Source organism: Microvirga sp. VF16, from assembly GCF_016864375.1.
Lineage (GTDB): Bacteria > Pseudomonadota > Alphaproteobacteria > Rhizobiales > Beijerinckiaceae > Microvirga.
In genome coordinates this window covers 169,308-226,978 of record NZ_CP069358.1, presented here as the reverse complement: position 1 = coordinate 226,978, position 57,671 = coordinate 169,308, and the positions used below count along the sequence as shown (strand labels likewise).

The 57,671-nt window shown below is 60.7% G+C and carries 40 protein-coding genes and 5 pseudogenes (1 of these 45 only partly in view); 25 read left to right on the top strand and 20 right to left on the bottom strand.

Features of this window, described 5'->3' with window-relative positions; translation table 11 throughout:
• Both ltrA and JO965_RS43915 read right to left on the bottom strand, forming a co-directional pair.
• Positions 1–934: the 5' portion of a group II intron reverse transcriptase/maturase gene (gene ltrA / locus JO965_RS43920; RefSeq protein ID WP_246777322.1), read on the bottom strand. 416 nt of this gene lie to the left of the window's left edge; only the first 934 of its 1,350 coding nucleotides appear in the window; its start codon is at positions 932–934; its stop codon lies off the left edge, out of view.
• Between the two features lie 467 nt (positions 935–1,401).
• The gene (locus tag JO965_RS43915; RefSeq protein WP_246777321.1) at positions 1,402–2,349 is read right to left on the bottom strand and encodes a group II intron reverse transcriptase/maturase; all 948 of its coding nucleotides are present in this window, start codon (positions 2,347–2,349) and stop codon (positions 1,402–1,404) included.
• 109 nt (positions 2,350–2,458) lie between these two features.
• Between JO965_RS43915 and JO965_RS43910 the strand changes: the two are divergent.
• Positions 2,459–3,429, top strand: a pseudogene (locus JO965_RS43910) (IS5 family transposase).
• An 801-nt stretch (positions 3,430–4,230) separates the two neighbouring features.
• Entirely contained in the window at positions 4,231–11,196 is a 6,966-nt protein-coding gene (locus tag JO965_RS43905) for an RHS repeat domain-containing protein (protein WP_203447850.1), read from the top strand.
• Between the two features lie 165 nt (positions 11,197–11,361).
• Here the strand turns inward: JO965_RS43905 and JO965_RS43900 are convergent, their stop codons facing one another.
• The 8 genes and pseudogenes from JO965_RS43900 to JO965_RS48765 form a co-directional block, all read right to left on the bottom strand.
• Positions 11,362–12,084, bottom strand: a complete 723-nt coding sequence (locus tag JO965_RS43900) for an IS6 family transposase (protein ID WP_203447919.1) — start codon at positions 12,082–12,084, stop codon at positions 11,362–11,364.
• A 63-nt stretch (positions 12,085–12,147) separates the two neighbouring features.
• Entirely contained in the window at positions 12,148–13,584 is a 1,437-nt protein-coding gene (locus JO965_RS43895) for an FAD-dependent oxidoreductase (RefSeq protein WP_203447849.1), read from the bottom strand.
• Between the two features lie 117 nt (positions 13,585–13,701).
• Positions 13,702–14,997, bottom strand: coding sequence for an ABC transporter substrate-binding protein (locus JO965_RS43890; protein WP_203447848.1), 1,296 nt, complete (start codon positions 14,995–14,997; stop codon positions 13,702–13,704).
• 27 nt (positions 14,998–15,024) lie between these two features.
• The gene (locus JO965_RS43885; protein ID WP_203447847.1) at positions 15,025–15,858 is read right to left on the bottom strand and encodes a carbohydrate ABC transporter permease; all 834 of its coding nucleotides are present in this window, start codon (positions 15,856–15,858) and stop codon (positions 15,025–15,027) included.
• Positions 15,848–16,729, bottom strand: coding sequence for a carbohydrate ABC transporter permease (locus tag JO965_RS43880; RefSeq protein ID WP_246777320.1), 882 nt, complete (start codon positions 16,727–16,729; stop codon positions 15,848–15,850). The genes JO965_RS43885 and JO965_RS43880 overlap by 11 nt, the downstream gene beginning before the upstream one ends.
• A gap of 75 nt (positions 16,730–16,804) precedes the next feature.
• Positions 16,805–17,986, bottom strand: a complete 1,182-nt coding sequence (locus JO965_RS43875) for a LacI family DNA-binding transcriptional regulator (RefSeq protein ID WP_203447846.1) — start codon at positions 17,984–17,986, stop codon at positions 16,805–16,807.
• Between the two features lie 247 nt (positions 17,987–18,233).
• Positions 18,234–18,931 (bottom strand): annotated as a pseudogene (locus JO965_RS43870) (IS6 family transposase).
• 30 nt (positions 18,932–18,961) lie between these two features.
• The gene (locus tag JO965_RS48765; RefSeq protein WP_246777319.1) at positions 18,962–19,180 is read right to left on the bottom strand and encodes a hypothetical protein; all 219 of its coding nucleotides are present in this window, start codon (positions 19,178–19,180) and stop codon (positions 18,962–18,964) included.
• A gap of 24 nt (positions 19,181–19,204) precedes the next feature.
• Between JO965_RS48765 and JO965_RS48760 the strand changes: the two genes are divergently transcribed.
• The 4 genes from JO965_RS48760 to JO965_RS43850 all read left to right on the top strand — a co-directional run bounded on the left by JO965_RS48760 (position 19,205) and on the right by JO965_RS43850 (position 21,487).
• A complete protein-coding gene (locus JO965_RS48760) occupies positions 19,205–19,495 on the top strand; it encodes a hypothetical protein (RefSeq protein WP_246777318.1) in 291 nt (96 codons plus the stop codon).
• 13 nt (positions 19,496–19,508) lie between these two features.
• Positions 19,509–19,763, top strand: a complete 255-nt coding sequence (locus JO965_RS43860; RefSeq protein WP_203447845.1) for a WGR domain-containing protein — start codon at positions 19,509–19,511, stop codon at positions 19,761–19,763.
• Between the two features lie 112 nt (positions 19,764–19,875).
• Entirely contained in the window at positions 19,876–20,832 is a 957-nt protein-coding gene (locus JO965_RS43855; RefSeq protein ID WP_203447844.1) for an IS630 family transposase, read from the top strand.
• A gap of 217 nt (positions 20,833–21,049) precedes the next feature.
• Positions 21,050–21,487, top strand: a complete 438-nt coding sequence (locus tag JO965_RS43850; protein WP_246777317.1) for a phasin — start codon at positions 21,050–21,052, stop codon at positions 21,485–21,487.
• Between the two features lie 82 nt (positions 21,488–21,569).
• Here JO965_RS43850 and JO965_RS43845 read toward each other — a convergent pair whose 3' ends face one another.
• Both JO965_RS43845 and JO965_RS43840 read right to left on the bottom strand, forming a co-directional pair.
• Positions 21,570–23,510 carry an alpha/beta hydrolase gene (locus JO965_RS43845; protein ID WP_203447843.1) on the bottom strand — a complete coding sequence of 647 codons (1,941 nt, stop codon included), beginning with the start codon at positions 23,508–23,510 and terminating at the stop codon, positions 21,570–21,572.
• Positions 23,511–24,240: 730 nt separating this feature from the next.
• Positions 24,241–24,423 carry a hypothetical protein gene (locus tag JO965_RS43840; protein ID WP_203447842.1) on the bottom strand — a complete coding sequence of 61 codons (183 nt, stop codon included), beginning with the start codon at positions 24,421–24,423 and terminating at the stop codon, positions 24,241–24,243.
• 32 nt (positions 24,424–24,455) lie between these two features.
• Between JO965_RS43840 and JO965_RS43835 the strand changes: the two genes are divergently transcribed.
• Entirely contained in the window at positions 24,456–25,790 is a 1,335-nt protein-coding gene (locus JO965_RS43835) for an IS5 family transposase (RefSeq protein WP_203447841.1), read from the top strand.
• A 41-nt stretch (positions 25,791–25,831) separates the two neighbouring features.
• On the opposite strand, the gene JO965_RS43830 is transcribed toward JO965_RS43835, so the two are convergent.
• Positions 25,832–26,806, bottom strand: coding sequence for a TAXI family TRAP transporter solute-binding subunit (locus tag JO965_RS43830; RefSeq protein WP_256451959.1), 975 nt, complete (start codon positions 26,804–26,806; stop codon positions 25,832–25,834).
• 441 nt (positions 26,807–27,247) lie between these two features.
• Between JO965_RS43830 and aceE the strand changes: the two genes are divergently transcribed.
• The 7 genes and pseudogenes from aceE to JO965_RS48750 all read left to right on the top strand — a co-directional run.
• On the top strand, positions 27,248–29,908 hold the full coding sequence (aceE, locus tag JO965_RS43825; RefSeq protein WP_203447840.1) for a pyruvate dehydrogenase (acetyl-transferring), homodimeric type: 2,661 nt from the start codon (positions 27,248–27,250) through the stop codon (positions 29,906–29,908).
• A 69-nt stretch (positions 29,909–29,977) separates the two neighbouring features.
• Entirely contained in the window at positions 29,978–31,246 is a 1,269-nt protein-coding gene (gene aceF / locus JO965_RS43820) for a dihydrolipoyllysine-residue acetyltransferase (protein WP_246777315.1), read from the top strand.
• 43 nt (positions 31,247–31,289) lie between these two features.
• A complete protein-coding gene (lpdA, locus tag JO965_RS43815) occupies positions 31,290–33,443 on the top strand; it encodes a dihydrolipoyl dehydrogenase (RefSeq protein WP_203447838.1) in 2,154 nt (717 codons plus the stop codon).
• Between the two features lie 48 nt (positions 33,444–33,491).
• Entirely contained in the window at positions 33,492–33,902 is a 411-nt protein-coding gene (gene phaP / locus JO965_RS43810) for a TIGR01841 family phasin (RefSeq protein WP_203447837.1), read from the top strand.
• Positions 33,903–33,980: 78 nt separating this feature from the next.
• Complete coding sequence (locus tag JO965_RS43805; protein WP_203447836.1) at positions 33,981–36,326, top strand: NADP-dependent malic enzyme; 2,346 nt, start codon at positions 33,981–33,983, stop codon at positions 36,324–36,326.
• 26 nt (positions 36,327–36,352) lie between these two features.
• Complete coding sequence (locus JO965_RS43800) at positions 36,353–37,732, top strand: dicarboxylate/amino acid:cation symporter (RefSeq protein WP_203447835.1); 1,380 nt, start codon at positions 36,353–36,355, stop codon at positions 37,730–37,732.
• A 26-nt stretch (positions 37,733–37,758) separates the two neighbouring features.
• Positions 37,759–37,977, top strand: a pseudogene (locus JO965_RS48750) (hypothetical protein); the annotation flags it as partial.
• A gap of 55 nt (positions 37,978–38,032) precedes the next feature.
• On the opposite strand, the gene JO965_RS43790 reads toward JO965_RS48750, so the two are convergent.
• Together JO965_RS43790 and JO965_RS43785 are read right to left on the bottom strand one after the other, a co-directional pair.
• Positions 38,033–38,740 (bottom strand): IS6 family transposase, encoded by a 708-nt coding sequence (locus tag JO965_RS43790; RefSeq protein ID WP_203447833.1) that lies wholly within the window; start codon positions 38,738–38,740, stop codon positions 38,033–38,035.
• 1,101 nt (positions 38,741–39,841) lie between these two features.
• Positions 39,842–40,507, bottom strand: coding sequence for a ParA family protein (locus tag JO965_RS43785; protein ID WP_203447832.1), 666 nt, complete (start codon positions 40,505–40,507; stop codon positions 39,842–39,844).
• 1,190 nt (positions 40,508–41,697) lie between these two features.
• Between JO965_RS43785 and JO965_RS43780 the strand changes: the two genes are divergently transcribed.
• From JO965_RS43780 to JO965_RS43765, 4 genes and pseudogenes are all read left to right on the top strand, one after another.
• Positions 41,698–41,946 carry a ParB N-terminal domain-containing protein gene (locus tag JO965_RS43780; protein ID WP_203447831.1) on the top strand — a complete coding sequence of 83 codons (249 nt, stop codon included), beginning with the start codon at positions 41,698–41,700 and terminating at the stop codon, positions 41,944–41,946.
• Positions 41,947–42,290: 344 nt separating this feature from the next.
• The gene (locus JO965_RS43775) at positions 42,291–43,307 is read left to right on the top strand and encodes a sorbosone dehydrogenase family protein (RefSeq protein ID WP_246777314.1); all 1,017 of its coding nucleotides are present in this window, start codon (positions 42,291–42,293) and stop codon (positions 43,305–43,307) included.
• A 177-nt stretch (positions 43,308–43,484) separates the two neighbouring features.
• A pseudogene (locus JO965_RS43770) lies at positions 43,485–43,724 on the top strand (MBL fold metallo-hydrolase); the annotation flags it as partial.
• 209 nt (positions 43,725–43,933) lie between these two features.
• The gene (locus JO965_RS43765) at positions 43,934–45,073 is read left to right on the top strand and encodes a site-2 protease family protein (protein ID WP_371827043.1); all 1,140 of its coding nucleotides are present in this window, start codon (positions 43,934–43,936) and stop codon (positions 45,071–45,073) included.
• 123 nt (positions 45,074–45,196) lie between these two features.
• Here the strand turns inward: JO965_RS43765 and JO965_RS43760 are convergent, their stop codons facing one another.
• Complete coding sequence (locus JO965_RS43760) at positions 45,197–45,751, bottom strand: Spy/CpxP family protein refolding chaperone (protein ID WP_246777313.1); 555 nt, start codon at positions 45,749–45,751, stop codon at positions 45,197–45,199.
• Positions 45,752–45,950: 199 nt separating this feature from the next.
• Here JO965_RS43760 and JO965_RS43755 point away from each other — a divergent pair, with 199 nt between their 5' ends.
• Positions 45,951–46,976 (top strand): class I fructose-bisphosphate aldolase, encoded by a 1,026-nt coding sequence (locus JO965_RS43755; RefSeq protein WP_203447830.1) that lies wholly within the window; start codon positions 45,951–45,953, stop codon positions 46,974–46,976.
• A 119-nt stretch (positions 46,977–47,095) separates the two neighbouring features.
• Here JO965_RS43755 and JO965_RS43750 read toward each other — a convergent pair whose 3' ends face one another.
• Positions 47,096–47,395 (bottom strand): hypothetical protein, encoded by a 300-nt coding sequence (locus JO965_RS43750; RefSeq protein WP_203447829.1) that lies wholly within the window; start codon positions 47,393–47,395, stop codon positions 47,096–47,098.
• Between the two features lie 417 nt (positions 47,396–47,812).
• Between JO965_RS43750 and JO965_RS43745 the strand changes: the two genes are divergently transcribed.
• The 6 genes and pseudogenes from JO965_RS43745 to JO965_RS48745 all read left to right on the top strand — a co-directional run.
• A complete protein-coding gene (locus JO965_RS43745; protein WP_203447828.1) occupies positions 47,813–48,289 on the top strand; it encodes a formate dehydrogenase subunit gamma in 477 nt (158 codons plus the stop codon).
• Positions 48,286–49,842, top strand: coding sequence for an NADH-quinone oxidoreductase subunit NuoF (locus tag JO965_RS43740; protein ID WP_203447827.1), 1,557 nt, complete (start codon positions 48,286–48,288; stop codon positions 49,840–49,842). The genes JO965_RS43745 and JO965_RS43740 overlap by 4 nt, the downstream gene beginning before the upstream one ends.
• Before the next feature lie 12 nt (positions 49,843–49,854).
• Positions 49,855–52,698 carry a formate dehydrogenase subunit alpha gene (fdhF, locus tag JO965_RS43735; RefSeq protein ID WP_203447826.1) on the top strand — a complete coding sequence of 948 codons (2,844 nt, stop codon included), beginning with the start codon at positions 49,855–49,857 and terminating at the stop codon, positions 52,696–52,698.
• On the top strand, positions 52,685–53,527 hold the full coding sequence (gene fdhD, locus JO965_RS43730) for a formate dehydrogenase accessory sulfurtransferase FdhD (protein ID WP_203447825.1): 843 nt from the start codon (positions 52,685–52,687) through the stop codon (positions 53,525–53,527). The genes fdhF and fdhD overlap by 14 nt, the downstream gene beginning before the upstream one ends.
• Complete coding sequence (locus tag JO965_RS43725; protein WP_203447824.1) at positions 53,524–53,772, top strand: formate dehydrogenase subunit delta; 249 nt, start codon at positions 53,524–53,526, stop codon at positions 53,770–53,772. Before fdhD ends, JO965_RS43725 begins: the two co-directional genes overlap by 4 nt.
• A gap of 19 nt (positions 53,773–53,791) precedes the next feature.
• Positions 53,792–53,942 (top strand): annotated as a pseudogene (locus JO965_RS48745) (IS6 family transposase); the annotation flags it as partial.
• 155 nt (positions 53,943–54,097) lie between these two features.
• Here the strand turns inward: JO965_RS48745 and JO965_RS43720 are convergent.
• From JO965_RS43720 to JO965_RS43710, 3 genes are all read right to left on the bottom strand, one after another.
• Positions 54,098–55,234: an IS1182 family transposase gene (locus JO965_RS43720; RefSeq protein WP_203447823.1), complete on the bottom strand. Its 1,137-nt coding sequence runs from the start codon at positions 55,232–55,234 to the stop codon at positions 54,098–54,100.
• 425 nt (positions 55,235–55,659) lie between these two features.
• Positions 55,660–56,748 (bottom strand): AbrB family transcriptional regulator, encoded by a 1,089-nt coding sequence (locus JO965_RS43715; RefSeq protein ID WP_203447822.1) that lies wholly within the window; start codon positions 56,746–56,748, stop codon positions 55,660–55,662.
• A gap of 242 nt (positions 56,749–56,990) precedes the next feature.
• The gene (locus tag JO965_RS43710; RefSeq protein ID WP_203447821.1) at positions 56,991–57,650 is read right to left on the bottom strand and encodes a TerC family protein; all 660 of its coding nucleotides are present in this window, start codon (positions 57,648–57,650) and stop codon (positions 56,991–56,993) included.
• Between the last annotated feature and the right edge of the window lie 21 nt (positions 57,651–57,671).

Sequence of the window (57,671 nt, the reverse complement as noted above, 5' to 3'; positions counted from 1 at the left end):
TGCCGCGCTTGCCCGCGTGTCGCTGCGCGAACCGACCAAACTCGACCAACTTGGTCTTGGTCGTCTCCAAGGTGAGGCCGAACTTCCCCAACCGGTGACGCAGGGCGTCTGCGACGCGCAGCGCATCCTCGCGATATTGGAAGCAGATCACAAAATCGTCGATATAGCGCACCAGTCGGGCTTCGCCCCGCAACCGGACTCTCACCGCGCGCTCGAACCACAGGTCAAGCACATAGTGCAGGTAGAGATTGCTTAGCAGCACACTGATCGACCCACCTTGTGGAGTTCCTTCGTCGCTTGGATGGACCGCTCCATCTTCCATGACACCCGCCTTCAACCAGCGCCGGATCAAGCTGATCAGGCGTGGATCCCCGACTCGATGTTCGACGAACCGGAGCGTCCATTCATGGGACAGGCTCCCGAAAAAGTTCTTCAGGTCCGCCTCCAGCACCCAACTGATCTTGCCACCTGCGATGACCTCGGTGAGGGTCGCCAGGGCATGATGAGCACTCAACCCAGGTCGCCCGCCGAACGAACAGGGCAAGAAGTCCTGCTCGTAGATGGCGGACAGCACCTCGGCTGCACTGCGCTGGAGGGCCCGGTCTGAGATCGTTGGCACGCCCAATGGGCGCTTCTCCGTCTTGCCGGGCTTGGGGATGTAAACGCGCCGTACTGCCGGCGCGCGATATCCCTGGCGGTGAATGGATTGGAGCATCGGCTCGATCCACTCTCCAAAGCTCTCCTTCACCGCCGTCACCGTCTGACCATCCGCCCCGGCGGCGGAGCGCTGCGGAATCCTCAACAGATTCCTGTGCACCCGGTCGCGCGTGATATGATGGGCAAGCGATGTAAAGCGGAGTTTCGGCTCACACCGAGCTTGCGCTGCTATACGTTCCAGTTCTGTTTCCATGGTCAGCGCATCTTCCCTTTGCATGAAAGGCCGTGTCTCCCGTTGAATGGAGCCCATGTTGCCCAAGAACATTTCACCTACCGCTGACCGCTTCCCCATGCGGCCGGCTCTCCCGTCCTCGGAGTACTATCAGTCAGTCTGACTTCCACCCGGTCTTCGGCCCCTTCTCACCTCGTCGCCTTGGCAGGTCCTACAAGCTTGCGCTTGAACCGGATGGATCTCCCTTGTTCACGTCAAATCCTTCAGTTGCATGCTGGCGGTACGAACCCCGGGAGCACCGCATACCACTCGCACTAACGCGGCATGCGATTCCGCCTTCCCCTTAGAGAGACAGGGTCGGCTACTCCGATCACGTTCGATTTCGGGGCTATATTCCCGTTCACTTCATTCCGGCCTACAACCTCCCTGTCTACGCTTCGCAACGGCCGTTACCGGACGCCGCGCAAGACTCGGTTCGCGGCTGCTCGCTAGGCTTTGCCGCGGCCGCCATCTCAGACGGCAGTCTTCAACGCGCTTGCAAGGCGCAACCCTCTCCGAACCGGGCTTGCGCCTTTTGGAGCACCCGGCTCTCCAGTGTCCTCCAAATTCGCTGGCAAGCTGCGTCGCAACGGCCGCCCAACATGGATGTCGATATGGCACGACCGGCATGTCACCAGTGTTTTACGCTGGCGTGCCGCCATGACCTGAACCCATAAAGGCGGAGGGCGTTGTCCCTTGTACTGTAAGTCCTTAAGAGCTCGAACGTGGTGCACCTCGATGTTCTCCTGAGAGCCACAAAGCTCACAGGTGTTCGCCAAGAGACGTCGTTCGAGATCAGATCGCGGACCACAAATACGCAAGGGAATGCTGTCGTCGAGAACTGCCTTGGTATGCCGTGCCAGCGTAACACCGCCCCACCGTGCTACCAGAGGTCTCATCCCTTCATCTCGTTCAACCATGACCTCAAGTCCCACACAGAGACCTTGGTCGGTCTGAAGTGTGGCGCCAAAGCGGCGATAGACTCGGGACACACTTATGCGCAACTTCCGCGCAAGCGTTCCAGTCAGTGACCGCTCCATCGTCCACTTCAGACGGTTGAGGTGATGCAGGTTGTAGGCCCTGCGATAATACTCCACCAAGCCCCGGTACTCCCTTTGGTACTGAGCCACGATACTGAAGACAGTGTCGTGGATGAGTTCCGTGCGGTGCATCGGTTCGCCACGGCGGAGGTATCGTTTGCATTTGTCCCGCACGACGGCTGGTGGGACGCGCAACCCGATCTGCCCGTTCAGGCAACGGTGACCACGTCGATCACGTTTTTGGTCGTTGTGCAGGACTCGGATGTCATAGCCGAGGAAGCGCGCAGCTTGTGACTGTGCGCGGGTGATCAATGTCTTGGTTTCGGACAATTCCAGCTTGAGCTCATCACGCAGGAAAGCCCCGACCTCTCGTTTGATCACCTCGGCCTCGCATCGGGGGCCGCTGAAGCGCCTTGTTGCATGGATGAGCGAGTTGGTAACCGCGGCTGGGTAGCGTGGAGGCCTGTTTGACTTCCGAGAAAATCCCGTCATGCCGTTCAAGGTCAATACCACCCGCCGTCATCGCATTCCGAAGCAGCGGCACCGGGTGACGAATTGGGCGGAGTACGATGCAGCCCTGCGCCAGCGGGGAAGCCTGACCGTCTGGTTCACCGAGGAAGCGATTGCGGCTTGGCGGGCTGAGCCCCGCACCACCCGCGGTGGTCAAGCCCACTACTCGGCTTTGGCGATCAGGACAGCGTTGACGTTGCGGGCGGTGTTCCGGCTGGCGCTGCGTTAAACGGAAGGTCTGATCAGCTCGATCCTCCAACTTCTCGGTCTGGATCTGGCGGTGCCGGATCACTCGACCCTGAGCCGGCGGGCCGAAACTCTGGAGGGTCCAAGGCCATGTTCGAGCTCGAGAGGACCTGTTCACCTGCTGGTCGACAGCACAGGTCTGCGTCTGTGCGGACCCGGCGAGTGGCTGATCGAGAAACACGGCACCCGACGACGCCGGTCCTGGCGAAAGCTGCACATTGGCGTCGATGCTGAGACCGGGCAGATCCTGGCATCAGAGCTGACGCCCCATGATGTTGATGATGGCTCGCGCAGGTCGAGCCCTTGCTCGACCAGATCACAGGCCCACTCGCTTCCTTCATCGGTGATGGAGCCTACGATCAAGCTGGCATCTACGGCACTGTCGCCGCGCGCCATCCCGACGCTGACGTGATCATTCCACCCCGATCAACGGCAATGCTGAGCGAGATGGGAGAGACCACTCTGACCCAGCGCGATCGGCATCTCCACAGCATTGCCGAGCATGGACGCAGGGGTTGGCAGAAGTGGTCCGGGTATAATCGCCGTGCTTTGGTGGAGACTGCCATCAGCCGCTTGAAACGAGTGATCGGCACGAGCTTACGCTCACGGACGGATCGGCGTCGCACGACGGAGGTCGCGATCGCCGTTCAGGCCCTGAACCGCATGCTTGCGCTTGGACACCCGAAGTCCGGCCGCATCGCTTGAATTCGGGCTACGCTGCATTCAATGCGTGCACAATCCGATCTGTGCAACAAAGCCCATATCTGCACCTTTATTCCAGGGCGCGCCGATACAGGATAAGTGCGCCGGGTATAGGTATTCTGCTTTTCCATGTGTCGGGATGGGTATATTATGGGTTTTGAAAATGCCGAGATACGTTCCAAAACTCAGTAAACGGGGACTTCCGCGTAGAACGCAAGACGGCAAGCCTTGAACAGGACCTTGGCTTCCTTCATCAAATTTTGCGCCAAGTCCACATCTGGGTCACTTTAAGTTGGTGGCTTGACGGTAGGCAACTTTGCTAAGGAGGACCAGATGGGTCTCCGGCGGCAATACCTCTCTTACTTCGCTGAGCCCAGTAGCCGATCGCTCCAGCAACTCATACTGGTTCTAGGCTTTGCATTGCTCGCGATTTTCCCTGTTGCGCAGGCAGTGGCACAATATTCTCCGATTGGGGGCCATCACGCTCCGATGGGAAGTGGCTCAGGCTACGGCTCCGGCAGCGTCTCACCGACAGGCCGGTATCTGGCCGGCGCATCACTCGACTTTCCTCAGCCTCGGGGCGATCTGCCAAACCCACTGGAGATCGTATATGACGGCGGGAGCAAGGTGGGCGATGTCGGTCTAGGCTGGTCAGTTCCCTATTCCTATGTCCAGCGCTCAACCTCAGTGAGCCGTCGCAAGCCAGCGTCTGCCACGGGTGATCCGCCAGAGCGAGTCTTCCTCAATCTGGGTGGCCGCTCGATGCTCATGAATTCGACAGGCGTCTCTGACGCATACCGCCCCATGATCGCTGACGCGTATCTGGAACTCTTTTTCCGGCCCAGGTCAAATCAATGGACAGCCCATGACTCCCAGGGGCGTATTTATACATTCAGCCAGATTGAGGGCGGCAATAGCCCGCTCTGGTACCTAACGCAAGTGACAGATCGAACGGGCAACAACAAGATCACCTTCGAGTATGAGCTCGACCGACATGAGTACTGCGACGAGCGACCTTGGCGAGCCTGGCCGGACGTTCAGCTCAGCACGATCGAATATTCTTTTGATCCAACCGGCACGTACCCCAAGCACCGCATTGTTCTGGAGTACCGGACTTGGAATCCACCCGATTCGAAGCTCACCGAGTGTGTGCAACAAATCTCCACCACGCCGCCCATTCAATACAAGCATCATGCGTTCCTCGGGCATGACCTAGGTAATGGATCGGCCCGGACCAAGATGCGAGTGGTCGAGAAGATCGCGGTGTACAGCCAAGCAGGCGACCCGCCGGCCGATTCAGACTATCGGATTTTAAAAGCCTACTTCTTGCACTATTCAATCGATGCCGACACCGCGATGCCGCGTCTCGCCCAGATTAAACTTGGCGGCGAGGGCGATGTGGACGACACGAGCGCACTTCCGATGTCTCTCTACCAGTATGGATCGGCCCTCGTCGACAACGTGTTGAGCTATCCGGTTTCGAGTACGGTCCCGTTGCCGTCCGACTCAACGTCGGCGAGTCCTGGCTTTGCAAGCTCAAGACAGGGTTACACCCTCGGGCTCTCCCCGAATCGAGCGATTGGCTCTGACCATATGTTGATGGATTTCACCGGCGATGGCCTGCCGGACCAGGTTTACCGAGTTGGCGGCCAGCAAGTGCTGCAACGGAATGTGACTGACGCAACGGGTACATCACTTAACAGCCCTGATGCTAGAGGACCCTTCTTCCCTCTGGCCGATCTGATTGCTTGGACAGGCCAACAGGTCATTCGCGGCGAATGGCTCGAGACTGAGATGCAGATCCTTGACTGGAATGGCGATGGTCGCTTGGACGTTCTTTGGGCTCAGAGGGAGGACAAGGACAATTGGTACCTGTTCCTCAACACCCCCGAACCAGGCGAAGGGCCAGAAGCAATAGAGTGGCAGAAGCGTCACGTGTACATCGCTCATATTCGAACTAAACTGAAGACCCTCGGCTATGAATTCGAATCTGATTTTCTGCCGCTATCTCGAGCGCGAACTCACAAGGACATCTGGCTCAAGTATTGCTACGAGTACCACCTCACTGACTGGCACTTGCACCGGGCGGATTGCCCAAACTGGCCTCCTCCTGAGAGCCCCGGCTTACCTCCCCCTGAACCCACGAATCCGGCAAGTATCCCGCGTGACGGTAAGACAATCACTGAGTGGAAACTGCTTGACGTCAACGGGGACAGTCATCCGGATTTTGTGCTCAGCAGGATTCCGCCGCAGGTAAATGTCTTTGATAACCGGTCGGAAGAGTGCCCCACGGCGGAAGAACTCGAGCGGAGGTTGGGGACTAGCGGCGACGGTACGATAGCTCACTGCGAATACAAGGAAGACCTGTTTAGCCCGGCGACGACGACGAGCGACGGCCCGTTCACGTCGACCGATTACAATGACATCTTTGTCTACTATAACACCTCTCGAGGACCAGCGCCCAGCTTTACTCATGCTGCAACCACTCTCATTCAAGATCTCAATCGCTGGAGCCCTGACGATGCTGAATGCGGTCTGGAGCGCTGGCGTGAAGGCGACGAAGGCGGCATGGATAAGGGGGGCACCTGGATGGAGTGTGGATTCGTTGAGGTCAACGGAGATGGCCTCGTTGACTATTACCAAACTTTAACTGGGGGTGTTACCCGCGTTCTGCTTAATCAAGGTGTGCCTTTGGGCTTTGTGCCGACGTCGCTGAATATCCCAGGCCGCGTCGCGTCGATGAGGAGTGAGCGTTCGTCGGTATGCGGCACCGGAGCAGCATGGACGGTGTTTGACAGTCGACATCTCTCGTCTCTTGTGGATCTCACGGGCGATGGGATTCCTGATTACGTCTACCATGGACCGGATGAGGACGACCTTGTTCCTCGATGGCGAATCCGCGTTGGTACTGGCTCAGGCTTCACCGGTGCAAAGCTTATCGGTTCGGCTCTGTCCTTCGAACTGTCGCTCACCCGGGAGCGGTGCGATGGAGAACTCGCGAGAACCGTTGCAGGTCTAGTTGATATCAACAGTGACGGCCGACCGGACATGATATGGGCTGATCCGGGCCAGCTAAAGGTTGCTCAGCTGCGCGGGAGCTCCACTACAGCAGGTGCGCATGATGCGGGTCGGCTGCGCAGTATCAGCAACGGTTATCGAGGAACGACACAGATCGAGTACGGATCCGCAAAGATCGATACTCATACACCACATCAGGTTCCGTTCGCTGAAATCGTTGTAGCCAAGACAACGGTGATCGCCGAACCAGTCGGAGATAGAACCCTTGGCACGTCGCTCGAGCCGACCCACTATGCGTACGGCAACGCAAGCTTGCGCTACGACGCACTCCTTAGCCGCTGGACGTTTGCCGGATATCGACGATACGTGACCCTTCAAGGATTGAAATCAGCCCATTCGAGTGATGATGCTGCTGATCCAGTTGAATCCTTAGAAGGCACAGCTACCATCTATGATGCATTGGGTGCTGACGAGGTCGCGCCTGGGTACGACCGTTACGCACTGGTCAGTCGGCTTCGAGACGCCCACTTCCTCAACGGGCGATTTACGACAGATCCCTGGGACCTGGTCGGTCTCTTCATCCCGACAGATCCGCGCTGGCATGGCAATCGGCACGTAGATTATCAAGCACAACTCCAGCCCACAGCCGACGACCCGAGCGCTTACGAGAACGAATGCTTTGAGCTGGAGCATCCCTACATCTTCGGGTTCCCGGCTGGTGCCAATTCCCAGCTCTGCCGGCACACGGGCGTTGTGTATTCCGCACAAGTTCGATCCTGGACCGGGACACAAGCGCCACCATCGTCGGCGTCGACTGAAATGCGGACGCGCACCGTGAACGTTGATGGTTTCGGGCGCCCGCTGCTCATTAGTCTGGAAAATGATACAGCGCGCGACGATGATGACCTCTGTATAAGTCTGACCTATTCGACTAGCGTCGCAACCGGAGCGCATATCGTCGATGCTGTTCACGCAGCGCGCATTCTCTCCTCCTGCTCTGCGGACAATCCGCCAGCAGTTACTTATGCCGGTACTCGATATCGGTATGACCACCTGGAAGAAGGCAAGGTAGAGGCTGGTCTCCTCTCCCACCGCATAGTCGAGCGATACAATGCACAGACTGGAGAGAGGTTAAATCCTCCCGAGTTTATTGCAGATATTCGACACCATGATGATTTCGGCAATGTTGTATCGCTAATCTCTCCTAACGAGAGCATCACGCGTACCCAGTCAGTTGCCTTCGACGCATTTGGCCTCACACCCCATCTGATCATGGTAGAATCCGCTGGCACTGAGCTCATGACGAGCTTCCGCCATGATCCGATCTCGTCTCTTCTGCGAAGTGTGACGGACTACAATGGCGTTGAGCTAAAAAGATCTTACGATAAGTTCGGCAGGCTTAATTTGTTCACCATTGTGCCGAATCCAGGTGACCGAGAATACATTTTGAGCAGAACCGAATACCTTGATGACAATCCGGCTGACGCAAACGGGAAGAGAATCAGGAAGCAGGAGTTTCATACCTGGATCCCAAAGGACACGCTCGTCGGTGCCACACTGGATCCGTCTGATGTGACGCGATCCACCGCCTACTTTGACGAGTTGGGCCGCCTCCGCTTCGTAGAGCGCGGCTTAGGAAGCAGTTACGGAGACAAGACGCTAGTCACGCAATACATCGAATATGATGGGCTTGGCCGACCAACATTCGTGGCTTCACCATTCGAGCAGGGTGAGATGCCCTCACTGCAGTATGGCACAAGCTTCCATTACTATTCTGACAATCGCCTTCGCTGCAGGATTGACGGCGAAGGACCTCAAGCATTTACAACTCTTACGAATGAGTCGCTCGATCGCTATCCTCATTGCTTCAGCTACAGCTTCCGAGATCATCAACTTGCCATTCAGATCAAAGGCCCAAACGAGCTTCTTCCAGGTAGTCCACAGGCCGACGTGTACGACGAAGTGATTTCGACGGCCACGGGACGGATTATTTTGAAATCCCGGGAAAAAGAGGGCATTCGGCTCGGGCTAGTTGACTATGGCTATAACCGTCTTGGGCATCTGACAGATGTTCGACGGTGGACGAAGCCGTCTGTGGCCGGCGTCAGACCTGTGCTCTGGTCGTATAATTACGATTCATTGGGGCAGTTGCTCGAAATTCGACAGCCTAACGCCTCCGCGCGGAAATTTACGTTCGATAATCAGGGCAATCTCAGCGAGTTCAGCTGGCTGGACAGCGAAACGCCACCAAGAACCCGCGTCGTTCGAAACTCGTTTGATGGGTTCAATCGCCTGACTAAGGTCGAGCATATCACCGGCGGAGAGTCTGATCCGCAAAGAACCTATCACTATTATTATGACCTGCCTTCAGGTGACACTGATCACTTGGTGCCGGTGACGCCGACCAATCTCCGAGGACGCATGGCTTACGCGTGTGATGCCGAAGCCTGCGAAGAGGGAAACAAGACATTCTTTGGCTACGATTCGCTGGGACGTTTGTCTCTCATTTCCCAGGTACGACCGCTTGAGCCGGACCGTCAGTTCATGGAGGAGCGGAAATATACACCCACTGGACAGCTTCGTGCCCTTGGATTCCGGCTGCCGGATACGCATGGTGAGCTCGAGACCGTGGATTACACCTACGACAGTGCGAGGCGGGTGCGGGGAGTCACATGGACGGACAGCTTCGGGACCTCGCCCATTTTTCAGGCGGCGGCAATCGATGCATTTGGGCGCTATCAGGATGTCCGTCTAGGCAATGGTGTCACGGCCACGTTCGCGTACCGTCCCAATCGACGTCGAGAGCTAGAGGAGCAGATAATTACCAATGCAACGGATACCCGCGCCTCCTCCTACCTTGGGTTTGATGGCCTGAATCGTCTGAAGGCGAGAAGCGAGCGAATTGTTCCAAGAGGTGGCACGGCTGGGATCACAGAGACGACGACCTACGCCTACAACGCTTTGAACCAACTGGAGAGGGCTCGCACGATCAGAGGAACATTGGCCCATGTGGTTCGCGATGAATCATTTCTCTACGATCCGTTAGGAAACTTGGCAAAGATCAATGATCATGTTGGGCTTACTGCATTGAGGCTGATCCAGGACATTCGGGATCCGGACCGTCTCTGCCGAAGTGACCAACTACCTTTCTCGTCCGACGATCCTGAAGCACCTCCTTTCCTTGAAACAGATTCTCTTTCCTGCACATATGGCTACGATGCTCTTGGAAATATCACGAGAATTCAGGATACCGCTGGCTCCGCGCGGACGTTTGTCTACGACTCTCTCTCAAAGTTGGTCGAAACACGCAACGGTGCAGCTAGCGCCATCATCCGAGATGATCCCTTTGGCAATGTGTCAGAGTTAACTTTGACGAATGCTTCCGCTGGCGTAAAGCGTCGGGATCGGCGCCGCAGCCCTCTCGTTGAAGAATCGGAGTTTTCCATCCTTGGAGAGCCGGAGTCCAGCGACCCTAACAAGCAGCCTTTCATCGAACGTCGCATCCCCGGGCCAATGGGAATTATAGCAGCAAGGCGCGGCGCTCGGGACAGTTCGGTCGTCCTCTACCACCACGGGGACGCAAGCGCCAATCGGCTGTTTACAGATAAGGAAGGGCGCATCGTCCAACACGTTGACTATCGCGCGTACGGCGATATTCACGGTGATAGCGGGGACGAGGGCACCGCAACCTATACAAAATATCTCTGGAACCGCGGAGCGACCCTTGAGCTATTCGGCATCACACTTTTGGGGGATCGCACGTACACGCCGCAGACCGGACGATTTGTTCAGCGAGATCCACTTACCATTGCTCGATCAGCGTCTCAGGCCAACCCTTACACTTTCGCGTTTGGAGATCCAGTGAACTTCGCCGACCCAACTGGACTTGATCCATGTGCCGGGGCTTCGGCCGAGGTATGTTTGGGCAACGCCCCTCCCTCGACAAGTGGGGAATGGTGGCCAGGTCTTGTGGCCGGAGCGATCGGGACTGCCGCTGAATGGCTGTTCGGTGGAAGAGGCAGCTCAAGCGGTTTGACCGGGCCCCAGCCTGATCAGGCATCTGGAAGTACGGGGTCTCCTGGTGTTTCCTACAGCTGGTATGCGCCCGAGCCCTATTGGCAAAGAAGGCAGGGTGAGTATTGGAACGAACTGGCCGCGCCGGGGAGGAGTGCCTGGGAGCGTGCTGGATCATTGGGCGGATGGTTTGTTACCGGAATTCCCGCATTCCTTGAGGGTGTGGCGAGAACGCCTTACGAAACATTCGAGTTGGCTGAACTCACCGGCGAGGCCGCTGCACGAGCCTCTTTGGCTGGGGGGTGGATCGGAAAAGTCGAGGCGATCGGCGAGGCTATCGCATACGGTTCTCAGGCATTTGTGCAAGCAGGAGGGATGGTAGAAGGGGCTCGCATACCTCGTGGGGCACCAAGCGGGGTAGTAAGTGCCACTACGCCTGCCCAGGTACAGCTAAACAGGACAGCAGGAAATGCATTTCGCGATGAGATCGCTGATCTATTGCGGCAAGCACTTAGTGGTAGACCTGGGTACGTGGTCAGAACAGAGGTCTACAAAAGAACGCCCTTTTTTAAGCGATTCATAGATGTGCATGTAGAGGTGCTAGGTGACGATTTTGCAATGCACATCGGCGGTATCGAGGCCAAGCTGGGCCTGTCACGATACGGGCCATGGCAAAGGCTTAAAGACATGTGGCTGAAGCGGCACGGCTATCCCGTCGATGTTGTGCGAGACCGTTGAACAGACTGTGGTCCTGCATATGCCTCAATTTCACATGGCCGGTTCTCATGCTGTAGACGCGGCGCTGACGGGTTGGCCAGCTAACCCGCCATTCGGCTCGGGCTGCTCAGGCGGGCACCGTCAGGTTAATGAGTTGACGTCACAGAGCGCCACGGGATCAGCCGGTCAGAAGCCAGCAACAAGGCCCGTCACCTCGGCCCAAGTCATAAAGGCCTGGGCTCGGGAGGTGCGATGTTCTGCGGCAGTAGTGTTAGCGGTGCGGTGGAAGAGGTTTGCGACCTGATCATGAATTGAGAGAAAGCGCTGGGCCTGCCCGGCTGATTTGAAGCGCTTCATGATGCGTTCGCGTCGTCGGGTCGGCTGATGAGAATTCTCGGCTCGATTATTCAAGCCTTTGTGCTGGCGATGCTCCACGCTGGGCATAACCTTGTTTCTCGCGGCGGCGTAGCTGGCCAGCTTGTCAGTGATCATCACGCGCGGTGTGATACCTTGCTTCTTGAGCAGCTTGCGCAGCAGACGCTTGGCGGCTTTTGTATTGCGGCGGCTCTGCACCAGAATATCGAGCACGACTCCATGCTGGTCGACGGCTCGCCAGAGCCAGTGCTTCCGACCTGCAATACTGATCGCGACCTCATCAAGGTGCCATTTGTCTTCCGGTGCCGGAAGACGCCTGCGGATTTGCGCGGCAAACTCCTGGCTAAACTTCAGGGCCCACTGCCGCACCGTCTCATGATTGACCCCGATCCTGCGGGCGGCGAGCATCTCCTCGACCATGCGCAGGCTCAAGGGAAACCGGAAGTACAACCAGACAGCATGGCTGATCACCTCAGCCGGGAAGCGGTGGCGGGCGGATGACGGGTCGGATTCATCCCTTACATATGCCCCGATCCGGTCACCCTCTGGTTAACTTGACGATGCCCAACAAGGCGATCCGCCGCCGCCGGACAGTGCTCACATAGCCTTTTCAAGTGCGGCTTCGCCGACCTGCTTGTCCCTGGTCCGCAAATAAACGCCGTGCTCAATCTGCTGCCTGCGCAGTTCCTGAACGTCGATCTCTGCCGGGGTTCTGTTTCCTCTTACGGAGATTTTGGCGGCTCGGCCGGCTGCCTCTCCCATGGCCATGCAGGTGGCCATCACTCGGATGGCGCCCATGGCCTCATGGGTGGCGGAGATGCTGCGTCCGGCGACAATCAGGTTACTCACCTTGGTCGGAATGAGCGAGCGGTACGGAATGTCGTAGCAGTCACCGCACCATATCAGCGTGCAACCGTCGTCCGCCGGACGGTGGATATCAATGGGGTAGCTCGCAACTGCAATGGCGTCATCGAAATGCCGGCAACCCAGCACGTCTTCCTGCGTCATCACGTATTGACCTACGATCCGCCGCGTTTCGCGAATGCCAATAAACGGCGCCGTCTTCGTGAAGCGTGCCTTCTCGAAGCCTGGAACATAGTTCACCAGATAGGTAATAATATCGTCGATCTGCCGACGACCCTCGATCTCGCCTCGGGTGAGGCTCTCGGCACTGGTTCCGTCGACCCCCTTCACCCGGGTCATGTTGATCCAAACCTCACCTTCACGGAGGCCCGTGATGATGATGGTACGCTCATTGGGGATCTTGAGGCCCATCTCAGTCTGCGCTTTCGCGATGAGTTCGCGCAGGCCTACAATGATGAACTGATGGTTCTGGCCAAAATACTCCGCCGGGATGAAATCGGTCAGATAGGTGCGTGCACCCTTCGGCTGTTCGGCAATACTCATCCGAAGCTTCTCGGTGTCAACACCTGCTAGGCAGAACATAAGGGTCGGGGGCTGCATGCCGCCGTTCTCGTTGCCCTTTTCACAGGGCACCCCCGCGCGATACGCTACATCGGCATCGCCGGTGCAATCGATGACGACCTTGCCCATGATGGCGCCGCGGCCGCTTTTGCTTTCGGTGATCACGCCGCAAATTCTGTCGCCGTCCATCACGACGCCCGCACAGAACGTATAAAACCGTACATCAACGCCGGCTTCGGTCAACATTTCGAGCGCCACTGTCTTGACCGCTTCCGGCTCGACAAGGGTGATGCCCATGTGCAGCGGGCATGGCCGATGCTCGCTCGCGCCGCTGCGCGCTTTGAGCCGGTCGATGAACTTTTGCGGAAGACCTTCAATGATTTGGTTGCCCTTTTGACCCAGGAAGCCCAGAACTGGCAATCCGATTGTCATGTTGCCACCGACGAAGCTGCGACTCTCGATGAGACCGACCCGCAGCCCGTCTTCGGCGGCGGCAAGGGCGGAGGTAAGCCCGGCTGGACCACCGCCAACGACGAGAACGTCATAGTCAGCAATAACGGGTGTCGTCCGGGCGGGTTCCTGGATGGAACGGGCTGTCTGGGTCGTCATTGATTGCCTCTCTTTCAGAGTGGAACGTGGCGTTTCCATACGGTCCATGATGGCGGCGATGCAGGTCGCCTATCGAGCGCCGGGCGGGAGCTTCGCCCGGCGTTTTTTATTCACCGATCAGGTCGGAAGCAGCGGCTTGATGCGAGACGAGATACTTGCGATGGCCTCGTTAACCGGCTTACGGCCAAGCACCGCAAGTTGCACCTCTTCGAGGAAGATGGATTGAGCCCGCGCGGCTTCTGGGAACGGGGGGAATGCCCCGCGTGCATTCGCTAGCGCAGCAGCCTCTACCGCGGCCACGGGGTTCTTGCCGGCGAACGACCCGTCCTTGTAGGTCGATACCCGCACCGGTCCGTTGCCGTTGATCGCCATGCCGAGGGTCACCCGCTTGCTTGAGACCTCGCGAATGAACTTCCAGGACAGGTCCTTGTCGCGGGAATTCGCCGGGATGACCATGCCCCAGGACTCGACGACCGTGGCCATCGGAGTCTTGCCTTTGAGAGCCGCCGAGACCGGGAACTCAATAACCTTGATCTTTCCGGGGAACTTGCTCTGCTCCGGATTGTTGAGCTGCGCGTGCCGCGCGAAGGGCAGCACCGTAAAGGCCGCACGGCCCTGTTGGATCCACGTGACCTGATCATCGTTCTTGGTCGTGGCGTAACTACGGGGCAGTGCTCCCGCATCGAACATGTTCCTGAGAACTGTCAGCCCCTTCTCCATGGCGGCTGAATCCGGGACCAGCTCAAACTTCTTGGTCAGGAAGTCGCCACCAAAGGCGCGGGCAAACATCACCGGGAAGACAGCGAGGTCGCTCGCCAGAACCATACCCGAAACGCGCGTACCGCTCTTCGAGGTAAATGTCAGCTTCTGCGCCTGCTCCACCAACTCCTCAAGCGTTGACGGAGGTGCAGTGATCCCCTGCTCTTCGAGAAGAGCCTCGTTGTAGAACAGACCCTGTGTGGCGTGGCGAACCGGGATACCGATCAACTTGCCGTCAACCGTCATCCCCTGCACGAGACCCGGCGCGATGTCGTCGAAGGCCTCAATTGGCTCCTTCTTCAGGTACTCGTCGAGCGGCTCGAACATGGCAGCGATCTGGCTCGTCGGCCGGTTGTCGATCATATAGCCCACGTTGAACTCGGTGGAATTCAGGCTCGCTTCGCGGAAGAGGCGGTCCTGAAGCGGATTGGAGTCGAAGGTGCTCCAGGCGATGTCGACATCGTTGGCCGAGCGCCAGTCCTTGAGGAGGTCGCCATCACCGGAGCCGAGGACCGTTTGATGGACCTTGTGACTGAGCACATTCAGTGTCTTGCTAGCCGCGAACGACCGCCCGGCTGCAAGAATGGCGACACCGCCGAGTGCTGTGCCGAGAAGATGACGCCGTGTAATGGTCATGGACGACTTGGCTGACATGGTTTCCTCCCTTTTCAGCTTGTTGGACTAGCCCTTTGTCGCGCCGGCCGTGAGGCCGGCCACGAGGTATCGGTTCATCAGGACGACGAACAGCAAAACGGGGATCAGCTGGATGGTCGATGCGGCGAACAGTACGCCCCAGTCGACACCATCAATCGATCCGATCATCTCCGAGATCACGAGCGGCGCTGTCTTCGCGTTCGTTGCCGTGAAGATGAAGGCGAACAGGAACTCGTTCCACGCGAACACCACGACAAAGACGGCGACCGCGAGGATCCCGGGCGCTGCGAGTGGCACAATGATCCGGCGCAGCGTGGTCATACGAGTTGCGCCGTCAATTTGTGCTGCCTCGTCCAGCTCCCGTGGGATCTGGTCGATGAAGGTCCGCATCAGTACGGTTCCAAGTGACACGAAAAAGGTCGCGTAGAGCACAACCAGGACGATATGAGTGTCGTTGAGACCCATCGCATTGATGATCGGGAAGAGCGGCAAGGTCACGACAATCGGTGGGATGAGACGCACGATGATCAGGAACAGGACGCTGGCATTTAGGAAGCGGCTGCTGTAGCGCGAGTAGACATATCCAGCGCTTGTGCTGGTCATGATTGCTAGCGCGGTTGCACCAATCGTGATGATCGTACTGTTGAAGAGCCCAGCGAAGAACATCCCCCAGTCAGACCAAAGCTTGCCGTAGTGGTGCCAAGTTGGCGTGAACACAAACTTCGGGGGCACCGCGAAGATGTCCTGCCCTGGCTTGAAGGCGGACATGATGATGAAGGCGATGGGAAAGAGCGACCAGATCAGGATCGCGCAGACGGCGATGGCTTTCCCGAGCCCGATGGCGAGTTTATCAGTGCGCATTGCCGACCACCTGCTTGCGAAGAAGGAACACGTAGCCAGCCGCTAGGATGAGGGATGCGACAACCATGATCCAGGCAGTGGCGGCGGCCGTGCCGAAGGCGTTGAACCGGAAAGCTTCCTGATAAAGGTAGACGGCGACCACCTCGGTTGAGCGCGCCGGTCCGCCCTGCGTCATCAGCCAGACCTCTGAGAAGATGCGGAAGGCGAAAATGTAGCGGAACAGGAGAGCCACAACGATTGCAGGACCGAGAAGCGGCATCGTGACGTGCCGGAAGGCGGCGTAGGGGGTCGCGCCATCGATGCGGGCGGCTTCGTACAGGTCTTTCGGGATCGCCAGCCGTGCCGCGTACAGGATGATGAAGGTAAAGGGCAGGTGCAGCCAGATCGTCAGCAGCCCAATCATGACGAGAGCGTGGGATGGCTCGAACGACCAGTCGAGAGCCGGGAGGCCGAGGGACGCCAGAGCAACAGTGACTGGTCCGACGTCTGGATCGAAGAGGAAGCGCCACATAGCCACCGCGATCACCTCGCTAACGGCATAGGGAGCGAGAACCGCGACCAAAAGAATACGCCGGAACGGCAATCCGCTGGCGAACAGGAGAGCCATCCCCAAGCCGATTGCGAGTTCGAGATGGACAGCGAAGACGACGATGAGGACCGTATTCCCCAAGGCGTGGAGGAAGGCCGGGTCCGTCAGAGTGCGGATATAGTTGTCGAAGCCGACGAAGGTGGCAGACTGCCCGAACGTCGAGGAGTTCAGGCTGAGCCACACAACATACAGCGACGGTATGACAATAACGCTCAGGATCAGAATATGCACCGGTGCCAAAAAGGGCACAGCCGGGGCGATGGTCTTGGTGTTGGAACGCAAGTTGCTCCTCCCATTCGAGCGTCTTGTTGCCGGCGCATTCTTATGTGACGCTTCGGCTCTGATGTTCAGGCACTCCTATGTCGTGTTCACGGCCGTATAGACGGGTGGTTCAGCGTTCTCCTTTGGAGAGAGGCCGGACACGGGCGCCCCGAACCGACGCACGGACGCGCGATCCTGCCGGCTTGCATGAAGGATGGTGGGAGTGGGCGGGGACACGTCGCCCTCCATTCTCATTTTCAATCGCTCCCAAGCGGCGCTGGCGATCTCGTCGACAGGCTGGCGTATCGCCGTGAGAGGCGTCTTACGCGCGCTCATCCAGGGGTAGTCGTCGAAGGCGATGAGAGAGACCTGCTCGGGAACGTCGATACGACGTTTAGCAAGAGCGGTCAGAACGGCCAATGTGGTGACGTTCGTCAACGCCAGGACTGCCGAAGGCACCGTGTTGCCTTCGATCCAGTCGGCGAACAACTCGGCGCCGCGATCAGCATTCGAGCCCACTTCGACCGCGATGGGATTGTGGGCGCCACGGCTCCGCGCTGCTGCCGTGGCGCCTCTGATGCGCTCCCGGATCGGCGCGATATCAAGGTGGGACGCGGCTAACACGATGTCGGTGTGGCCCATGTCAAGTAACCGGCGGACGGCGATCTCACCGGCTTCGAAGTTGTCGATCGTCACGGTGTCGACCATGGCGGAGTCCGCAATCACACGATCAACCAAAACCATGGGAAGCCGTCCGACCTCGCGGGAGAGGATGGCGGGCATCCGATTGGAACAGGGAACGGCAATAATCCCGGAGGGCCGCCAGCCAAGGAGGGTCTGTAACCGCGATTCCTCGATCTCTCTCTCGTCGCGTGAGCTCGCGACGATGACATCGTAGCCATCCTTTTGTGCCATCACTTCCAGGCGGGAGATGAGAGAGGTGAAGAAGGTGTCATCGAGATCTGGAACAAGCACCCCCACTACTTGACCCCGTCCGGATCTAAGCTGCGAGGCAGCACGGTTAACTTGATAGGAAAGCTCCTTTGCAGCCTGTTCAACTTTCGTCCGCAGATCCGCATTCACCGGCTTGCGACCGCTGAAGACGTTGGACACTGTTGCAATCGACACCCCGGCACGAGTGGCGACTTCCTTCAGGGTGGCTCTCTTTCGCTTGATCATCAGGAAACTTGTTAAACGTTTTACAGTTAAACGTTTAACAGCAGCTGCTCCGATGCGCAAGGAAAAGTTGCAAATTGTTGGGGAGTTCGGAACCGCCACGTACCAGTGGGGCGAGGCCGCAACTGGCGGCAATTGCAGGCGAAAGCAGGGCCGAACTTGAGAACCCATTGCCGGACTGTGGGGAGCATAAGGAAACGTCGGGCAACAATGTCGCCCGTGGCCTTGGCTATTATCGCCCGGGCGCTGATCTGACTTGATCGCCGTCTTCCGGAGGGGACCTGCAGATTCCGATTGGCACTGTTGCAGTAACTTGAAAAGGGCATAACGAACCCAGTTCAATGGCCTTTCAAGCTGCAAGTCCGAAGAGCTTCTCAATGAGACGGATTTCGCCTGTCACGCCAGCATACCTCAGCATGCAGTGACCTCGGCGGACCATTCGCATGATTTCAAACCCCGTCAGGGTCGTCGAGGCAGTCTTCATTCGCTGGAAGCGGCGGGTGGCCGGATCACGCGCTTGAGTGCGCCATGATCCGCCTCAATGATGTTATTCAAGTATTTCGAGGTGCGGTGTTCGACAGCCTGCGGCAGCAGCCCTTCGTTCTGCAAGCGCCGAATGGCCTTCGGATATGAGGCCAATTTGTCGGTCGTGATGGATGAGGGAGGATAGTCGCTCACCGCCCTCAGAGCTTTGCGCAGGAAGCGATACGCCGCTCCCGTATCACGCCGATCGGATAACATGGAGGCAATCAGCCGACCGTGCTTGTCGACCGCTCGAAATAAGTACCGCCAGCGTCCGCCAACTCGTACATAGGTCTCATCCACCCGCCACGAGCCTGAGCGAGGTCCCTGGTATGGTCGCATCCGCTTCTCAATCTCCGGTGCATAGCGTTGGACCCAACGAAGGAGCGTGCTTGGATTGACGCTGACACTGCGCTCGGACATTATTTCTGCCAGATCGCGATAGCTGATCCCGTACTTGCAGTACCAGCGCACGCACAGCAGGATGATCGCGACCGGAAAGCGGCGGCGCTTGAACAGAGACAATAGGACGGCTCCTCAGGTAGTCGCCCTTTGCTAACCCGCCAAGGTTAATGCAACGGAGCCGACCAGACCGACATCCCGGTCGCCCACACTCACGCGCTGCTCGAGGTCTGGGCCGGCGAAGTCGCCTACACCCGCACAGCCCTGCCGATCGGTGAAGGTCATGCTCTGGTCGACGAGATCATCCGGCCCCGTGTCCTGCATCTCGTCACCGTGGAGTTTGCATCCGACGAGGAGGCGAGGGGCTTTCATCCCCCCGAGTGGTTCGGGCCTGAGGTGACGAACGATCCCCGCTACACCAAACAGTCCATAGCCCTGAGAGGGCTCGACGACGCTCCGGAGATTCCATTGTCCGATGCGGCGCTCAACAGCCTGATCGATACTCTGGATGGCCACTTCCCCACTCAGCCGCGGATGGCCAGCGACCGGCCCAAGGGCAAGCAGGTGCCGGTGACCCGTGCCAAGGCCCAGACCAGCGGCGACACCGTCAAGGCCAACCTCGACGAGATCGAGCAGGCGATGATGCACGAGATGGAGAAGACGCTCCAGAAGGGCAATCCCACGTAAGAGCACTTCCAGGATGCCTGACGCTCGTTCGCCGATACGGCATCATCCGGTGCTCTATCGGCGCAACCCGGAGCAGGGCAGGGCGCGCTTCTTCAGCATGATGATCGAGCGTGATCTGTTCGGCACGATCCGGCTGGTGCGGAACTGGGGCTTCGTGGGCTCCAAGGGCCAGGAGAAGGTCGAGATCTTTCCTGATGAAGCCAAGGCCGCGGTCGCGCTGCAAACTTGGGCAGAAACCCTGCGCCGGAAGGGCTATACCGACCTCTGACTGCTCGGAAGAGGGCCGCTGCGTTGTTCTAGAGCATCGGACTGGAAATCCGACTCCCGGGGTTTTGGGCTGGCGCGATCCGTGATTCACTTGCTGGAACGGGAGGTGGATCATGGGTCATTGCTATTCCCTGGATCTGCGGGTGCGCGTCGCCGACTTTGTCGAGGCCGGTCATTCCTGCCGAGCGGCAGCCGAGCACTTTGACGTCAGCGAGAGCTTGGCCATCAAGCTGGTGCGGCGAACGCGGGACACCGGCTCGCCGGCGCCGGCCCGGCAAGGCCGCCCGCCCGGACGCGGCAAGCTGGTGGCTTATGAGAGCTTCCTGATCCAGACGGTCGAGGCCCACCCCGCCATCACCATGCCCGAACTGGCCGCGAGGCTGCTGGAGGAACACGGGGTGATGGCAGCTCCCGCAATGCTCTCGCGCTTTCTGTGCCACCGCGGCTTCAGCTATAAAAAAGTCCTGATGGCGGCGGAATGCGCACACGCCGCCGTGCGGGATGAGCGCCGCGTCTGGCATACCCACCGTCAGCCGCATATGCGCCAAGAGCCGCACCGCTTGATCTTTCTCGATGAGACGTACGTCAACACCAAGATGACGCGCCTGCGCGGACGTTCTCGCCGCGGCCAGCGCCTGCGCATGAAAGCTCCCTTTGGACACTGGACAACCCATACCTTTGTAGCCGGGCTACGGTGCAGCGAGTTGAGCGCTCCGTGGGTGATTGATGGCCCGATCACCCGCTTGGCGTTTGAGGCTTATATCGAGACCCAGCTCGCGCCGACGCTGCACCAAGGCGACGTGGTAATCCTCGACAACCTGGCGGCCCACAAGAGCGAGAAGGCCGCCCAATGCCTGAAGCAACGCGGAGCCTGGTTTCTGTTCCTGCCCCCGTACAGTCCGGACATGAACCCGATTGAGCAGGCCTTCGCCAAGGTCAAGGCACACCTGCGCAAAGCTGAAGCCCGAACCTTTGACGCGCTTTGGCGCGCCCTCGGCGACATCTGCAATCTCTTCGAGCCGCACGAGTGTTGGAACTTCCTCAGGGCGGCCGGATATGCGTCCGTTTAACCGTCCGGTGCTCTAGGCCTTAGTTCTAGGTTCGGGAGGTTCGCGGACATTCATTAGCGCCAAGCAAGATTGTCCGGCCTGAGCTTCAGCGTCGGTCGACCAGTCATGCGATCCTTTCGGCAATCATCGGCGTTTCTTGTCTGCGGCGCAGCGGGACCTTCGGTCCAAATTAACCCAGCCGGCTGCGGCCGTTGGAACAGCCGAACGGAGATCAATCATGGCCGATGCAAAACAAACCAGCTTCGAGGTTCCTGCGCAAATGCGTGAGGGGGCCGAGAAAAGTCTCGAACAGGCCCGCCATGCGCTGGACACCTTCCTGGGGGCAGCCCGCAGGGCGGCTGAAACCATGGAGCAATCGGCTGACACGGCTCGGGCCAGCGCTCGAGACGTAACCCAAAGGACATTTACCTCCGCGGAGGAGAACATCCATGCTGCGCTGGACATGGCCGAGCGGCTTGTCCGAGCCAGGAATCCGCAGGAAGCCGCGCAGATCCAAGCGGATTTCGTGCGCTCGCAATTTGAGGCCATGCAGGCGCAGATGCGCGAGTTCGGCGCCAGCATGCAATCGGCTCTGAGCCAGGCAGCCTCGGGTCAGACGAGCACAGATCAGACCGGCGGAACGGCGGGCTCAAGAAGCAGAAGCACCAGAAAGTAAGGCCGGAGTAGCGGGAGCTCGAAGTGAGTAGGCCTCGGTCAATCCGTCTATGGTCGGGGCCGCACTCACTGACACCTTCTCCCTATCGTTCGAGCACATAAGTGCCTGGCGCGTCCTGCAGGGGCGGGTACTTGGAGCTGCCCATCTGGGGTGGTGCGCTTTTCCGCCCCGACCGAGCTGCAAGCCACGCCGTCCAGTCGGACCACCAGCTGCCCTCATGCCGCGTGGCACGCTGCCGCCATTCCTCCGGATTGCTCGCGGATGCCGCGTTTTCGTCCTGCGTCCAGTAGGTGCCTTTGCCACCCGGTGGGTTGATGATTCCGGCAATATGGCCGCTGGAGGCCAGCACGAAGCGTACATTGCCGCCGAACAGTTGTGTGATACGCCAGGCCGCATCCCAGGGCACGATGTGGTCCTTTTCTGCTCCGACCGCATAGGTATCCTGGCGAATGTGGCCGAGATCAAGCGCCTCGCCCTTAAGCGTAATCTTGCCGGGTTTGATCAGGTTGTTCTCAACATAGGTGTTGCGCAGGTACCAACTGTGGGCCGCGCGGGCCATCCGGGTGCCGTCGCTGTTCCAGTACAGGAGATCAAAGGTGGGCGGCTTGTTGCCCATCAGATAGTTGTTGACCACGTTGGCCCAGATCAGATCGTTCGAGCGCAGCAGGTTGAACATGCTGGACATCTCGCGGCTGTCGAGATAGCCGCGCTCCATCATCTGTTGTTCGATCAAGTCCACCCCCGGCTCGTCCATGAAGACGGCAGTGTCGCCCACGCGCGAGAAATCTTGCAGCGAGACCATGAAGCTGGCAGAGGTGAACCGCTTGTCACCCTTGGCCGCAAGGGCCGCCAGCGTCATCGTCAGCAGCGTCCCACCGATGCAGTAGCCCATGGTGTTGACCGTGGGACTGCCCGTGATCTCGCGCACGACATCGCTGGCCTCGAGCGGGCCGAGGTCCATGTAGTCCTCGATGCCAATCTCATCCATGGAGGCATCCGGGTTCTTCCAGGAGATCAGGAAGACTGTGAACCCTTGCTCGACTAGATAGCGCACTAGGCTGTTCTTCGGCTGCATGTCGAGGATGTAGTACTTGTTGATCCAGGGTGGCATGATCAGCAGCGGCGTCTTGTGAACCTTCTCGGTTGTGGGCGCATACTGGATCAGCTCAATCAGGCGGTTGCGGTGGACCACCTTTCCGGGGGTGAGGGCAAGATTCCGTCCCGGCGCGAAAGCCTCCGTGTCGACCATGCTGAGGCGCCCGGCCTGAAGATCCGTGATCAGATTAGCGGCGCCCGCCGTGATACTGGTCCCTCCTGTCTCAACAGCCTTCTGCAGTGCTGCCGGGTTTGACAACAGCATCAGCGCGGGGCTCATCGCGTCCACGAACTGCCGCAGATGAAAGTTGATGCGCCGCTGCTCGGCCTCGTCCATGCCCTCCACGTCGCCCTGTTGCAGGAGCCAGTCCGACGCGAGCAGATAGATCTGCTGGAGGGTGCGATAAACCGGGTTCGTGTGCCACTCGGGGGCGGCGAACCGCTTGTCTGCGGCGGAAGCTGGTCTTTCGGCTGACGGTGAGCCCGCAAGGCCCAGCCAGCGCTGCCCTGCTTCGTGCCACACGTCGAGCGCGGAGCGCCAGAGATCCTGGTTGAAGTCCGCAACGGACAAGGCTGTGCTGGGCTTGTTCAGCGAGCGCAACGAGACAATCCGCAGAGCCCGGGCGATCTCGGCCCAGTCGACCGGCACGACCTCCCGCAGGGGATTGGCATTCCACATCTGGTCGATAGAACGAAGGGTGGGATCTCTGGCTAGGCTCTCCTGGAGTTGACCGACTCCTCCAGCGATAAGACTTGAAGAAGGGTTGTTCGTTGTCATCTCCCACCACGCTGCGCCGGGATCCAAGGGAGGTCGGACTGCGGCGGACATCTGGTCCATCCACGAGGCCCAAAGACCCAGCATCACATCGGGTCCGGGCATGTTGCCGCTTACCTGCGCTTGCGTTTTGTGATTGTCCTCACCAGCCATGAGCTTCCTCCAGAGTGGTAATGAGCTGCTCTCAAGAATCTTCTCCAGGAAAAGACCTTGAGGCGCTCGTTTCTGCACCGCGTCGCAGAGACAGTGGAGCAAAACCAAAGGGCGGATCTCCGGAAGCTGTGTTGTCCATCGCTGCACCTGCGCGAGTACGCGGTCATAGACCAACGCACAATCGGACCGGACGGTCTTATGTGATCCCAAGCCATCGCGGTCTATAAAGTTGCCGAAACAAAGGTGCTTTGTGTTCACCTTTCTCGCAGAGCTTCGGGTCATTCAATGAACCCACTCAACGCTGCCGCGTTGGTCCGGGAGCTCAGAGAAAGAGTGAGCACCGTCATGACAAAGTCCCAGGATCGGGCAGCGATCCAAGACAAACCAGCATTGAACCCCGGAGATGTGGCTCAACCTGATACGCCGGGGACAGGCGAGGATATCTGCCCCGACTGCAAAGGTTCCGGCCAAATCGGTAACGAGCCTTGCCCTGCCTGCGGAGGCACCGGCAAGATAATTGAGGGAATTGGCGGTGGGTAGGATATCTTAGATTTTCGGATAGTGCCGGCCCTCAGAGGAGGCAGATCATCCGCGGAGTGGTATCACAGACACTGCTCACAACCCTCAAGAAGAACTCCGCACCCGGTTATCGGCTCTGCCACAGGTCTTGGTCGGTTAGGAGACAACGTGTCAAGTGAGAAGAGGGCGTGCTCTCGCTGAATCCCGAGAGTCATAGCTCAATCGGTATCGCCACTTTGCGTCCTAATAAATCGTCGTCCGTGAAGAATTCCGATCCTATTGGGGCGATTGGGATATTGGTCGTATCGCCAGCTTCGGATTTGCAGGATTGCGGGGCGACAACGGTGGATTTCCTGCGTTTTCCGTTGCCGCTCCAGCCCAGGATCTGATTCAATCGGGAGCACTCCACCCGGCCGGAGTTGCGCCATGTCGAAGTCGAAAGACGAGCGCCAGAAGGACCTGTTCCGCCCCACCTTGGACAGCATCATCGACCTGAAGCATCCCCTGGTGCTGCTCGCCCAGCGCATCGATTGGGCGTTCCTCGAACGCCGCCTCGGCGGCGTCTACAGGCCGGGACCGGGCCAGCCGCCCCTGCCGGTGCGATTGATGGCTGGCCTGATGATCCTCAAGCACATGGAGAGCCTGTCCGACGAGGCACTGTGCGCCCGCTTTCTCGACAGCCCTTACGTGCAGTTCTTCTGCGGCGAGGTCAGCTTCCGCCATGATCTGCCGTTCGATCGCTCGTCCCTGACGCGGTGGCGCCAGCGGTTAGGCGAGGAGCATCTGACTGCCCTGCTGCAGGAGAGCCTTTCCGTGGCGCATCAGACTGGAGCTCTGGCGACGAAGGATCTCGAGCGGGTCGCCGTCGACACCACGGTGCAGCCCAAGGCGGTGGCTTATCCCACCGATGCCCGCCTGATGCACCGGGCCCTGATCAAGTTGGTGGAACTCGCCAGGAGGTGTGGTGTCAGACTGCGCCAGAGCTATCGAAGAGTGGCCAAGCACGCCCTGATCCGGATCGGCCGCTATCAGCATGCGCATCAGTTCAAGCGGGCGAACCGCGAGCTGCGGTTTCTGCGTGCCCGGCTCGGGCGGGTGATCCGGGACGTACGCCGCAAGATCAAAGGCGATACGGCTCTGGAGGAGCGCTTCGGCCCGCTGCTTGCCCTGGCGGTCCGGGTTCGGCAGCAGACCCAACGCCAACGCGGGCCCAAGGTCTACGCGCTGCATGCGCCCGAGGTGGAATGCATCGGCAAGGGTAAGGCCCGCACGCCGTACGAGTTCGGCTGCAAGGTGAGCATCGCCACTCCGGTGACGAAGCCCAAGGGCGGTCAGTTCGTCCTCCATGCCCGGGCGTTGCACGGCAATCCATATGACGGCCATACGCTGGCGGCCGCGGTAGCGGATGTGGCGGCGATGACCGGGATTGAGGTCAAACGCACGCATGTCGACAAGGGCTACCGCGGGCACAACCACCCGAACCGCTTTCAGGTCTGGATCTCAGGCCAGGTGCGCCGGACCACGGCTGCTCTCAAACGTGAGATGAAGCGGCGGGCCGCCATCGAGCCGGTGATCGGGCATCTGAAAGCCGAGCACCGGATGAGCCGCAATCATCTGAAAGGCCGTGACGGCGACCGCATCAACGCAGTGCTGGCGGCGATCGGCTACAACTTCTCACTCCTGCTGCGGTGGCTGGCGGCGCTTTTATGGGCCCTTGTCCTGTTGTTGGTCGGATATGCTCCACCGACGCAACGCGCGTGACTCAAGCCGACAGAACATTCTTCACGGACGACTAAATCTCCTCAATCGCCACGTGTGATGCCGATAGCACCGTGGTTCTGATACCAGCGGCTCGCACCGTCATGGAACGGGAGAAAGGAGTTGCGGGTGAAGTTCGCCGGCACCGTCTCGGCTGCGGCCGAGTGGACCTCGACCAACTCGTCATGGTTCGCGAAAACGGCGTCAACGATTGCATAAACGAGGTCCGCGGGAACATCACGATGAGCGACCGCGAAGTTGTAAAGCCCGACCGTCCCGTAGTTATTTCTCAGGGATGGGTAGGTGCCCGCTCCGACCACAGAGGTCCCAAGTTCCGGCATGGCGAGACGCAGATCGCGGATCTGTTGCGGAGTAACGGGTAGGTAACGGACCTTTCCCTTTTGTTCGAGATCAATAAACGAGGGAAATGGAACGCCAGCGGCAACTGCGAGCCCATCAAGAGCTCCAGCCTGAACCTGGTTCGCCAGTTCTGCCCACTCGCCATGAACAAGTGAAGCGTCAACTTTTAGAACCTTGAAGAACTCGGGAATGTAGGCTCCCGATGTGCCACCCTGCGGGCCGACCCCGATGCGCTTACCACTGAGTTCGCCCACTGAGTGGATCCCAGATTCCTCGCGGACCATGAACTGGAATGGCGTGTCGTACATGGGGAAGAGGGCGCGCATCGTCCTCAGCTGTTTGCCTCCAGTCCAAGGAGCTGATCCGTTCCAGCCCTGCAGAGCGACACCAAGGGTGACAAACCCGACTTGGATCTCGCCTGCTTCTAGCAAGAGGATGTTCTGCCCTGGTCCTTCGGTTGCTCGGGCTACCACTGGAATGTTAAGAGCACGCGTCAGGATCCGTGCTAGCCCTCCGCCATAGGCATGATATGTGCCTCCCGGAGAGGCTGTGCCGATCGTCAGCGATGCAGGCCAATGCGGCTCTACTGCAGAAGCCGGCTGATACCCTGAACACAGCACCAGAAACATCGCGAAGAATTTCGCAGCGATTCGAAGCATGAGAACCTCCCTCGCTTTCGATGACGCGGTGCCGTTTCACGTTAATTCGCATTGTCGGAAGACAGTTTCTCCTAAGCGGTGGGTATTGTGAAGCGACATTGTGCGGTAATCGCATGAACCTAGTATCGGAAAGCCTGTTCACCACGGCATGCTATGGCTATCCGGCCTAGCTTGTTCCTGGGTGGGATACTGTCGTGAGGCCCTGCTTAACGTCCTGAATGGCTGTGATATGGAAAATACTCAGGCCTGAGGAGAATGGTTGCAAGAACTTCTCCATCTGAGTTTTCACAACGGGAACCGAATGCGTTACTGCTGAGTTTACATCAACCAGCTAACCTAGGTTAGTCAGCACAGCTGTTCGGCCGAACCCAAGTCATCAGCGTACCCACGTCTAAGTAATCAGCGCACCCGCGTCTGACGGGAGGCGCCTGGGAGGTGACGGTGGACCGCAGTCGCGACCTTGATCCGATCGAGACCAGAGAATGGCTCGACTCGTTGAATGGTGTTCTGGAGGTCGATGGCCCCGACAGAGTCCACTTCCTCTTGGAACAAGTGATAGACGGAGCCCGACGCAAGGGTGCTCCTGTCCCGTACTCGGCAACGACCCCCTACGTAAACACAATTCCTGTCGAGCGGCAGGAGCCCCATCCCGGTGACAGGGCCATCGAGCACCGGATCCGATCGGCGATCCGCTGGAACGCCCTCGCCATCGTGCTCAAGGCCAACAAGGAATCCTCCGAACTCGGAGGTCACATTGCCAGCTTCCAGTCGGCGGCAACCCTCTACGACACCGGCTTCATGCATTTCTGGCGGGCAGCCTCGGATGAACATGGCGGCGATCTTGTTTACATCCAGGGCCATTCCTCGCCAGGTATCTATGCTCGTGCCTTCCTCGAAGGCCGCCTTACGGAGGAGCAACTCCTCAGCTTCCGTCAGGAGGTCGAGGACAAAGGCCTGTCGTCCTATCCCCATCCGTGGCTGATGCCCGACTTCTGGCAGTTCCCAACAGTCTCAATGGGGTTGGGCCCATTGATGGCGATCTACCAGGCCCGCTTCCTCAAGTACCTGCATTTCCGAGGCTTGGCCCAAACCGAGGAACGCAAGGTCTGGGCCTTCATGGGCGACGGCGAGATGGATGAGCCGGAGAGCCTCGGCGCGATCTCGCTGGCGGGACGTGAGAGGCTCGATAACCTCATCTTCGTCATCAATTGCAACCTGCAGCGCCTCGACGGACCGGTGCGGGGCAACGGCAAGATCGTCCAGGAGCTCGAGGCCAACTTCCGGGGGGCCGGCTGGAACGTCATCAAGGTGCTGTGGGGCTCGGGCTGGGATGCTCTGTTCGCGAAGGACACGAGCGGCATGCTCGTCAAGCTAATGGAGGAATGTGTCGACGGCGAGTACCAAGACTTCAAGTCCAAGGACGGTGCCTACATCCGGGAGCATTTCTTTGGCCGTTATCCCGAAACCCTGGCGCTGGTCGCCGACATGTCGGACGACGAGATTTGGAAGCTCACCCGCGGCGGGCACGACCCGAGCAAGGTCTATGCGGCTTATGCGACCGCCGTCAAGCATAAGGGCCAGCCCACCCTCATCCTGGCCAAGACTGTCAAGGGCTATGGCATGGGCGAGGCCGGCGAGGGCCAGAACATCACCCATCAGCAGAAGAAGATGGGTGAGGCGGTGCTGCGCCAGTTCCGCGACCGCTTCCAGATCGGCCTGACGGACGAACAGCTCCAAGAGATGCCTTTCATCCGCTTTGCCGACGATAGCCCAGAGATGCGCTATCTGAAGGCCCGCCGCGAGGCGCTCGGTGGCTATCTGCCATCACGTCGGCAGAAGTCCGATCCTCTGAACGTGCCTTCGCTTTCCGCCTTCGAGCCGCAGCTCAAGGCGACGGAGGGACGCGAGATCTCGACCACCATGGCGTTCGTGCGAGTCCTCAACACGCTGCTGCGGGACAAGACCATCGGCAAGCACGTGGTCCCGATCGTACCGGACGAAAGCCGCACCTTCGGCATGGAAGGCATGTTCCGTCAGTTCGGCATCTTCTCCCAGGTGGGCCAGCTCTACCGGCCCGAGGACGCCAACCAGCTCATGTTCTACAAGGAGGACAGGTCAGGCCAGATGCTGCAGGAGGGCATCAATGAGGCTGGTGCGATGTCGTCCTGGATTGCGGCCGCGACGGCGTATTCGACCTCGAATACGCCAATGATCCCGTTCTACGTCTACTACTCGATGTTCGGCTTCCAGCGAGTCGGCGACCTCGCCTGGGCAGCCGGCGATTTGAGGGCGCGGGGCTTCCTGATCGGTGGTACGGCGGGACGTACCACATTGAACGGCGAAGGCCTGCAACACGAGGATGGCCACAGCCATCTGTTCTCGGCCACGATCCCCAACTGCATTTCATATGACCCGACGTTCTCGTATGAGGTCGCCGTCATCGTCCAGGACGGCCTGCGCCGGATGTATGCCGAACAGGAGGATGTTTTCTATTACCTGACGGTGATGAACGAGAACTATGAGCATCCCGCCATGCCGGAGGGTGCTCAGGAAGGCATCCTGAAAGGTATGTACCTGTTCCGGGAAGGACAGGGGCCAAAGAAGGGATCTCGGGTGCAACTCCTCGGCAGCGGCACGATCCTGCGGGAGGTGATTGCGGCCGCTGATCTGCTGGCTCAGGACTTCAACGTCGTGGCCGATGTGTGGAGTTGCCCGAGCTTTACGGAACTCGCCCGCGGGGCAATGGCGGTCGAGCGTTGGAACCTGCTTCATCCGACAGAAGAACCGCGCAAATCCCATGTCGAGACCTGTCTCGAGGGCCATGAGGGGCCGGTCGTGGCTGCGACCGACTACATGCGCGTCTTTGCCGATCAGATCCGGCCGTTCGTGCCGCGCCGCTACCGCGTGCTCGGAACGGATGGGTTCGGCCGCTCCGACTATCGCAAGCGCCTGCGCGACTTCTTCGAGGTCGACCGGCACTGGATCGCGGTGGCGGCGCTCAAGTCGCTTGCGGATGGGGGCCAAGTGAAGCCCACCGTCGTGGCCGAGGCCATCGCCAGGTACGGCATCGATCCGGAGAAACCCGCGCCCTGGACAGTCTAGGCATCGCGTAGCGAAGTCATCGAAATGGCGACCCGCCCAACGAGGTTGCCTGATCGGAGGAGGAACGCCGTGGCAACCGAGGTGAAGATTCCTGATATCGGCGACTACAAGGATGTGCCGATCATTGAGGTGCACGTCAAGGAAGGGGACACCGTTAACGAGGATGACCCTCTCGTGTCACTGGAATCAGACAAAGCCACCATGGAGGTGCCGGCGCCCTCTTCGGGGATCGTCGAGAAACTGCTGATCAAGCTGGGGGACAAGGTCAGCGAGGGTCATCCCATCGTGCTGCTGAAGGACGGCAGCGCCACCATGCCCGAGCCACCGTCACTCATCGAGCAGCAGGAGCCATCTCCTCCGCCCGCCCGGCAGCCACCGCAGCCAGCCACGCCTACCCCAGAGCCAAATGGGCAAGGCGCCCAAACAGATTTCGGGCAGGTCCACGCTAGTCCGGGCGTGCGGCGCTTGGCACGGGAACTTGAGATCGATCTTACGACTCTCCGCGGAACCGGTGAGAAGGGACGGATCACCAAGGAGGATGTGAAGGCAGCCCTCAGAGGCCCGGCAGCGCCCGTTTCGGCGCCAGCTTCTGCAGGCGGGATGGGCATCCCCGAAGTTCCCGTGGTCGATTTCTCCAAGTTCGGCCCGACCGAGACGCGTCCGCTGTCGCGCATCAAGAAGATCTCAGGCCCGCACCTTCATCGCGCCTGGCTCAACGTGCCGCTTGTTACACATCAGGACGAGGCAGATATCACCGAAACGGACGTCTACCGGAAGGAGCTCGATGCCGCCGCCAAGGACAAGGGCTATCGCGTGACGCTGCTCGCCTTCCTGATGAAAGCCTCCGTGTCAGCCCTCAAGCAGTTCCCCGAGTTCAACGCCTCTCTAAATCCCGAGAAGGACACCCTGATCCTCAAGCAGTACTATCATATTGGGGTGGCGGTCGACACGCCGGAAGGGTTGGTTGTGCCGGTGATCCGCGATGTCGATCGCAAGGGCATTGGCGACATCAGTCAGGAGCTTGGGGCGGTGTCGAAGAAGGCCCGCGACGGCAAGCTCGGGGCCACCGACATGCAGGGCGCCTCCTTCACGATCTCGAGCCTCGGAGGGATCGGTGGCACCGCCTTCACGCCGCTCGTCAACGCACCCGAGGTTGCGATCCTGGGGGTTGTGCGCTCCCGGATGGCGCCGGTCTGGAATGGCGAGACCTTCGAGCCGCGCCTGATGCTGCCGCTGTCAGTGTCGTACGACCACCGCGTGATTGATGGAGCTCTGGCCGCCCGCTTCACGCGCCATCTCGCCCATGTGCTGGAGGATGTTCGCCGCTTGGTGCTCTGACCCGGCGAGCCCCAATGCCTGACCCGTTCTGGGAGACAATGTGATGAGCACATCGATCGAGATCCATCTGCCTGACATCGGCGACTTCAAAGACGTCCCGGTCTTCGAGGTGCACGTTCACCCCGGCAGCAGGATCAGCGTCGACGATACGCTGATTACGCTGGAATCCGACAAGGCAACGATGGACATTCCGGCAACGGCGGCCGGCACTGTCCGCGAGGTCAGGGTGAAGACGGGCGACCGGGTCTCGCAGGGCGATTTGATCATCACCTTGGACGCAGAGGGAGCGCCCGCCATTCCGCCCAAGGAGCGGATCAAGGAGGAGGCTGCTCCGTCGCCCGGCCAAGGCCAAGCCGGTTACGGCAGTCCTAGTGGGGTGTATGAGTCGGTTGAGGTCAGAATCCCCGATATCGGCGACTACACGAACGTGCCGATCATCGAAGTCCATGTGCAGCCGGGAGCCACAATCAAGGTGGACGACCCGTTGATCACGCTGGAGTCCGACAAGGCGACCATGGAGGTGCCCGCGGCCCAGAGCGGCACTATCAGGGAGGTCAAGGTCAAAGTGGGGGATCGCGTCTCCCAAGGCGATGTGATCGCTGTCATGGAGGGCGGCGCAGGTACCTCCGCGACGGCGCTTGCTGACCACGCGCCCGGCCAGGGCCAGGCGGGCTACGGATCATCGGCGCTCGAGGCGCGGGCCGGGCCGAAAGGGGATAGACCCAGAGCACCGGCGCCAACCGCAAAGCCTCCAGTCGCGATGACCGGCGACTTCCATGCCGAGGTGCTGGTGCTCGGGGCTGGCCCGGGCGGCTACACTGCGGCCTTCCGGGCCGCGGATCTGGGCAAGAAAGTCGTGCTGGTGGATCGCTGGCCGAGCCTTGGGGGTGTTTGTCTGAATGTGGGCTGCATTCCGTCCAAGGCGCTCCTACACGCCGCCAAGGTCATTGACGAGACAAAGAGCATGGATGCCCACGGGATCAGCTTTGCTGAACCTTCTATCGACATCGAGAAGTTGCGTGGTTGGAAGGACGGCGTGGTGCAGCGCCTCACGGGCGGGCTGGCTGGGCTCGCCAAGCAACGTAAGGTGACCGTGGTGTCGGGGATCGGACGGTTCGCTTCCATGAATCAGCTCGAGGTCAGATCGGAGGACCGTGCAACCAAGATTGTGAGCTTCGAGCAGGCCATCATTGCGGCCGGATCGGAGCCGGTGAGGCTGCCATTCATTCCGCACGACGATCCGCGGGTGGTCGACTCGACAGGAGCACTTGAGCTGGACGGTGTCCCGCAGCGGCTGTTGGTCGTCGGCGGCGGCATCATCGGCCTGGAGATGGCTACCGTCTATCATGCGCTCGGCGCCAAGGTGACGGTGGTCGAGCTGATGGACCAGATCATCCCAGGCGCTGACAAGGACATCGTCACCCCGCTGATGAAGCGGATCTCCAAACAATATGAGGCCATCCACCTCAAGGCGAAGGTCACCAAAGTCGATGCCAACGGGCAGGGACTGACCGTGCACTTTGAGGGCGGCAGCGCCCCAGCCACTGACACCTTCGACAGGATCCTCGTGGCGGTCGGTCGTAGGCCGAACGGCAAGCTGATTGGCGCGGAGAACGCCGGCATCGTGGTGGACGAGCGCGGCTTCATCCCGGTCGACCGGCAGATGCGCACCAATGTTCCGCACATCTTCGCCATCGGCGATGTCGTTGGCCAGCCCATGCTGGCCCACAAGGCGGTGCACGAGGGCAAGGTCGCAGCGGAGACCGCAGCCGGCAAGAACGCGTTCTTCGACGCCAAGGTGATCCCGTCTGTCGCCTACACCGATCCGGAGGTCGCCTGGGTCGGCCTGACCGAGAACGAGGCCAGGGCGAAGGGGATCAAATACGGCAAAGGAGTATTCCCCTGGGCCGCAAGCGGCCGCTCGCTGTCACTTGGACGTGACGAGGGTCTCACCAAGGTGCTGTTCGATGAAGCCACAGACCGGATTATCGGCTGCAGCATTGTCGGTCCGTCTGCAGGCGACCTGATCGCCGAAGCCGCGCTCGCCATCGAGATGGGGGCGGATGCGCAGGATATCGGGCTGACCATCCACCCGCACCCGACGCTCTCGGAGACGATCGGCATGGCGGCGGAAGCCTTCGAGGGCACGATCACTGACCTCTACATGCCAAAAAAGGAGCCAACGAAGGCGCATTGAGCCGACGTGGGGACGCACACAGAGCGATGCCAACGGAAGGAGACAGTTATGGTCGGAAAGCAGGGTTCAACGATAGGGACAACCAATGCCGCCGGTGTGCCTGAGAATGTGAGGCAGGCGGCTGAGACCACCCTCGCCCAGGCGAAGCAGGCCGTGGACCAGTACCTGCACCAGGTAAACAACCTTCAAGAAAAGGCGGAAGCCTCCGTGCAGGTGGTGCAGTCAGGCGCACGCGACATAAATCGGAATATGCTGGCTGCGGCTGAGGCCAACATCAACGCTACCTTCGATTTCGCACAGCAACTCGTGCAGGCCAAGGATCCGCAGGAGATGTTCGCCCTGCAGCAAAGATTTCTTCAACAGCAGTTCGAACGGGTGCGCACTCAAGCGCAGGAGGTTGGAGGCGCCGCCGCGCGCACCGCAGCTGACCTCGGGAGCACTGCACGCCCAAAGGGCTAGCCTGCTCAAGACAGGCTAATCCAGTTCGTAAGCTCTCACGCCTTGCACCGCTGTCATCCACCACTGAGGGACACGATCATGAGCCAGGAAATAAACTTCAAAGCATCGGCTGCCGGGGCGAGCCCATCCGAATCAGATGCCGATGAACTCCTGGTCAAGGCGGCCCTCGATTATCATCGCTTCCCGACCCCGGGGAAGATCACGGTCCTGCCTACTAAGGACATGACCACGCAGCGCGACCTCGCGCTGGCCTACTCCCCCGGGGTGGCGGCCGCGTGCCTGGCCATCAAGGATGACCCACTCGAAGCTGCGAACCTGACATCGCGCGGGAACCTGGTCGCTGTGATCTCCAATGGCACGGCCGTGCTAGGCTTGGGCAATATTGGCGCGCTTGCCGGCAAGCCCGTCATGGAAGGCAAAGGCTGCCTGTTCCGCAAGTTTGCTGGCATCGATGTGTTCGATATCGAGATCGATGAGACTGACCCGGATAAGCTCGTCGACATCATCGCCTCTCTCGAGCCGACCTTCGGGGGCATCAACCTGGAGGACATCAAGGCGCCCGAATGCTTTGTAATCGAGACGAAGCTGCGCGAGCGTATGAAGATCCCGGTCTTCCATGATGACCAGCATGGAACGGCGATTGTCGCTGCGGCGGCAGTCCTCAATGGCCTGAAGGTGGTTGGCAAGCGCATTGAAGATGCCAAGCTCGTCTGCTCCGGAGCCGGTGCGGCGGCGATTGCCTGTCTCAATATCTTGGTTGGCCTGGGCGTGCGGAAGGAGAACATCCTCATCACCGATTCCAAGGGGGTCGTGTACCAAGGTCGCTCCGAGGCCATGGACGAGCAGAAGGCGCAGTATGCCCGCTCGACATCCGCCCGCACCCTCGGCGAGATCGTGGAGGGTGCCGATATTTTCCTCGGCCTCTCCGCCGCCGGTGTCCTCAAGCCCGAGATGGTGAAGGCGATGGCGGAGAGACCGCTGATCCTGGCACTCGCCAATCCGGATCCTGAGATCCGGCCGGAGCTTGCAAAGGAAGTCCGGCCCGACGTGATTATCGCCACTGGGCGCTCCGACTATCCCAACCAGGTCAACAACGTCCTCTGCTTCCCGTTCATCTTCCGCGGCGCCCTCGACGTTGGCGCGAGCACCATCAATGAGGAGATGAAGCTTGCGGCGGTCCGGGCGATCGCCGAGCTCGCCCAGGCCGAGCAGTCGGACGTCGTGACCGCTGCCTACGGCACGCATGACATCAGCTTTGGTCCTGACTACCTGATCCCCCGCCCGTTCGATCCGCGGCTGATTACGAAGGTGGCGCCGGCCGTTGCCCAAGCCGCGATGGAAAGCGGCGTTGCGACACGGCCGCTGCCGAACATTGAGGAATATCGGCGGTCCCTCCAGCGGTTCGTCTACACCTCTGGAACGGTGATGCAGCCTGTCTTCGCCGCGGCGGCCGAGTCCGGCCGCAAGCGCATCGTATACGCGGAAGGCGAGGACGACCGTGTCCTTCGCGCAGCCCAAGTGGTGGTCGACGAGAACCTTGCGACGCCGGTCTTGGTCGGCCGGCCAGATGTGATCGCCCAGAAGATTGCAGCGGTCGGCCTGCGTCTGCAGCCCGGCCGTGATGTCGAGATCGCAAGCTTCGATGAGCAGGACGCTATCGCTCAGTTCGCAGAGGCCTATTACCAGCAACGCAAGCGGCTCGGTCTGTCCCGGGATGTCGCCGCGGCCGAAATGCGGCGCAACAGCACCCTGATCGGGGCGATGCTGCTCTGTGGTGGCAAAGTGGATGGTCTCCTGTGCGGGACGTTCGGAGCCTACGGCAATCATCTGCGTTATGTTGAGGAAGTCATCGGTCTGGCCGAGGGCGCGCATAGCTTCGCCGCGATGAGCCTGCTCCAGCTGCCGCGGCACACGGTCTTTATCTGCGATCCCTACATCCACCTCGACCCAACGGCCGAGGAGCTTGCAGAGATGGCCACACTGGCCGTAGCCGAACTGAGGCGCTTTGGGCAGGTGCCGCGCCTCGCCCTCGTCTCGCACTCCAACTTCGGGACTGCTAGCGATCCAGCTGCCCGCAAGATGCGAGAAGCTCTCAAGCTCATCAACCAGCGATCTCCGGATCTCGAGGTCGACGGTGAGATGCATGCTGATGCGGCGCTCAGCAAGCCGTTACTGAACCGCATCTTCCCGGACGCACGGCTTTCTGCCGAGGCGAACCTCCTGATCATGCCGAACTTGGATGCAGCGAATGCCACCTTCAACGCCCTCAAGATCGTCGCAGGGCAGGGGATCAGCGTCGGACCGATCCTGCTTGGCGCGGCCAAGCCTGTCCATATCCTCACGCCCACAGCGACCGTGAGAGGGATCGTGAACATGACCGCATTGACCGCGGTGGCCGCCGGTTCAGCGGCCCAGGCCGGCTGATCGGGTCTTATCGACGGAGACATGCAATGGCAACGGTAACCCCGACAACGACCACCCTGGCATCGCACCACCACGGCCGGTGGTATCAGCACCTCTATGTCCAAGTTCTTGCTGCGATTGTGCTGGGTGTCCTCCTGGGTCACTTCTATCCGTCCATCGGCGAAGCAATGAAGCCCTTGGGCGACGCCTTCATCAAGATGATCAAGATGCTCATCGCGCCGATCATCTTCTTCACGGTCGTGCATGGCATCGCCAGCATGAGGGATATGAAGAAGGTCGGCCGGGTCGGCCTAAAGGCTCTGATCTATTTCGAGGTCGTGACCACACTCGCCCTGGTGATCGGACTGATCGTCGTCAACCTATGGCAGCCGGGTGTTGGCATGAATGTCGATCTCTCCCGCGTCGACACTTCGTCAATCGCGACCTACACCACGAAGGCCAAGGATCAGAGTACGATCGCGTTCCTGATGGAGATCATCCCATCGACGGTTGTTGGCGCCTTTGCGACCGGTGAAATCCTCCAGGTACTGTTCTTCGCGATCCTCTTTGCCTTTGGCTTGCAGGCTCTTGGTGCGCATGGCGAGCCGGTGCTTCGCCTCATCGACATCGTCGGTCACATCTTCTTTCGTATCGTCGGCTTGATCATGAAGCTGGCTCCGATCGGTGCGTTCGGCGCGATGGCGTTCACGATCGGCAAGTACGGGGTGGGAACCCTGCTGTCGCTCGGCAACTTCATGCTGGCCTTCTACACGACTTGCCTGCTGTTCATCTTTGGCGTCCTGGGCGGCATCGCGGCGCTGTGCGGATTCTCCATCTTCAAGTTCATCCGGTACATCAAGGAGGAGTTGCTGATTGTCCTCGGCACCTCATCGTCGGAATCGGTGCTCCCTCGCATGATCGCTAAGATGGAGAACTTGGGCTGCGAGACCTCCGTGGTCGGGCTCGTGATCCCCACCGGATACTCCTTCAATCTCGACGGAACCTGCATCTATCTGACGATGGCGGCCGTATTCCTCGCCCAAGCGACTAATACCGATCTAACCATGACGCAGCAGCTGGGGATTATAGCCATCCTCCTGCTTACCTCAAAGGGAGCGGCCGGAGTCACGGGCTCGGGCTTCATCGTGCTCGCCGCAACACTTGCCTCAGTGGGCACGATCCCGGTCGCGAGTATAGCCCTGATCCTTGGCATAGACCGGTTCATGTCGGAGGCGCGGGCACTCACCAACCTGATCGGCAACGGACTTGCAACCGTCGTTGTCGCGAAATGGGAAGGTGCCCTCGATGAAAAGCGCCTCCATCAGCGCTTGAACCAGGAGACGGATCTCGAAGCCGATGAGCCAGAAACGGTGAAGGTGGCGGATGATGTAGCCGAGGCGGGTACCCCACAGCCGATCCGAGTGTGAGCGGCAAGCCCGAGGGAGTGATAACGATGTCCGACGAGCGTAGTTCGGATACACGTGCGGACCATCAGCAGGAGCCCACCTCACAGGCCCGTGCCGAGCCGTCTCTCCATCAGATTGTGGTTGTTGGCGGCGGTGCGGCGGGGCTGCAGCTCGTGACCAAACTGGGAGACCGGCTTGGCCGACACAAGAAAGCACAGGTGACGCTCGTCGAGCGATCCAGGACCCATATCTGGAAGCCTCTCCTGCAGGCATCGTCAACTTAACGACTTGAGACAGGTTCACCCCTTCAGGGGCGTCGGATCAGGCACTCGCGGCGCTGGTCACCTCGCTCCAGACTCGGAAGGCCTGAGCGCGGGACGCGCGATGATCAGCGGCATTGGTGTTGGCAGGACGGCGGAAGAGGTTTGCAACCCGGTCGTGAACTGAAAGGAAGCGTTGGGCCTGTCCGGCAGATTTGAAGCGCTTCATGATGCGCTCGCGTCGTCGGGTCGGCTGGTGACTGTTTTCGGCTCGATTGTTCAAGCCTTTATGCTGGCGATGCTCCACACCCGGCATTACAGCTTTCTTCGCGGCGGCATAGCTGGCCAGCTTGTCCGTGATCATCACGCGTGGAGTGATACCTTGCTTCTTGAGCAGCTTGCGCAGCAAACGCTTGGCAGCTTTGGCATTGCGCCGGCTCTGGACCAGGATGTCGAGCACGACCCCATGCTGGTCGACGGCTCGCCAGAGCCAGTGCTTCCGGCCCGCGATATTGATCGCGACCTCATCAAGGTGCCATTTGTCCCCAGTTGCCGGAAGACGCCTGCGGATCTGGTTGGCAAAGCTCTGCCCGAACTTCAGGGCCCACTGCCGGACGGTCTCATAGCTCACAAGGATCCCTCTGGCCGCCAATATCTCCTCGACCATGCGGAGGCTGAGTGGAAACCGGAAGTACAGCCAAATGGCGTAGCCGATCACTTCAGCCGGAAAGCGGTGGCGGGCATAACGAGGAGTATGGATCGGTTTCATCCCTCACGGATAGCCCGATCCAGGTCACCCTTCGGTTAAATTGACGATGCCGGCCGAGTTTAGGGAGGAAACGCGCCACGGGGAGGCCGTGGCGGAGGGGTCATCTACAGCGCATCTGGCTCGAGACAAACCGGAAAGTGGTTGCCCCTGCCATGCGCAATGAGCATGGAGCGGATCGGAAGCGTTTACCCCGTGTTTACAGGTTCAGCGCTTTCGCTCAAGGGGTGCAGCCTCCGCCTGTGCCGTGCGGACACCACGGGCCGGTGGCTGTGGCGGAGTTGGCGCTTTACGCGCAATCGAGCCAGTCTGGGGAACTCCCGTCTGCGGCTGACGACCTGCAGATGAGACGGCTTGAAGCGGAGGGCGAGCCATGACTGGCTTTGGCTGAACCAGGACCTTCTCTTGGGACAGGCGAGCGATCTCTTTCCGAGCAAAACCCGACGATATGCTGGACTCCGGGACCTCGGTCGCTGGGCTCTGACCTGCTCGCAATTCGGCAACTGGTGCCGATGCCTGACGCTCAGGTTCCGCGGTCGACCCGCGTGATCCCGAAAGCAGGCTCCATCCCGCGACAGCGCCCAATCCCAAGACGACGGCGGCGGCTTGGTAGCGGCGCGGGAGAGTTCGCGTGAGGGCCTGAAACATCGAAGCTCCTGGAGCAGGAAGACCATGGCTGGAGGACAACCATCTGGATCAGAACGGTCGGTTGGTGGCACTCACGGAATGAGAGCCTGTGTGCCTCAGAATAGGTCGATCATGGTAGTTGAACCGTTAAGATGCGATGGCGTGATAGGTCCGCCGACGCGTCGAGCTCGTTTAGGTTAGACTTCCTGATGCCGTAAACTTCTTGTCAAAATAACTGTTCGAAAAGTAGCTGTCACCGGTCTCCGGTTTTGTCGTAGGTCCGGATCAAGGACAAGAAAGCAATTGGTCCGACGTGTCGCTCTCATGCAGTGAGCAGATAAACTGCTCGGCCAACGGTTTTCGCCGTTTGCAGACATATGTCGCACGTGACTTGTGCATCAGGCGGGTCATGTCAAAGTCGCCCAAGATCACGCGGGTAACCCAATGGATTGGGAGCCAATTATTGGCCGAAGTCGCTCAGGCGGATTGAATGTGTTTGCCCGTCATAGCCTCGATTGCCTCAAAGCTCCTTGTCAGCGCTCGCCATAGGTTGCCGATCTCCTCCGATCCGGACGACCTGGAACTGAACTCGTTAACCCCGGCTCCGTGGGCCAGGGAGAGCGACAGTTCAGGGTTGTGTGTAATCTGACCCGCCCATGTCGGAACATCGAGCGCCTGCATCGCCCCTCGAGCGTCCCTAACCATCGGGTCATCCGAGCCATTCTTGGCCGGCGCGGCGTTGATCACCACTGCATAAGGCTTCTTCAGCTCACGGCAGACCTGGATCGTTGCCTGAATGGCGTCGACATCGAACAGCCCCGGACGCATTGGAACCACGACAAGGTCTGCGTGCCAAATCGCCTCGGCCACTGCGGTTTCGGCATTGGGCGGCGTGTCGATCAAAACCCATTCGACTCCATCGCGCCGCGCCTTGGCCAATGTGGCCGCGAGATGCTTGGTGCCGACGTGGAGCGAAAGATCCCCTGTGTCCCGGACCTTATGCCAAAGGGCCAGAGATCCCTGCGGGTCTGCGTCAATCAGGAGCGTCGGCTGAGAATGCGCGGCCATATAGCTCCCCAAATGCGCGGCAAGGGTGCTCTTTCCAGAACCGCCCTTGCGGGAAGCAAAAACCAAAACATTCATGCCAGTTCTCCCACTCTGGGCAGATCGATGGTGGTCGTGATTACGAGGCTGTAACTGCGTTGGAACGCGTGCCGAAACCAAACGAGGCGCATGAGCGCGCCCCGCTTGTTGTCGTGGAAAGACCTGCTCGCTGTCCCAGATCGATCAGGCAATGCATAGTCGCGCGCGTATGGTTAACAGAAGATTGATTCCGGCCACGGATTGATGATCTCTTTCCATAACTGCGCTCGTCCTGACATCGCGTGTGCCAACCGAGTTGAAATGTCGCTGTTCGCACGATGGAGATACTCAAGGCTGATATTTCGGCCTGCATCTATCAGGAACCAGACGCTGGCCAGATGAAGCCAGAGGAGCGCCTTGCTCTCCGGCACCCACGAATTGTTTACCCTAACCGCGACAGGATCCGTGCACCGGGCAGGCGGTGACTCTGCCCGAACAGCTACTCTGGTGTCGCTAGTGAATGGCACTGGAGGTGTCGGAGGGCTTCCTCTCCACTGATGCCCCGGCTGAGGGTTTCAGACAGCACCCTCAGCCGGGGCGCGGACTGCCCGCCATCAACCCACGTCTGATGCATCGGTGCTGGCCAAGAGGAGACGGCCGTGGCCCGCAACTATTCAGCGGATCCGCCCATCAGAGCTTCGATGGAGATTGAGTGGCACGTCTCATGGTCTCAGGGACCGCATCCCTGGAGCGCCTTGTGGCGCACGTCAGCCCATGTCAAAAGGAACCCGGCGCAGAGCCGGGTTCGGGTCGGTGGGACAGTCAGGAGCATCAAAAGGGCTGCTGATTAACACCTGATGCCCTGGGTCCGTTCCTGCCGGATACCCGGTTACACGCCCCTGCGGCTGCGGGAGAAATACCAGATCGCGGCGGCGACAATAATCACCAGCAGGATGATCCACCAGTAGTCTGCGATCCCGCCGCCCATGGCCGCGGGGGGAGCGCTGGGCGCAGGGGACGGGGGCAGGGGTCTGCGCCCAAGCCGACGACACGGCCAGGAAGAGAACGCCCATCAAGGCTGTGAGTTTGCTCATGAGATGTCCCCGTGTGCGGAGGCCCAGCACAGCGACGCCACCCTCCTGCCAAGCTGACCTTCTCAGGCAACGCAACGTGGGATCGCATGTTCCTGGGCAAGCCGATCCGCGGCGCCTAAGCTTTGATCATCATGACAAGCGACTGAAGCCGCCGGGATGATGAAGAGGCAGACGCTTGCCATCGCCGATGTCTATGTGCCGGTGCGGCGGCGTCACACGCTTGATCCGCACAAGGTTGCAGCCCTTGCCGAGAGCATCATGGAGAAGGGGCAGCAGGCGCCTATTCTCGTGCGACCCGACGGCTCGCGGTTTGTTTTGGTCGAAGGCTTGCATCGGCTGGAAGCCTGCAAGGCTCTCGGTGAGGCGACGATCGCCGCCTACTTCGTTCAGGCTCGTCAGCATTGATCCGTAGGAGGCCTTGCGAAGCAGTTCGAGCGGTTCGCCGCAAATAGCCTACCGTTCACTCTGGCATCGCTGTGTCTGTTGCCAGACAATCGCGCCAGAACCAGGATCCCTGATCCTCCCTGGTTGAAGCATGGCAGATGAGCGGCTGAGCGTAACGGTGAACTGGCCTTCGCCTTTAGATCCGGGCCAGCAGCTCTGCATTCTTGGCGGGGATCCTCCTGACCGACGGATCCTGGCAGAGCGCGGGTTGCACTATCCCTGATCTCCCCAGTCCCTGCGAACTCGTGAGTTTCCAAACTCAGCGGTCGGCGCATAAATGAGCTGTTTGAGCCGGTCGCGAGGACATGATGCACCTTGGCAAGCGGTTCTGGTCCTTAGCTCTTGCCGGCCTCGCCACCGCCAGTCTGGTCCCACCGTGCCTTGGCCAAACCGTCCATGCCGCACCCGGAGCCCGCGTTGCGGTGTTCGCCCGTGTGCCGGCTGCCCGTGCCATGGCTATCTGCGGCGATGCGCTATACGTCGGCACCAAAGGCAACGCGGTCTATGGCATCCCTCTGGCAGGTGGGCCGGCCGTGCGGGCCGCTTCCAGGCTCGTCGCCTGCTTGGGGAACAGGCTCTACGTTGCATCGCGCGACCGCATCTCAACTTTTACGCCAGTGCCTGGCGGGAGACTGGCCAACCGAGCCGATCTGCCGATCAGGCTGCCGAACCAGGCCCACCACGGCCTGCGCTACATGCAAGCCGGGCCAGACAGCCGGCTGTACATCTCAATCGGCTCGCCGTGTAACATCTGCCAGCCCGAGGGTTTGCAGGGGACGATCATCAGCCTCAGCCCAAACGGCGGGGACCTTCGGCGCATGGCCTGGGGCATCCGCAACTCGGTCGGCTTCGATTGGAACGGCGGCACCCTGTATTTCACCGACAATGGCGCCGACGGGATGGGAGACAACACACCACCCGACGAGCTCAACGAACTGCAGTCCGGTGCCTTCTATGGCTTTCCGTATTTCGGCGGTCGGGTGCGATTGCGCGGCTTCGAGGCGGCAGTTCCGCCCGCGCCCCAAACCCCACCTGTGTATGAGTTCCAGGCCCATGTCGCGACGCTCGGGCTTCATTTCTATCGCGGTGCCATGTTTCCGGAGTTGCGCGGCGAGGCGCTGGTTGCCGAACATGGGAGCTGGGATCGCAGCACCCCGGTCGGGTACCAGGTCGTGCGGCTGCGTGTGGGCCGCGGCCGCTCCGGCAACGGGCAGCGTTTTCTGAGCAGGGTTGGACGTCCGGTTGACGTCAAGGAGCTGCCGGATGGGTCGATTGTCGTCTCTGATGACGCGGGTGGTCGGATCTGGCGCGTCAGCCGCTGATCCAGCCGCAAGATAGCCAAACACGGCAGAAGCGCCGATAGCGTGTGGAGAGGTCCCCGCTGCCACAGACTTCTTGTCAAAACCTTTCTTCAATGAAATTCATCATCTGCTGGCAAAGTTAGAATGTCCTGACTCTGCAAAGAAGCAATGTTATTCTGCGGTAGCAAGTGAACTGGTGCCTGGGAGACCACAGTTGCCGAGGCGAGGAACAACGTGCATCTGAAGGACGGTGTCACCGAGGACGAGTTCGTGGCCATGCGTATGGCGCGCGACGCGAAGCTCGCAGCACCGCGGCTGCTGCTGCCCTCGATCCAGACCAACATCCGCGCCGGCAAGTTCCCGCCCGCCGAGGCGAACGGTGTCCGGTACCTGCGGATCCCGGTGAAGCTGAAGGGCGGGGCCGAGGACGTCGTCTAACCCGTCCATGGCGCCGGCCGAGCCAAGGGCCGGCGCTTCTTCATCTGAGCGTGACTGTCACTGCGCCGAAACGGTGTTAAAAACGTCTCTACTTGGGTTTGCCACCGGAATTCATGGCTGTCGCAACTCAGCTTGCGGGGTGCCCTCGCATACTGCCACGAGCTCACCGTATTGCTCCTGACTTCCGAACCGGCTCCACCAGCCCTACCTTGAGCGTCGCCAGCTCGCTTGGAGACCCTCATGCTCTGGTCGATCCCGATTGCCCGCATCGCCGGTACCGTGGTGCGTGTCATGTGACCTTCCTGCTCTTCCTGGTCTGGATCGGCGGAGCGCAGTGGCGGCTCGGCGGGCAGGAGGCGGCGTTCGAGGGCGTGCTGTTCATCGTGCTCCTCTTCGCCTGCGTGCTGGCGCATGAGTTCGGGCACATCCTCGCCGCCAAGCGCTACGGCATCCAGACGCCGGAGGTAACGCTCTGGCCCATCGGCGGCGTGGCGAGCCTGAAACGAATCCCAGACAACCCGCGCGAGGAGCTGGTGGTAGCCGTGGCAGGTCCGGCCGTGAACGTGGTGATCGCGGGCCTTATCATTCTCTTCCTCGGCATGAGCCTCGACACCGCTGCGATGACTGAGCTGGAGAACCCGCGCGCTGGTCTCATGGCACGGCTTGCGGCCGCCAACGTCTTCCTCGTGGTGTTCAATCTAATCCCCGCCTTTCCCATGGATGGCGGTCGGGTGCTGCGGGCGCTGCTGGCCATGCGCATGAACCACGTGGAGGCGACCCGCATCGCGGCCCGGATCGGCCAGGGCGCGGCCTTCCTGTTCGCGCTGGTGGGGCTCTTCTTGAACCCGATGCTCATCGTCATTGGCCTGTTCATCTATCTCTCGGCAACGGCCGAATCCCAGCATGTGGCCTTCAAGAACGCGACCCTGGGGCTGCCGGTGCGCGCCGGCATGGTGAGCCCGGTCGAGGTCCTGGCCACCGCCTCAACCCTCGATGATGCGGTCGACCTCCTGCTGCGCACCTCGCAGAAGGAGTTCCCCGTGGTGGACGGCTCAGGATTCCCGCGCGGCCTCCTCACCCGGGATGGCCTCATCGTGGCCCTGCGCCAGGGCGGCCCCGCCACACCGGTTCTGGAGGTGATGACACGGGACCTGCCGACGGTGCTCGACTGGCAGCCTTTCGATGCCGCGGACGCGCTTCTGAATCAGTCCAAGGCTCCGGCCCTCCTGGTGCTCGACGCCAGGCAGCGGCTCGTGGGGCTCCTGACGCCGGAGAACATCGGAGAAATGATGATGGTCCGCAGCGCTCGCCCCGATTGGCGCTTCCGCAACCGCCAATCCTATGCGTGATGGCGGCCGACCAAGTCCTTTTCCACCGCAATCCTGAGGATAGCGACGGAATGAAGGCTCCTATTCGGGAGCTGGGCAACTGCTGGGTCAATGGGGCCGCCATTACGAAGCCGACCGGTGGCCTCAGCGGTCGTCATCGTCGTCATCATCATCGCCGAACCAGCCGCGCATCAGGGCGCGACGGCCCGGCCCCATCATACGGCTCATCATGCCGCGGGGGCCAGCCCGGAGGAGCGCCTGGAGCCGGCGCTTCTGGGCATCGTCGAGTGTTGTATAGAGCGGAGCCGCGGCATCTGCGAGTTCCCGCATCGCGTCCGCGCCCTGGGCCATTCGGTCCGCCATGCTGCGGAGCAGAGCGACGGGATCGTCGGCTGTCATGCCGCGGCCCTGGCGCATGGTCTGCATGTGGGTGAGGTGCAGGTTCGCGAGATTGCGCATGGCGTCCTCGACGGGAGGCCACAACTTCTCCTGCTCGGTGGTCAGCTTCAGGCCGGCCTTCAACGCCGCGATGTGGGCATCGACGAAGGCGCTCATGTCCTCAGGCGAGAACCGGCCCAACATGCCCCTGCCCGGACTGCCCATCATGCCGCCCGGCATCCCACCGCTCTGCGCGCTGGCCAAGCCGCCAAGAGCGAGAAGACCTCCGACGAAAACCGCGACAGGAATCAGCTTTCTCATGGCGCTCCTCCTTCGCACCGCATTCCCGCCTGGTAGCATATCCTGCCAGTGAGCCTGACCATGTCCAAGAATGTCCTGATAGTTCGGCTAGAATATGGTTCACCGCAGCCGCGTTTGGCGAGCTGGGAGCCCGAACCATGCGTTCTTGCGTTGGATACAGAGAGGGCGCCCTCAAGCCGATGATTCGTGGAGGAAGGTGATGGATCTTGCGCAACTGGCACAAACCGCTGCAGCCATGGTGCAGCCCGGTAAGGGCATCCTGGCCGCCGACGAAAGCTCGGGCACGATCAAGAAACGCTTCGATGCCATCGGCGTCGAATCCACGCCCGATAATCGGCGCGACTATCGCGAACTCCTCTTCCGCTCGACTGACGCAATGAGGAACCACATCTCCGGCGTCATTCTCTACGATGAGACCATCCGGCAGACTGCAAGGGACGGGACGCCTCTGGTGACGCTGATCGAGCAGACCGGCGCAATTCCCGGCATCAAAGTGGATCTCGGCGCCAAGCCGCTGCCGTTCTGCCCCGGCGAGACGATCACCGAAGGCCTCGACGGCCTGCGCGAGCGCCTCACGGAGTATGCCGGCCTCGGTGCCCGCTTTGCGAAGTGGCGGGCCGTCATCGACGTCGGCGAGGGCATTCCGACCTGGACCGCGGTAAAAGCCAATGCCCATGCCTTGGGCCGCTATGCAGCGCTCTGCCAGGAGCAGACCGTGGTGCCGATCGTCGAGCCCGAAGTCCTGATGGACGGCGGGCACGACATCGACCGCTGCGCCACCGTGACGGAGTTCGTGCTCAAGACCGTGTTCCAGGAGCTCTATGAACAGCGGGTCGTGCTCGAAGGCATGGTGCTGAAGCCCAACATGGCGATTGCCGGCAAGAAGTCGTCACGGCGGGCCTCCGTCGTCGAGGTGGCCGAGAAAACCCTCATGGCGCTGAAGCGGTGTGTGCCCGCCGCCGTGCCCGGCATCGCGTTCCTCTCGGGCGGCCAGTCGGACGAGGAGGCGACCGCCCACCTCAATGCGATGAACCGGATCGGCGGCGCCCCCTGGCGGCTGACCTTCTCCTATGGCCGTGCCCTGCAGGCAGCGCCCCAGAAAGCTTGGTCCGGCAAGCAGGACAATGTCGCTGCGGCTCAGCAGGCCTTTACCCATCGGGCCAGGATGAACGGCCTTGCCTCTGTGGGCCAGTGGGAGCGCGAGCTGGAGGCAAGGGCGACCTGAACGCAGCCGCACGGCCTGTGAGAGAGCCGAACCTCAAGTCACCTTAAGGCAGCCGAGCGAGCCTTCCAGATCCGCCCAGCCGTCCGACGGGAATCCATCGATCACCTTGGAGAGCACTGTCAGGACACGATAGCCGTCCCGGGCCATCGTCTCGGCCGCCTGGAGGGCTCGGCCTGATCAGAGCCATGGCACAACGGGATCAGAACCTCCGCCGCGCCTTTCCCGTGAACGTGGTGGTCGTCGCCATGGCGGTTCACGCTCGTGGCGTATCGGCGATCGGCAGCAAACGGGATCTCGGCCATGCGGGGAGCACTGCGCCGGAGCTGCGGCACGTCGAGAGCCACCTTGACCGCGAGCACCAGGAAGGCAAGATCGACGCTATCCCCGGTCGTCCCCGCCTCTCCCCAAGGCAGGGTCAAGGCTCGCGTCATTGCACAGCGTGCCGGAGCGGCCGAGAACATCAATGGCCTGTCTGGCTGCATCCGAGGCCGGCATGCTGCCTTGGTTGAACCCGTCCGTCAGCTCGAAGCCTTCGCCGCTCACTGCGACGGTGCCATGCGCCGGCAGCCAGACGCGTTTGGCCGTGAGGCGTTAAGCGTGGGTACTGACAAGTGGCCGGCGCTGAGGCTCTCCGGATCCGTCTCCGTCCATTCCTTGCACACGGTTGGAGCGCGTAGCCCTGCGCGGTACGTGCTCACTGCTGAGGGTCTTGAGAGCACCTGACCCTGACCGGACCTTAGGTCGGCGGTTTGAAGCTCTGCCACGGCACGAGATTTATTGCGTATCGCAGCAAATTCCAGCAACCTGATCCAGCTAGAGGAATTCCAGGGGAGAACATGCGCAAGCCTCTGCCATGGAATGAGACCCGCGCGAGCGAGATCATCGCGGCGCATGCCTCGCTTGAGGGCGCCGCCCTGCCGATCCTCCATGCGCTCCAGGATGAGTTCGGATGCATCCCGGAGGAGGCAGAGCCCCTCGTGGCATCAGCGCTCAACATCTCCCGCGCCGAGGTCCGTGGGATCGTGACTTTCTACCACGACTTCCGCCGTGAGCCCGCTGGCCGGCATGTGCTGAAGCTTTGCCGGGCGGAGTCCTGCCAGTCCATGGGCGGGGCCCGGATTGCGCAGGATTTTCTTTCCCGTCTCGGCCTCTCCTGGGGCGAAACCACCTCGGACGGTGCCCTGACCGTTGAGGGCGTCTACTGCCTCGGCCTGTGCGCTTGTTCTCCGTCCGCTCTCTACGATGGCGAGCCACTGGGGCGGCTCAGTCCGGACACGCTCGACACCTTGGCGCGGGAGGCGCGAGGGTCATGAGCAGGATTTTCATCTCCCAGGATGCCGCATCGCTGGCGCTCGGCGCCTCCCGCATTGCAAGCGAAGTCGCCAAGGAAGCGGAGCGCCGCCACCTGCCATTGGAGATGGTCTCGACGGGATCTCGCGGGCTGTTCTGGCTCGAGCCTCTTGTCGAAGTCGAGGCCTCGGATGGGCGGATTGCCTACGGGCCACTCCAGGTTTCGGACATTGCCGGCCTCTTCGACGCCGGCTTCCTGGCGGGCGGAGCCCATGAGCGCCGCATCGGCCGTCTTGAAGATCAGCCTTATCTCTCGCGCCAGACGCGGCTGGCCTTCGCCCGCTGTGGCCTTGTCGATCCGCTGTCGCTCGAAGACTACCGTTCCCATGGTGGGCATGCGGGCCTGCAGCGCGCGCTCTCACTTGAGCCTCAAACCATCGTCGATGAGGTGAAGCTCTCCGGCCTGCGCGGGCGCGGCGGGGCCGGTTTCCCGACGGGCATCAAGTGGGACACGGTGCTTCACGCAGAGGCCGGCCCGAAATACGTAGTCTGCAACGCGGACGAAGGCGACAGCGGCACCTTCGCTGACCGCATGCTCATGGAAGGGGATCCCTTCTCCCTGATCGAGGGGATGACGATCGCCGGGCTCGCCGTGGGAGCCACGAAGGGCTTCATTTATATCCGTTCCGAATATCCCCACGCTTATCGCACCATGGCGCGGGCGATCGAGATCGCCACGAACGCGGGCTGCCTCGGGGCGTCCGTTCTCGGTTCCGGCCGCGCGTTCTCGATCGAAGTGCGGCTGGGGGCGGGGGCCTATATCTGCGGCGAGGAAACGTCGCTTCTCGAAAGTCTGGAGGGCAAGCGCGGCATGGTGCGGGCAAAGCCTCCCTTGCCGGCGCTGAAGGGACTGTTCGGAAAGCCAACGGTTGTCAACAACGTCATCTCCCTGGCGACGGTGCCCTGGATCATCGCTCATGCAGCACAGGCCTATGCGAATATTGGCATGGGGCGCTCGCGCGGAACCCTTCCGGTGCAGTTGGCCGGCAATGTGAAACGCGCTGGGCTGATCGAGCTGGGCTTCGGGACGACGCTGCGCACCATCATTGAGGAGTTTGGCGGCGGCACGGCCTCCGGCAGGTCCATCCGGGCGGTCCAGGTTGGCGGTCCGCTCGGCGCCTATTTCCCTGAGAGCATGCTGGACATTCCGCTCGACTATGAGGCCTTCGCCGCAGCCAATGGCCTTCTGGGGCATGGCGGCATCGTCGTGTTCGACGACAGCGTAGACCTGGCGCAGCAGGCCCGCTTCGCCTTCGAGTTCTGTGCGGCGGAAAGTTGCGGCAAGTGCACGCCCTGCCGCATCGGTGCAGTGCGTGGCGTTGAGGTCATGGATCGGATCATTGCCGGCGAGGAGCGGGAGAAGAATTTCACGGTTCTCGACGATCTTTGCCGCCTCATGACCGATGCCTCGCTCTGCGCCATGGGCGGCCTGACACCGACCCCCGTGATGAGTGCGCTCACCCACTTTCCTGAGGATTTCGACAAGGCTCCGCGCATGCCCGCGGCGGCGGAGTGAGGAGCGACGACGATGGCTCTGATCGAAGAAGTCGACCACGGCACGCCGATCCCGACGACGGCTCAGTCGGTTTCCCTGAACATCGACGGCCAGACGGTGAGCGTGCCTGCCGGCACCTCTGTCATGGCGGCCGCTATGATGATGGGGACCGAGATTCCAAAACTTTGCGCCACCGATTCCTTGGAGGCTTTCGGGTCGTGCCGACTCTGTCTCGTGGAGATCGAGGGACGGCGCGGAACACCCGCCTCCTGCACGACCCCGGTTGAGGAAGGCATGGTGGTCCATACCCAAACCGAGCGGCTTGCGGCCCTTCGGCGGGGTGTCATGGAACTCTATATCTCCGACCACCCTCTCGATTGTCTGACCTGCTCCGCCAACGGCGACTGCGAATTGCAGGACATGGCGGGCGCTGTCGGCCTGCGCGAGGTCCGCTACGGCTACGCGGGCGAGAACCACCTCGATGCTCCCAACGACACGTCCAACCCATATTTCACCTTCGAGGACGCCAAATGCATCGTCTGCTCGCGCTGCGTGCGGGCCTGCGAGGAGGTGCAGGGCACCTTCGCTCTGACGATCGAGACCCGGGGCTTCGCCTCGCGCGTGTCGCCGGGCGGCCTCGATTTCTTCGGCTCGGAGTGCGTGTCCTGCGGGGCCTGCGTCCAGGCCTGCCCGACGGCGGCGTTGAACGAGAACAGCGTCATCGAGATGGGCTTGCCCGAACATTCGGTGATCACGACCTGCGCCTATTGCGGCGTCGGCTGCTCGTTCAAGGCGGAGATGAAGGGCAATACGGTTGTGCGCATGGTGCCCTATAAGCATGGCAAGGCCAATGAGGGCCATTCCTGCGTCAAGGGCCGCTTCGCCTGGGGCTATGCCACGCACAAGGACCGTATCACCAAGCCGATGATCCGCGAGAGGATCACCGATCCCTGGCGCGAGGTCTCATGGGACGAGGCGATCACTTATGCCGCGAGCAAGTTCAAGCGCATCCAGGCTACCTATGGCCGCGACTCTATCGGCGGCATCACATCCTCGCGCTGCACCAACGAGGAGACGTTCTTGGTCCAGAAGCTGGTGCGGGCCGCCTTCGGCAACAACAATGTCGATACCTGCGCCCGCGTCTGCCACTCGCCAACCGGCTACGGTCTAAAGTCAACACTCGGCACATCGGCCGGCACCCAGGACTTCGCCTCCGTCGATCAGGCGGACGTCATCATGGTCATCGGAGCCAATATCACCGAGGCCCATCCGGTCTTCGCGTCACGCATGAAAAGACGCCTGCGGGAGGGAGCGCGGCTCATCGTGGCCGATCCACGGCGGGTTGATCTGGTCAAGTCGGCTCATGTGAAGGCGAACTATTATCTGCCTCTGAAACCAGGAACCAACGTCGCGCTCATTAACGCAATGGCCCATGTCATTGTGACCGAGGGGCTGATGAACGAGGACTATGTCCGCGAGCGCTGCGACCTGAACGATTTCGACGTCTGGGCCCGCTTCATCGCCGATGAGCGCCACTCTCCCGAAGCCGTGGAGGATCTGACCGGCGTGCCGGCGGCGGACGTGCGGGGCGCCGCCCGTCTTTATGCCACCGGCGGCAATGCGGCGATCTATTATGGCCTTGGCGTCACCGAGCACAGCCAGGGCTCGACCATGGTCATGGGCATGGCGAATCTGGCCATGGCCACCGGCAATATCGGTCGTCCCGGCGTCGGCATCAATCCGCTCCGGGGCCAGAATAACGTCCAGGGCTCCTGCGACATGGGCTCCTTCCCGCACGAGTTCTCCGGCTATCGGCACGTCTCGGACGATGCGACGCGGCAGATGTTCGAGGCATTCTGGGGTGTGCCGTTGCAGAACGGGCCGGGGCTGCGCATCCCGAATATGGTGGACGAAGCTGTCGCGGGAACCTTCAAGGGTCTCTACGTTCAGGGTGAAGACATCGCCCAGTCCGATCCCGACACGCAGCATGTGACCGCTGGCCTAACGGCGATGGAATGCGTGGTGGTGCAGGACATCTTCCTGAATGAGACCGCCAAGTACGCCCATGTGTTCCTGCCGGGATCCTCCTTCCTGGAGAAGGACGGCACCTTCACCAATGCGGAGCGGCGGATCAACCGCGTGCGGAAGGTCATGCCGGCGCTCGCAGGCATGGCCGACTGGGAAGTCACGATGGCGCTTTCCAATGCTCTCGGATACTCTATGCACTACTCGCACCCGAGCGAGATCATGGACGAGATTGCTCGCCTCACGCCCACCTTTGCCGGCGTGTCCTACAAGAAACTAGACGAACTCGGCTCGGTGCAATGGCCCTGCAACGACGCGGCCCCGACAGGTACACCTGTGATGCATGTCGACCGTTTTGTGCGCGGCAAGGGCAAGTTCATGCTGACCGAGTTCGTGCCGACCGAGGAGCGCACGGGACCGCGCTTTCCGCTGATCCTCACCACAGGACGCATCCTGTCGCAATACAATGTCGGCGCTCAGACGAGGCGCACCGAGAACAGCCTCTGGCACGACGAAGATATTCTGGAGATTCACCCCTTCGACGCCGAAAGCCGAGGCATCCGCGATGGCGATCTGGTTTCGCTCGAGAGCCGTTCGGGCGAGATCTCGCTCCGCGCCAGCATCAGCGAGCGCGTGCAGCCGGGCATCGTCTACACGACCTTCCATCACGCCAAGACCGGCGCTAATGTCGTCACGACCGACTATTCCGATTGGGCGACGAACTGTCCGGAATACAAGGTGACGGCCGTGCAGGTCCGCCGGACGAACCGACTCTCCGATTGGCAGGAGAGGCACGATGCGGACAGTCAGACCCTGACTCGGGTCGAGGCCGGCCTCCATGCCGCTGAATAGGACACCGTTGACGGCTCCCGCCGCGTTGGAGACTCCCGCCGCGATCATCCCGTTCGGGGACCACGAGGTGTTACTGGCAAGCCGAATGGTTCCTGTCGAGGTGCCGGTCAACATCGTCTATAGTGGCATTCCCTTCGCCGTCATGATGATGACCCCATCTGATCTTGAGGACTTTGCGGTCGGCTTCAGCCTCACCGAAGGCGTCATCGACAAGCCTGCCGATGTCCGCTCGATCCGCCTGGCGACCGAAGAGCGTGGGATCCGGCTTGAGGTCGATCTCATGGCTGACCGCCTGCATTGGCATCTCGCCCGAAGGCGAGCTATGGCCGGGCGCACGGGATGCGGTGTGTGCGGCATTGACGATCTGGAGGCTCTGCCAAAGGCGCGCTCGCCTGCGGGCTCGGCACCAACCGTATCGGTTCAAGCCATCAGGGCGGCCCTCGACGGGCTTCGGGGCAAGCAACCGTTGAACTGCCTCACAGGAGCCATGCATGCGGCGGCCTGGGCCGATCTCGATGGGACAATTGCGATGGCGCGTGAGGATGTCGGACGCCACAATGCCCTCGATAAACTCATCGGCGCCCTCTGCCGGGAAGGAGGTCAACCGGAACAGGGATTCGTAATTGTGACCAGCCGCTGTTCCTTCGAGTTGGTCGAGAAAGCGGCATCCTTCGGTGCAAGAACGCTCGTCGCGATCTCCGCCCCGACATCCCTCGCGCTGGAACGAGCGCGGTTGCATGACATCACGCTGATCGGCATCGCGCGGCAGGACACGATGACAGTCTTTCATGGACTTGAGCGGGTCCGCGGGCAGGAAGTCGTGGCATGAGCACCGAGAAGCTGATTCGCATGGCGAACCAGATCGCAGCCTTCTTCCGATCATACCCGGAGGAGGAGGCTGTAGCCGGAATCCGAAATCACCTCATGGCCTTTTGGACCCCTCGCATGCGGGGTGCCATTGCAACCTACGCCGGTCAGGAAGGTGACAAGCTGGACCCTCTTGTTCTCAAAGCAGTGCAGCCATTTCGGATGCAAGAGGGCATTGTCACGGGAACGGCTGACGGATCGGGTTGATGCGCGGTAGGGTAGGGGGATGCGGCCCATCTCCTATGCTCATCACCAATTCCCGTCAGAGATTATCCGGCAGGCTGTCTGGCTCTACCTGCAATTCACATTGAGCTATAGATACTATGGAGGAGCTGCTGGCCGAGCGGGGCCTCGACGTCTCCCACGTGACGATCCGCGACGTGTGAGAAAACCCCTTTGGCAGGCCAGGTGGCGTCCCTTCACAGTGGTCACTCCTCCACGATGTCTGTGAGCGGAGGAGCAGTCGTTATGCAGGAGATCTACTCGGTAAGGGGCCCAGCTTGGGACGTCAGCACCTGCCGATTTGCCTTCTTCAGGCTATGTGTGCTCCAAAACGCGGCCGCCACCGCAGTCGGATCCACTGCTGGACATTGTAGGTCAATACTGCCCAGAGCGCCTCGGTGCCAACCTTCGCTAACCCACGCACGTGAAAGCGACGGAGATCGAGCTTCTCCTTCAGCCATGCATCGACCAGTTCTGCCACGCGTCCGCGCTCACGCAGCAAGGTCCGTGTTTCTGGACTTGCTTGACGAGCCCGGAAGGCGCTCACCACCGGATCCTCATGCGTGACCACGATCGACCGCCCGTAAGTGCGATTGCCAGAGCAGCACTGCCGGCGGCTGGGACAGACCCGACAATCAGTTTTGCTGGCCTGGTAGCGCACCAGCCTTCGTCCCGGCCGGTCATGACCGTCGCGGGCCGTCAGACGCTTACCTTCCGGGCAAGTGTACGTATCCGAAGTCGGATCGTACTGGAATTTGTCAGGCAGAAAAGCATCGGTCACGCCCACCCGCGCAAACCGCTGCTGGACCCGGCCATCGGTCTCAACCCACGGGCCGATCAGTTCGACATCCTTCTCGTGCGCCGCAAGGATGTTCTCGCGACTGGTATAGCCGGCATCCACCACCATCTGATCAGGTGTCTGGCCCAGTCGCTCTTCGATCTGGTCGACAGCAGGAGCAAGGTATTCGTAATCGGGGGCCGCTTGACCGACATCCAAACCAACTGCGATGCCATGAGCAGCATCGGTCGAGATCTGGACGTTGTAGCTCAAGGCGTAGTGACCATCACCGTGACGCATGATCCGCGCCTCCGGATCGGTTGCGCTGACCCCAATCTGTCGCGGCCTGGCACGCGCATAGCCCGGGCGCTTGGCCTGGCTGATCTGCTGAACATTGGCCAAGGCCTGCTCGAGGCGCTCAAGCCTCTCCCGCCGGGCTCGCTCGCGAGCGGCGGTCTGCCGGGGTGTTTGCTCTTCGCGGCGGGGATCGCCCATAGCAGCGACATGCTCCCGAGCTGCGGCCAGATGCTTCCTGATCTGCTCCTCTTGTTTGAACGAGCTCGGTCCGGCCTGCGCGGTGATCTTCGTGCCGTCATGCATGACAGTCTGCAGGGTGATGAGCCCCTCCGCACTCAAGATCCCGAGTACCTGCGTGAACACCTCATTCAAGGCATCGTGATGGGTGTCGCTTTGCCCCTAAAGGCGAGATAAGGAACTCAACAAAATCAAGGGCAATCCTTTGCCGCTAAATGTGAGATTTTGCCTATAAAATCGAGATTTTTCCCCCTAAAAGTGAGACAGCGGTTATAGGGGCGTGCGGCTGGCTGCGATGGAGATGAAACGGGACCTGACAGAGTTCGCCAAGGTCGCCTTGCTCCGGACCTATCACAAGGGAGCCCGTTTGCTCGCCACCGTCGATCGTATCGCGCGCCAGATACAGCTCCGCGTTTACACGCAGGGATCAAAGAGCAGCGAACAAACCTGATCGGCATCTCGCCTTTAAGGGCAAAGAATGTCGCTTTTCGACACCCAACGCGACGAATCTCAAAGTTAAAGGCAAAGTGACAGCAGGATGAACAAAGACGCCATCGGCTTCATGGCAAGAGACTACCATTTCCTTTTGACCCGCCCACTCTTCTGGCGAGAAACCGTGCCAGGCTTGGACCGGTGAGGAGAACCACCAGAAAACGGGCCGTTTGCATGGCCATGACGAAAGGCAGATTGACCGTACTTGAGGCTGCAATGATCGCGACAGAGTCGAGACCACCCGGGCTCATGGCCAAATAAGCCGTTAGCGGATCCACGCCCACCAAGTACACCAGGCCGGCAGCGAACAGACCACAGACCGCGATCAGGGTTAAGGTTGAAGCAATGACACGCGAGAGCGCCCGGGCTGCGTGAGCAAGGATCGAGCGTGTGAAACGCAAGCCTATGCTCCAACCAATGAGAGCGTAACTCATCGCCAGGAGCCATGGCGGCAGTTCGATTGTCATCACTCCGGTGTCCTGTAGCAGGATACCGAGGCAGAGCGGCACCAGCAGCGGACCAGCCGGAATACGAAGACGGTGGCCGAGCATGGTACCAGCACCAGCCAGCGCGAGTGTCTCGGCAAATGACCTCCAGGCGATCCCTGGGAACCAGACGACCTCTGGCATTGGAGCGCCTGAGCCAGCAAACCAGAAGCGCGACACGAGAGACGCCACCACTGCCACGCAGAGCACACGGGTGTACTGCATAAAGGCAACAAGCCGAATATCCGCCCCATAGGCCTCGGCCATCAGCGTCATGGCTGAAGCTCCACCGGGTGACGAGCCCCAGACAGCCGTGGTGCCTGGCAGAACATGCCAGCGTGTCAGCAGCCAGCCCAAAGTTGCTGCCGCCGCTATGACTGACGCAACCCCCAGGAGGAAAATGGGCCAATGGCGACCGATCTCGGCGAAGATCGAGAGCGGAACACTCCGCGCGATCATGCAGCCCAACACCCCCTGTGCAAGAAAGAAAAGGATGGGTGGTAACCGCACCGACCCGTTTGCCGTCGCGAGGACAATGGCAGCGATCATGGGGCCGAGAAGTAGCGCTGCCGGGAGATGCAACAGCTCTAAGATCGAGCCGAACAGGGCAGAGAGGCCGAGCAGGACCACCCATTGAAGGCTGATGGTGCTGCCGAGCGGTCGAATGAGCAATGAACGATCTTTCTGCAACACAGCTACACTGGCGTGACTGCGAGAACTTGTGGTTAGTCCAGAAATCTAAGTGGCCTAGCTTAGAAGTGGGGAATGCCGACTATGAGTCGAGAGAGCGCTTTGAGCCACCGGATTGGTGATCCAGCGAGCCATGCTTCGATGTCTTGCACCGCTTCCATGAAATAGGTCCGGTAGTTCTCTTCCAAGACAGATTGGCTGTCGCACAAGCTAAGGCACCGGCATCATCCGCCGTTGACCATAGGCCAGACTTCCAAAGCGCCGCGGTAGATCATCTCGACGGCCACGTAGAGGATGACGGCCAGACCCACATAGGCGATCCAGTGGTGCCTCTGGAGCAGGCGGGCGATGAAGCTGGCGGCAACACCCATCAGGGCGATCGACAGGCCCAGACCGAAGACAAGGATGACCGGGTGCTCCTGCGCAGCGCCTGCCACCGCCAGCACGTTGTCGAGCGACATGGACACGTCGGCGAGCACGATCTGCCAGGCCGCCTGTCCGAACGTCTTTCTCGGAGCATGTTCGGCGATCAGCCCGTCCTGGTCGAGGTCGCGATCCTCCAGCGCCTCCTCGGCTTCCAGATCCTTCTCGGCATGTCCCGCCCGCAGCTCGCGCCACATCTTCCAGCACACCCAGAGCAGCAGGATGCCGCCGGCCAGCAGCAGGCCGACGATCTGGAGAAGCTGGGTGGTGAGAAGCGCAAACACGATGCGCAGGACTGTGGCGGCGATGATGCCGATCAGGATGGCCTTGTTGCGCTGCTCCTTGGGCAGTCCGGCGGCCGCCAGGCCGATCACCACGGCATTGTCCCCGGCCAACACCAGGTCGATCATGATCACCTGGAGGAAGGCCGACAGGGCCTCAGCCGTCAGAAGCTCACTCATTCCCGGTCCTTCCTGTCATCC

Bases quoted from the DNA above. Each gene is read 5' to 3' on its own strand.
- JO965_RS43905 (WP_203447850.1), top strand. From the start codon at position 4,231: ATGATCGCTGACGCGTATCTGGAACTCTTTTTCCGGCCCAGGTCAAAT.
- JO965_RS43895 (WP_203447849.1), bottom strand. From the start codon at position 13,584: ATGACGACCCAGACAGCCCGTTCCATCCAGGAACCCGCCCGGACGACA.
- JO965_RS43890 (WP_203447848.1), bottom strand. From the start codon at position 14,997: ATGTCAGCCAAGTCGTCCATGACCATTACACGGCGTCATCTTCTCGGC.
- JO965_RS43885 (WP_203447847.1), bottom strand. From the start codon at position 15,858: ATGCGCACTGATAAACTCGCCATCGGGCTCGGGAAAGCCATCGCCGTC.
- JO965_RS48765 (WP_246777319.1), bottom strand. From the start codon at position 19,180: ATGAAAGCCCCTCGCCTCCTCGTCGGATGCAAACTCCACGGTGACGAG.
- JO965_RS43860 (WP_203447845.1), top strand. From the start codon at position 19,509: ATGCCTGACGCTCGTTCGCCGATACGGCATCATCCGGTGCTCTATCGG.
- JO965_RS43855 (WP_203447844.1), top strand. From the start codon at position 19,876: ATGGGTCATTGCTATTCCCTGGATCTGCGGGTGCGCGTCGCCGACTTT.
- JO965_RS43850 (WP_246777317.1), top strand. From the start codon at position 21,050: ATGGCCGATGCAAAACAAACCAGCTTCGAGGTTCCTGCGCAAATGCGT.
- JO965_RS43845 (WP_203447843.1), bottom strand. From the start codon at position 23,510: ATGGCTGGTGAGGACAATCACAAAACGCAAGCGCAGGTAAGCGGCAAC.
- JO965_RS43835 (WP_203447841.1), top strand. From the start codon at position 24,456: ATGTCGAAGTCGAAAGACGAGCGCCAGAAGGACCTGTTCCGCCCCACC.
- JO965_RS43830 (WP_256451959.1), bottom strand. From the start codon at position 26,806: ATGCTTCGAATCGCTGCGAAATTCTTCGCGATGTTTCTGGTGCTGTGT.
- lpdA (WP_203447838.1), top strand. From the start codon at position 31,290: ATGAGCACATCGATCGAGATCCATCTGCCTGACATCGGCGACTTCAAA.
- phaP (WP_203447837.1), top strand. From the start codon at position 33,492: ATGGTCGGAAAGCAGGGTTCAACGATAGGGACAACCAATGCCGCCGGT.
- JO965_RS43805 (WP_203447836.1), top strand. From the start codon at position 33,981: ATGAGCCAGGAAATAAACTTCAAAGCATCGGCTGCCGGGGCGAGCCCA.
- JO965_RS43800 (WP_203447835.1), top strand. From the start codon at position 36,353: ATGGCAACGGTAACCCCGACAACGACCACCCTGGCATCGCACCACCAC.
- JO965_RS43790 (WP_203447833.1), bottom strand. From the start codon at position 38,740: ATGAAACCGATCCATACTCCTCGTTATGCCCGCCACCGCTTTCCGGCT.
- JO965_RS43785 (WP_203447832.1), bottom strand. From the start codon at position 40,507: ATGAATGTTTTGGTTTTTGCTTCCCGCAAGGGCGGTTCTGGAAAGAGC.
- JO965_RS43780 (WP_203447831.1), top strand. From the start codon at position 41,698: ATGATGAAGAGGCAGACGCTTGCCATCGCCGATGTCTATGTGCCGGTG.
- JO965_RS43775 (WP_246777314.1), top strand. From the start codon at position 42,291: ATGATGCACCTTGGCAAGCGGTTCTGGTCCTTAGCTCTTGCCGGCCTC.
- JO965_RS43760 (WP_246777313.1), bottom strand. From the start codon at position 45,751: ATGAGAAAGCTGATTCCTGTCGCGGTTTTCGTCGGAGGTCTTCTCGCT.
- JO965_RS43755 (WP_203447830.1), top strand. From the start codon at position 45,951: ATGGATCTTGCGCAACTGGCACAAACCGCTGCAGCCATGGTGCAGCCC.
- JO965_RS43745 (WP_203447828.1), top strand. From the start codon at position 47,813: ATGCGCAAGCCTCTGCCATGGAATGAGACCCGCGCGAGCGAGATCATC.
- JO965_RS43740 (WP_203447827.1), top strand. From the start codon at position 48,286: ATGAGCAGGATTTTCATCTCCCAGGATGCCGCATCGCTGGCGCTCGGC.
- fdhF (WP_203447826.1), top strand. From the start codon at position 49,855: ATGGCTCTGATCGAAGAAGTCGACCACGGCACGCCGATCCCGACGACG.
- fdhD (WP_203447825.1), top strand. From the start codon at position 52,685: ATGCCGCTGAATAGGACACCGTTGACGGCTCCCGCCGCGTTGGAGACT.
- JO965_RS43725 (WP_203447824.1), top strand. From the start codon at position 53,524: ATGAGCACCGAGAAGCTGATTCGCATGGCGAACCAGATCGCAGCCTTC.
- JO965_RS43710 (WP_203447821.1), bottom strand. From the start codon at position 57,650: ATGAGTGAGCTTCTGACGGCTGAGGCCCTGTCGGCCTTCCTCCAGGTG.